The sequence below is a fragment of the Microbispora triticiradicis genome (genome assembly GCF_005864065.1).
Taxonomy (GTDB): domain Bacteria; phylum Actinomycetota; class Actinomycetes; order Streptosporangiales; family Streptosporangiaceae; genus Microbispora; species Microbispora triticiradicis.
Genome location: NZ_VANP01000001.1, coordinates 279,695 through 335,493, shown reverse-complemented (window position 1 = coordinate 335,493; position 55,799 = coordinate 279,695). Strand labels below are relative to the sequence as shown.

Genomic DNA, 55,799 nt, shown 5'->3' with positions numbered 1-55,799 from the left:
ACGGAGCGGTGGCCAGGCCGACGGGGAGAGACTTCGCCGGTACGCCGGCCGCCGCCGGGGTGGTCGCGCCGCCGACGGCGCCGGGAACACCAGTCGCGCCGCCGACGGCGCCGGGAGCACCCGCCGCACGACCGCCGACCGCGCCGACCGTACCGGCCGTGCCGGGCACGCGGACCGGCGCGGCTCCGGCGGCCGGTGCGTTTCCGGTCCTCGGCACCAGGCCCGTCAGCGCCCTGGCGGACGACGTGCCCGGCAGCGCCCGAGGAGCGGTCAGGGCCGGCAGGACGGGTTTGGCCGCCACCCCGGCCGGATCCGGGACGGGCCTGCCGGGAAGCGAGCGGTGCCCCTGCCCGGCGGCGGATCCGGCGGCGTCCGCGATGCTCAGCACGCCCGCCGCCGGGGCCAGGGTGGCCGGAACGCCCCTCACATTCCGGTCCGTGGCCTGGCGCCGCGCGATCTCGTGACGCGTGACGCCCTGGTCCGTGCTGTCACGGCCTGTGGCGTCGTGGCCCGTGACGTCGTGGTTTCGGGGACGGCAGGCGTCGGACGACGCGCCGTCCTTCGCCATCGCCGTGCCCCAGGTCAGCCAGCTCACTCCGGCGGTGACCGCCGCGAGTGCCGCGCACCGCCCTCGAATACTTCGTGATGTCCTGGACATCCACGTCCCCCCTGATCGCGTACGGTAGTCCGACGAACGCCGAACGTAGCAGCGAGGGAAAAGGGCGGGGCGCGCTTGCCGCAATGGTGGAGAAGACCTTACCGAGCGGGCCCGATCTTCAGCGTGTCTCCTGCCTCGTCGAAGTCGACGATTACCTCGTCGCCGTCCCGGATGGCTCCCGAGAGCAGTTCCTTGGCGAGCCGGTCGCCGATCGCCGACTGGATCAGGCGGCGCAGCGGGCGCGCGCCGTACAGCGGGTCGTAGCCGGTCAGCGCGAGCCAGTCCCGGGCGGCGGGGGTGACCGTCAGCCTCAGCCGCCGGTCGGACAGCCTCTTGGCGAGCCGGGCGACCTGCAGGTCCACGATCTGCGACAGCTCCTCGGTGCCCAGCGCGTCGAACACGATGATGTCGTCGAGCCGGTTGAGGAACTCGGGCTTGAACGAGGCCCGCACCGCGTTCAGCACCGCCTCGCGCTTGGTCTCGCCCTCCATCGTGGGATCGACGAGGAACTGCGAGCCGATGTTCGAGGTGAGGATCAGGATGGTGTTGCGGAAGTCGACCGTGCGACCCTGCCCGTCGGTGAGGCGGCCGTCGTCAAGCACCTGGAGCAGGATGTCGAAGACCTCGGGGTGGGCCTTCTCGATCTCGTCCAGCAGCACCACCGTGTACGGCCTGCGCCGTACGGCCTCGGTGAGCTGGCCGCCCTCCTCGTACCCGACGTAACCGGGCGGCGCGCCGACCAGCCGGGCGACGCTGTGCTTCTCGCCGTACTCGCTCATGTCGATGCGGGTCATGGCCCGCTCGTCGTCGAACAGGAACTCGGCGAGCGCCTTGGCCAGTTCGGTCTTGCCTACGCCGGTCGGGCCGAGGAACAGGAAGGAGCCGGTCGGCCGGTCGGGGTCGGCGATGCCGGCCCGGGCCCGCCGTACGGCGTCGGAGACGGCCTGCACGGCCTCACGCTGGCCGATGAGGCGCCTTCCGAGCTCGTCCTCCATCCGCAGCAGCTTGGCGGTCTCGCCCTCCAGCAGCCGCCCGGCGGGGATGCCGGTCCACGAGGAGATGACCTCGGCGATGTCGTCGGGGCCGACCTCCTCCTTCACCATCGGCTCGGCCTCGGCCTCCGCCGACTCGGCGGCCCTGGTGGCCTCGGCGAGCTCCTTCTCCAGGCGGGGCACGTCGCCGTACATGAGCCGGGACGCGGCCTCGAAGTCGCCGTCGCGCTGGGCCCGCTCGGCCGCGCCACGCGCCTCGTCGAGCTGCTTCTTCAGCTCGCCGACCTTGTTGAGGCCGGCCTTCTCCCGCTCCCACCGGCTGACCAGAGCGTTGAGGTCCTCCTGGCGGTTGGCCAGCTCCTCGCGGAGCTTCTCCAGGCGCTGGCGGCTGGCCTCGTCGGTCTCCTTCGCGAGCGCGAGCTCCTCCATCTTCAGGCGGTCAACGCTCCGCTGGAGCTGGTCGATCTCCACCGGCCGCGAGTCGATCTCCATGCGCAGCCGCGACATCGACTCGTCCACCAGGTCGATGGCCTTGTCGGGCAGGTAGCGCGCGGTGATGTAGCGGTCGGAGAGCGTCGCGGCGGCGACCAGCGCGCTGTCGGAGATCTGCACCTGGTGGTGGGCCTCGTAGCGGCCCTTGAGCCCGCGCAGGATCGCGATCGTGTCCTCGACGGTCGGCTCGCCGACGTAGACCTGCTGGAAGCGCCGCTCCAGCGCCGGGTCCTTCTCGATGCGCTCGCGGTACTCGTCGAGCGTGGTGGCGCCGATCATCCGCAGCTCGCCGCGGGCCAGCATGGGCTTGAGCATGTTGCCCGCGTCCATCGCGCCCTCGGCCGCGCCCGCGCCGACCATCGTGTGCAGCTCGTCGATGAACGTCACGATCTGGCCGTTGCTCTCCTTGATCTCGGTGAGCACGGCCTTGAGGCGCTCCTCGAACTCGCCGCGGTACTTCGCGCCCGCGACCATCGCGCCGAGGTCGAGCGCCACGAGACGCTTGTTGCGCAGGCTCTCGGGCACGTCGCCCGCGACGATCCGCTGGGCGAGGCCCTCCACCACGGCGGTCTTGCCGACGCCGGGCTCGCCGATCAGCACGGGGTTGTTCTTGGTGCGGCGCGACAGCACCTGGACGACCCGGCGGATCTCGCTGTCGCGGCCGATGACCGGGTCGAGCTTGCCCGCCCTCGCCGCCTCGGTGAGGTCGACGCCGTACTTCTCCAGCGCCTGGTAGGTGTCCTCCGGCGTCTCGCTGGTCACCCGGGCGTGCCCGCGGACCTTCTCGAACGCCTCCAGCAGCGCGTCGGGGGTGGCGCCCACGCCCTTCAGCAGGTCGGCGACCTGTCCTCCGTCGGTCGCCAGCCCGACCAGCAGGTGCTCGGTCGAGACGTACTCGTCTTCGAGCTGCTTGGCCCGCTGCGCGGCCGTGTTGATCACGGTCAGCAGCTGCCGGGAGCTGGACGGAGCGCTCACGGTGGAGCCCTGCGCCTTGGGCAGCCGGCTCAGCAGTTCCTCGGCCTGGGCGCGCAGCCTCGCCGGGTCAGCGCCGACGGCCTGCAGCAGCGAGGCGGCGATGCCGCCGTTCTGCGCCAGCAGGGTCGTCAGGAGGTGGGCGGGCGCCACCTCGGGATTGCCGTCGGCCGCGGCGCGGCGCACGGCCGCCGACAGGGCCTCCTGGCTCTTCTGGGTGAACTTGTAGTCCATATGACGATGCCTCGATTCCCCGTTAAGGCAGGTGGCAGGTTCAGGCAGGTGGCAGTTCGTAGCGGACCAGTGCCCGCACCATCGTGAGCTCGCCCCGCAGCCGCGTGACCTCCTCGCGCAGGCGCAGGTTCTCCGTCTCCAGTTCGAGAATCCGCTTGATGCCGGCGAGGTTGATGCCGTGCTCCTGGGAGAGCCGCTGGACCTCGCGCAGCAGCACGATGTCCCGGGTGGAGTACAGCCGTCCCCGCCCCGCCGTACGGCCGGGGCTGACGAGGCCGAGCCGGTCGTACTGGCGGAGCGTCTGCGGATGCAGCCCGGACAGCTGGGCGGCCACGGAGATCACATAGACAGGTGTGTCGTCGGAGATGTCGAAAAACCTGGCATCCATCGGCTCACTCGCTTCTGGCCTGCTTGATCAGCTCTTCGCGGAGGTCCGGCCCCTCGGTCGCGTTCCTGAACTCCTCAAGGGCCGCGCGGGCCTTGTCGTCCAGGTTCTGCGGCACCATCACCTGGACGGTGACCAGCAGATCGGCCTTGGTGCCGTCCTTGCGCGGGGCCCCGCGCCCGCGCACCCGGAAGGTCCGCCCGTTCGGCGTGCCCTCGGGGATTCGGAGGGTCACCGGCATGCCCTTGAGCGTCGGCACCTTGATCTCGGCGCCGAGCGCGGCCTCGGGGAAGGTGACGGGGACCGTGACGGTCAGGTTCTCCCCGCTGCGGCCGAACACCGGGTGCGGCTTCACGTGCACCAGCACGTAGAGGTCGCCGGCCGGGCCGCCGTTCTCACCCGGCGCGCCCTTGCCCTTGATCCTAATGCGCTGGCCGTCGCCGACCCCGGCGGGAATGCGCGCCTGGATCGTGCGGGTGCTCTTGCCGCGCCCGCTGCCCTCGCAGACGGGGCAGGGGTCGTCGACCACCAGGCCCCGGCCGCGGCAGTCGCGGCACGGCTCGGAGAAGGCGAAGTTGCCGAGGTTGCGGCTGGCGGCCCCGGTTCCCTCGCAGGTCGGGCAGACCCTCGGCGTGGTGCCGGCCTTCGCCCCCGTGCCGCCGCAGGCCGCGCAGGCGGACGAACTGGTGAGCCGGAGCGACACCGTGGTGCCGTCGACCGCCTCGCCGAAGGCGAGCGTCACCTCGGACTCGACGTCCTGGCCGCGCCGTGGCCGGCCGGTGGTGGTGGTCGTGCGCGGGCCGCCGCCCCGGTTGAACAGCCCGCCGAAGAGGTCCCCGATCCGTTCGCCCGAACCCGAGCCCCCGAACAGGTCGCCGAGGTCGAAGTTGAAGCTGCCGCCGCCTGGCCGCTGGCCACCCGCGCCGGTGAACCCGCCCACGCCGGACCCGAACAGCGTGCGCGCCTCGTCGTACTCCTTGCGCCGCTTGGCGTCGGAGAGCACGTCGTAGGCCGCGGAGACCTCCTTGAACTTCTCCTCGGTCTGCTTGTTGCCGGGGTTCGCGTCGGGGTGGTACTGCCGGGCGAGCTTGCGGTACGCCTTCTTGATTTCCTCGGCGCTCGCGGTCTTGGGCACACCAAGGACGGCGTAGTAGTCCTTTTCCAAGTAGTCCTTGGTGCTCATCTATCGCTTCCTTCACACGAAAGGGGAGTGACTGAGGTCTCTCCCGATCCTTCCCGATCGGGAGAGACCCCGGGCTGTTCAGTTCTCGTCGGATCCATCGGCGGCGCCGGAGTCGTCCGCCGCGTCGCGCGGCGCCTCCTCCTCGCTCGGCTCGGCGACGGCCACCCGGGCCGGGCGCAGGATCCGGTCGTTGATCCGGTAGCCCGGCTGGAGGATCTCGACGCACGTCGGCTCCGTCACCTCCGCCGAGTAGCTGTGCAGCAGGGCCTCGTGCACGGTCGGGTCGAAGGGGTCGCCCTTCGTGCCGTACGTGGCCAGGCCCAGCTTGCCGACGGCCGCCTCCAGCGACTCGCTCACCTTCGCGAAGCCGCCGGTGAGCTCGCCGTGGTCGCGGGCGCGCCCGATGTCGTCGAGCACCGGCAGCAACTCGGTGAGCACGCTCGCGACGGCCTGCTCCTTGACGGTGATCCGGTCGCGCTCGACCCGCTTGCGGTAGTTGCTGAACTCCGCCTGCAGGCGCTGGAGATCGGCGGTGCGCTCGGCGAGCAGGTCCGCGGCGGACCCGTCGGCCGTCACGGCCTCGGGCTCCTGGGCGACGGAGGAGGACTCCTCCTGCGCCACGCCGTCATCCGCCGTGGTGGCCTCGCGGGCCCTGCCGGTCTCCGGGTCGATCTTGCGGTTGTCGCGGATCACCGGCTCCTCCCCGGAACCGTTCTCACGCGGGCTCACTTGGTGCCGCCCTCCCGCTCGTCGTCGACGATCTCGGCCTCGACGACGTCCTCGTCGGCCTTCGCCTGCTGGCCGCCCGCACCGGCGTCCGCGCCGGGCGCGGCGCCCTCGGCTCCGGCCGCCTGGGACTGGGCGTAGATCGCCGAGCCCATCTTCTGGCTGACGGTCGCGAGCTTCTCGGCGGAGTCGCGGATGACGGCCGTGTCGGTGCCCTCCAGCGCCTTCTTCAGCTCGGCGAGGGAGTCGTTGACCTCGGTCTTCACGTCGGCCGGGACCTTGTCGTCGTTCTCGCGGAGGAACTTCTCCGTCTGGTAGGCCAGCGCGTCCGCGTTGTTGCGGACCTCGGCGTCCTCGCGGCGCTTCCGGTCGTCCTCTGCGTAGGACTCCGCCTCGCGCATCATCCGCTCGATGTCGTCCTTGCCCAGGGCCGAGCCGCCGGTGATGGTCATCGACTGCTCCTTGCCCGTGCCGAGGTCCTTCGCCGACACGTTCACGATGCCGTTGGCGTCGATGTCGAAGGTGACCTCGATCTGCGGGATGCCGCGCGGCGCCGGGGCGATGCCGGTCAGCTCGAAGGTGGCGAGCTTCTTGTTGTAGGCCGCGATCTCACGCTCGCCCTGGTAGACCTGGATCTGCACCGACGGCTGGTTGTCCTCGGCCGTGGTGAAGACCTCCGAGCGCTTGGTCGGGATCGTCGTGTTGCGCTCGATGATCTTGGTGAAGATCCCGCCCTTGGTCTCGATGCCGAGGCTCAGCGGGGTCACGTCGAGCAGCAGGACGTCCTTGACCTCGCCCTTGAGGACACCGGCCTGGAGCGCGGCGCCGATGGCGACGACCTCGTCCGGGTTCACGCCCTTGTTGGGCTCCTTGCCGCCGGTCAGCTCCTTGACCAGCTCGGAGACGGCCGGCATGCGGGTCGATCCGCCGACCAGCACGACGTGGGCGATGTCGGAGACCTTGACGCCCGCGTCCTTGATGACCTGGTGGAAGGGGCCCTTGCAGCGTTCGAGCAGGTCGGCGGTGATCCGCTGGAACTCCGCCCGGGTCAGCTTCTCCTCCAGGTGCAGCGGGCCCTCGGAGGAGGCGGTGATGTAGGGCAGGTTGATCGTGGTCTCGGTCTGCGCCGACAGCTCGATCTTCGCCTTCTCGGCCGCCTCGCGCAGGCGCTGGAGGGCCATCTTGTCCTTGGCCAGGTCGACCCCGTGCGCGTTCTTGAAGCGGGTCACCAGTTCGTCGACGACGCGCTGGTCCCAGTCGTCGCCGCCGAGGTGGTTGTCGCCGCTGGTCGCCTTGACCTCGACGAACCCGTGCCCGTCCTCCTGGCCGACGTCGAGCAGGGACACGTCGAAGGTGCCGCCGCCGAGGTCGAAGACCAGGATGGTCTGGTCCTTCTCCTTGTCCAGGCCGTAGGCCAGGGCCGCGGAGGTGGGCTCGTTGATGATGCGCAGCACGTTGAGGCCCGCGATCTGGCCGGCCTCCTTGGTGGCCTGCCGCTGCGAGTCGTTGAAGTAGGCGGGAACGGTGATCACTGCGTCAGTGATCTTCTCGCCCAGGTACGCCTCCGCGTCCTGCTTGAGCTTCTGCAGGACGAAAGCGCTGATCTGCTGGGGCGTGAACTTCTTGCCGTCGATCTCGACGGTCCAGTTCGTGCCCATCTCACGCTTGACCGAGCGGATGGTGCGGTCGACGTTGGTCACCGCCTGCCGCTTGGCCACCTCGCCGACGAGGACCTCTCCGTTCTTCGCGAACGCGACCACGGACGGCGTGGTCCGCGACCCCTGCGCGTTCGCGATGACCGTGGGCTCGCCGCCCTCGAGAATCGAGACGACGGAGTTGGTCGTCCCCAGGTCGATACCTACCGCACGTGCCATGAGTACGTCCTTGTAGTCAAAGTTGAGTCGGTCAGACTCAAATGATGGACCCGATCCGGGTTCCTGTCAAACGTCTTGAGTCTACGAGGCTCAACCCCGAGGCGCGCGGATTTAGTCCCCGCATCCGCGATTCCGCACCACGTCCGCGCCTGCCCCATCCAGGGCGAAGCTCACGGCCCGGCTTCGCCCTACTTGGCGCCGTCCACCACCTTCCGGTCGCCCAGAGGGGACTCGAGCCGCACCTGCGTGGTCTTCCGGATGGCGATCGCGATGCAGACGGCGTCGGGGGAGCGCCGGTCCTGCCCCTCGTACACGGTGACCGTCACCTCGCGCGCGGTCTCCTTCACGTCGACGTGGTCGAGCACCTGGCAGGGCTCCACGCCCGACCACCACACGACGTCGAGAGAGCGGCCGCCGTCCGCGGGCGTGGCGCTCTCCCACGGGACCGCGCGCGTGTTCAGGGTGGGCCCCGCCGGGGTCACGGGGGACGCGGAGGCGCCGGGCGCGACGGTCCCGGCCCCCGGCGGGACCACCGGAGCCGGAGCCGACTGGGGACCCGTCCCGGCGCCGGAGGGCGAGCCCTCCGGCTGCTCGGGGTGGGCCGAGGTGGAGGACGCCCCTCCGCAGGCGACCGCCAGGAACAGGAGGGCCACGAGCCAGAGCTTTCTCATGTCCCTTACACGGCTGTCAAGCGCCGGTGGTTCATTGACGTGCCGGGCTGCGCGGGCTTAATTTCATCACATGATGAATTTATCGGCTCCCGCGATCGCCGTACGCGGTCTGCGGGTGTCCAGAGGTGGGGCGGAAGTGCTGCACGGGCTGACCTTCGAGGTGCCCCGAGGCCAGGTCACCGGGCTGCTCGGGCCGAGCGGCTGCGGCAAGACGACGCTGATGCGGGCGGTCGTCGGGGTCCAGGTCGTCTCAGGCGGGGAGGTGACCGTGCTCGGCGAGCCCGCCGGGAGCGCGGGCCTGCGGCGCAGGATCGGCTACTCGACCCAGAGCCCGGCCGTCTACCGCGACCTGACGGTGCTGGAGAACCTCCGCTACTTCGCCGCCGTGCTCGGGGCGCCGAAGGACGACCCCGAGCGGGTGCTGGCCGAGGTGGGGCTCGCGGACGCCGCCCACCAGCTCGGCGCCACCCTCTCGGGCGGTCAGCTCAACCGGGCCGGGCTCGCGGTGGCCATGCTCGGCCGGCCCGAGCTGCTCGTGCTCGACGAGCCGACCGTCGGGCTCGACCCGGTGCTGCGGCAGGAGCTGTGGGCGCTGTTCCACCGCCTCGCCGAGCGCGGGGCGACGCTCCTCGTCTCCAGCCACGTCATGGACGAGGCCGCGCGCTGCGAGCGGCTGGTCGTGCTGCGCCAGGGGGAGATCCTCGCCGACGACACCCCCGACGGGCTGCGCGGGCGCACCCGCACGTCCGATCTGGAGGAGGCGTTCCTGCGCCTGATCGCCGAGAGGGCCGCGGCATGAGCCTCGTGATCACTCTCGCCACCGCGCGCCGCATCCTGACCCAGCTCCGCCACGACAGGCGCACCGTCGCGCTGATGGTGCTCGTGCCGACGCTGGTGATGATCCTGCTGTACTACGTGATCGACGACCAGCGGGCGTTCGGCCGGTTCGCTCCGGTCCTGCTGTGCGTGTTCCCGTTCCTGGTGATGTTCCTCGTCACCTCGATCGCCACCCTGCGCGAGCGTACGTCGGGGACGCTGGAGCGGCTCATGGCGATGCCGCTCGGGCGGCTCGACCTCCTGCTCGGGTACGGCCTCGCCTTCGGCCTGGCGGCCTGCGTCCAGGTGGCGCTGGCGCTGGCGGTCTCCCTCACCTGGCTCGGCCTGGACATCCCGGGCCCCCTGTGGCCGCTGGTGCTCGTCGCGCTGCTCGACGCCCTGCTCGGCACCGCGCTCGGCCTACTGTGCAGCGCGTTCGCCCGTACGGAGTTCCAGGCCGTGCAGCTGATGCCGGTCGTCATGATCCCCCAGGTGCTGCTCGGGGGGATCCTCGTGCCACGCGGCCGGATGACGCCCGTGCTCGAATGGATCTCCGACGTCCTGCCCATGTCGTATGCGATCGAGGCGATGGCGCACGCCTGCGCGGACACCGGCCCGGGCGGCGAGTTCTGGCGCGACGTGGCCCTGGTCGCCGGGTCGGCCGTGCTCGCGCTCCTCCTCGGCGCCGTGACGCTGCGCCGCCGTACGCCGTGAAGCGGCGCCCGGAGACGGACGGGCCCCCGGCCTGTCACAGGCCGGGGGCTCGCCGTGGGGGGTGTATCGGGGGGTGGGCCGGGAGAGGTCAGCGTTCGCCGGGCACCCAGTCGTCGATCTGCGTGGGCGTCGCGTTCATCGCGGCGGCCCGGGCCGGCGGAACCGGGTCGGCGAACGGCTCGCAGTGCAGGTCCGGCCCCGGACGGCTCGCGGGCAGCGTGCCGTCGGTCAGGTAGGCCTTCCAGGCGTCGTCGACGCAGGCGTTGCCCCGTCCGGTCAGGCCGTGGTTGCCGCCGCCGTCCATGACGACGAGGCGCGAGTTCGGGAAGCGCCTGTGCATCTCGACCCCGCCCTCGTACGGAGTGGCGCCGTCCTTGGTGTCCTGGAAGAACAGCGCGTTCTTGACGAGCCGGCCGTCGATCCGCTGCTCGTGCGCCGTGCGCACCGGCCAGAAGGCGCACTGCGCGTTGAACCAGGCGTTGCCCCAGCTCAAGAAGGGCGCGGCGCGGTACGACTGCCACATGTCGCGGTGCCACCTGGGCCAGTCGCGCGGCCAGCTCGCGTCGGAGCACTCGACCGCGGAGTAGACGGCGAACGTGTTGTCGTCGCCGCTGGAGTCGCCGTACGTGCCGTAGGCGGCGAGGAGCGGAGCCGCCTCACCGGCGGTCAGATACCGGGACAGCGCGTTCGCGAGCAGCGGCCAGCGGCTCTTGAGGTAGCCGCCCGCAAGGTAGGTGTCGTCGAACTCGTCCGGCCCGACCCGGCCCTCCGCGGGGGTGTCCTTCAGCTTGGCGCGGGCCGCGTAGAACGCCTTCTCCACCTCGTCGCCGGTGGTGCCGAGGTGGTAGGTCGAGTCGTACTGGGCGATCCAGGCGAAGAAGTCCTTGGCGCGGCCCTCGAACGCGTGGTTCTGGTCGATGTTGGCCTCGTACCAAACCCGCGAGGGGTTGACGATGCTGTCCAGCACGAGCCGGCGGACCCTGTTCGGGAACAGCGTCGCGTACGTCGCGCCGAGGTAGGTGCCGTAGGAGTAGCCGACGTAGCTGATCTGCTCCTGGCCGAGGGCCTTGCGGATCTGGTCCATGTCGTTGGCCGCGTCGGCCGTGGTCATGTTCTTGAGCAGGTCGCCGTAGATCCGGCCGCACGCCTCCGCGTAGTTCCGGGAGCGCTGGGCCCAGGCCAGCTCCTCGGTGATGTTCGCGGGCACGTAGTCGGGCCGCACCGGGTCGGCGAAGTGCGGGTCGCAGCTCAGCGAGGGCTCGCTGGAGCCGACGCCGCGCGGGTCGAAGCCGATCAGGTCGTACTGCGCGGCGAGCGTGGGCCCCAGCCGCGTCTGCATGACCGCCGGGTACGCGAGACCGCTGCCGCCGGGGCCGCCGGGGTTGAACAGGATCACGCCCTGGTAGTGGGCCGTGTCCGTCGCCTTCCTGCGGGAGACCGCGATCTTGATCTTCTCGCCCTTGGGACGTCTGTAGTCCAGGGGCACCTCGATCTTCGTGCACTCGACGCCCGTGGGCAGGCCCTCGCACTGGGTCCACTGCGGCGCGGGAGCCGGCGGCGCGTGCTCGGCGCCCGGGGGTGCGCCGGCCGCGGGCGACGCGGCCAGCACGCCGCTCAGACTCAGGCCGGCGGCGGCCAGCGCAACGAGGATCTTCTTCACGTGCACCCCTTCGGCGCCGGTGGCCCCGTCGATGGAGCCGATTCATGGACACCCTCGGCCGATCATCCGGGCAAAAGAGTAGTAAAGCGACACTCGCCGTCACTTGGATGCAAAACCGCAACATTTGTGGTGGGCATGGGATGACGCGAGGTGTCGGAGGCCGCCGGGCCGCGACACGCTCCTCCGGCGGGATCGGTAAGCTGCGCGCAGATCCCGGCGAGTACAGGAAGGCACAGGGATGATCGCGATCCTCGGGACCGGAAAGATGGGCGAGGCCCTGCTCTCCGGGCTGGTACGCGCCGGTCTGCGGCCGGACGAGATCGTGGCGACGGCCCGCAGGCCCGAGCGGGCCGAGGCGCTGCGCGAGCGGTACGGCGTGCGGGTGGCGGGCAACGCCGAGGCCGCCAAGCTGGCCGAGACGCTCATCCTCGCCGTCAAGCCGCAGGACATGGGCGCGCTGCTGGCCGAGATCGCCCCGCACGTGCCCGCCGACCGGCTGGTGATCTCCGTCGCCGCGGGCATCACGACCGCCTTCGTGGAGACCAGGCTCGGGGACGGCGTGGCGGTCGTCCGCGTCATGTCGAACACGCCTGTCCTGGTCGACGAGGCCATGAGCGTCATCTCGGCCGGGGCGCACGCCTCCGAGGAGCACCTCAGGCGCACCGAGGCGCTGCTCAGCCCGGTGGGCAAGGTGCTGCGCATCCCGGAGGCGCAGCAGGACGCCGCCACCGCGCTGTCCGGCAGCGGCCCGGCGTACTTCTTCTACCTCGTCGAGGCGATGGTCGACGCCGGGATCCTGCTGGGCATGCCGCGCGCCGCCGCCCTCGACATGGTCACCCAGTCGATCGTCGGCGCCGCGATCATGCTGCGCGACTCGGGGGAGCACCCGGTGATCCTGCGTGAGGCCGTGACCTCGCCCGGAGGCACCACGATCGCCGCCATCGCCGAGCTGGAACGGCACAAGGTCAGGGCCGCGTTCCTCGACGCGATCGAGGCCGCCTGCGAGCGCAGCCGCCGTCTCGCCTCCGGCTGAGGGCCGTACGCGCGAGCCGTGACGCACGGGCGAGGCGGGGCCCCGCTGTGACGGTCACGCACGAGGCCCGGACACGAGCCGGAGCGACGGCGTCGTGGTCCGGGTACGGGCGATAACGTTCTGGTATGAGTCACTGCGATGGCGTCGCCGCATGAGCCGGGCGGTGCGGGTCGTCTGGGACGACGCCCTGGTCACGTACGACTTCGGGCCCGGCCACCCCCTCGCGCCCGTGCGCGTCGAGCTCACCATGGCGCTCGCCCGCGAGATGGGCGTGCTCGACACGGTCGAGACGACCGGCTGCGTCCCCGCCACCGACGACGAGATCGCGCTGGTCCACAAGCGGGACTACATCGAGGCGGTCAAGACCGTCTCCCGGGACGGCCGCCCCGACCTGCGGTACGGGCTCGGCACCGAGGACAACCCCGCCTTCGCGGGGGTGCACGAGGCGTCCGCGCTGGTCACCGGGGCCACGCTGGCCGCCGCCAGGGCCGTGTGGGACGGCACGGCCGAGCACGCGGTGAACGTCGCGGGGGGCCTGCACCACGCCATGCCCGGCGCCGCCAGCGGCTTCTGCGTCTACAACGACCCGGCGGTGGCGATCGCGTGGCTGCTGTCGCACGGCGCGTCCCGCATCGCGTACGTGGACGTGGACGTGCACCACGGCGACGGCGTGCAGGCGGCGTTCCACGACGATCCCCGGGTGCTCACGATCAGCCTGCACGAGAGCCCGCGCACGCTCTTCCCCGGCACCGGGTTCCCGCACGAGACGGGCGCCGAGGGCACCGCGGTCAACGTCGCGCTGCCGGCGGGCTGCGGCGACGCCGGGTGGCTGCGGGCCTTCCACGCGGTCGTCCCGCCGCTGCTGCGGCACTTCCGGCCGCAGGTCCTGGTCACCCAGCAGGGATGCGACAGCCACGCACTCGACCCGCTGGCGCACCTCATGCTCAGCCTCGACGGGCAGCGCGCGACGTACGCCGCGCTGCACCGGCTGGCCCACGAGACCGCGGGCGGACGCTGGATCGCGCTGGGCGGCGGGGGCTACGAACTCGTCCAGGTCGTGCCGAGAGCCTGGACGCACCTGATCGCCGAGGCTGCGGGGTGTCCCGTCGACCCCGGCACCCCCACGCCGGAGGCCTGGCGGACGTACGTGACGGAACGGACCGGCGAGATCCCGCCGTTGCGGATGACCGACGGGCGGGACCCACAGTGGCGTGACTTCTCCGAGGGGTACGATCCAGCCGACGCCGTCGACCGGGCCGTCGTCGCGACCAGGAAGGCGGTGTTCCCCTTCCACGGCCTGGATCCCATGCCCTGACATGTCCGGAATTGCGCCGAGCCGAGGAGCGCTGTAGCAGTCGTGACCCGACCGTCCTCCCCACCCTCGTCCCCGCCGTCCCCGGCCTCGCCCTCCCGGGCCGAACTGCGCGAGCACCTCGTACGGACCGCCATCGCCGGCGACGTCGCCACCAGCCGGGAGAACAACCTCGATCACTACCGGTCGCTCGCGCTGCGCGACCCGCACTACCTCTTCGGGCTCACCTTCGAGGGCGAGTGGTCCTACCACGACGTGCTGCGACTGATGGCCGACCGGGCCGGGGTGGCGGCCGACCCCGGCCACCGCGAGGGCCAGGACACCATCGACCCCGATCGGACCATCGACGCGGTGGAGGAGATGGGAGACCGTGTCGCCAAGGTCCTGCGGCGTGGCTCGGCCCGGATCGTCGTGGCCACCGGCCACCCCACCGGCCTGCTCACCGTCCACCTCGCCCTGGCCAGGTTCGCGGCCGGGAACGGGGCGACCCTGCTGTCCCCCGCGGAGGGGTGGACGTACGTCGGCGGGCTCGGCCGCCGCAGGCGGATCCGTTACCTCGACGGCGTGGCGATGCTGGAGGACCGCGGCACGTTCGTGCACACCCACGACCCGCACCCGATGCGGGCGATGCTCGCGGAGGAGCGCCCCGACCTGGTGATCGCCGATCACGGCTGGGCGGGGGCGGCGGGCGAGGCCGGGGTCGAGACGGTGGGCTTCGCCGACAGCAACGACCCCGCGCTGTTCGTGGGGGAGGCGGAGGGCAAGATCGCCGTCGGCGTCCCGCTCGACGACAACGTGCTTCCCCGGCACTACGCCCCGTTGACCTCGTATCTGATCGCGCGCATCGCCCGTAGCCTCTGACACCCTTACGGACCTCCCAAATCGGGCATTTCGCGCCCGCTTTTGCACCGGTGTGTCGGGCGGTTGCCAACTTTTTTCTGTTCCTGGGCGACTCTTATGTGAGAGAAGTTGGTCCGTTCCAAGATTGAGGCGAGGGGCACGGCCCTGCTGCTGCCAGCGACTTTCCCGATTTTGACGGCACACGGCTCCGCTGATGATGGAATGGGGGGTTTGCCTACTCGGAGTCCGGACTTACGCTGACGGCAGTACACGTGCGTGAGCGATGGCACCAGTGGGGATAACCCGGAAACACGTGCGGAAGAGGCGTCCGATGGGTGCAGGCGAAAGACCTCTCAGCGAGGTGAAGTTCTTGACGGTGGCCGAGGTGGCGACCGTCATGCGGGTGTCCAAGATGACGGTGTACCGGCTCGTGCACTCGGGCGAGTTACCGGCCATCCGTGTCGGCCGGTCCTTCAGAGTGCCCGAGCAGGCGGTGCACGACTACTTGCGGGACGCGTTCATCGAAGCGGGTTGAACGCCCTCGGACGACCACGCTTGACGGCGGCGTGGCCGGCCCCCGCCCGACGCGGGGTCCCCCGGGGGAGCGATCTACCGTGGATCGCCGGTAGTCTGTTGAGCCGGTGTGCGCTCGCGCGCCGGTTCGACTGTCACCACCTTCACCTGGGGGTCCCGTGGGCTCTGTGATCAAGAAGCGCCGCAAGCGCATGGCCAAGAAGAAGCACCGCAAGCTGCTGAAGAAGACCCGCATCCAGCGGCGTAACAAGAAGTAGCCGAGACGGAGCGCGCACCGGTCCCGAGGGACCGGGCGACCGTCGAACACGCACACGCACACCCCCGGCGAGGCGTCGATGACTCGTACCGTGCTGGTCACCGGTGTCCGCGGTCACATCGGCGCCCGTGTGGCGGCCGCGCTCGCGGGCGATCCGGAGATCGACCGCGTCATCGGCGTGGACACCGAGCCGCCGCCACCCGCTCGTGGGCGGGACGGTGGGCAGGACGGCCCGGCGCTCGGCCGCGCCGAGTTCGTCCGTGTCGCGCTGCGCGGCCCGGACCTGGCTCGGGTCATCCGGGACGCCGACGTCGACACGGTCGTGCACCTCAGCCTGGTCAGCGGCAGCGGCCGTGGAGACCGCCGGGCCGGCGGGACGGGCGGTGGCCGGCCGGCCATGAAGGAGCACAACGTCATCGGCACGATGCAGTTGCTCGCGGCCTGCCAGCGCTCCGCCACGGTGCGCCGCGTGGTCGTGCGCTCCACCACGGCCGTGTACGGCTCCTCGCCGCACGCTCCGGCCGTGTTCACGGAGGACAGCGAGCCCGTCGAGGTGGCGCACCACGGATACGCCAGGGACGCCACGGAGGTCGAGACGTACGTCCGGGGCTTCGCCCGGCGGCGGCCCGACGTGACGACGACCACGCTGCGGTTCGCCAACCTCATGGGGCCCGGCGTCGACTCGCCGCTCACGCGTTACTTCTCGCAGCCCGTGCTGCCCACCGTGCTCGGCTTCGATCCGCGGCTGCAGTTCGTCCACGAGGACGACGCCGTCGAGGCGCTGTGCCGTACGGCCGGGACGGACCACCCCGGCGTGTTCAACGTGGCGGGCGACGGCGTCCTGCTGCTGTCGCAGTGCGCGCGGCGCACGGGCCGGCCGGTGGTCCCGCTGCCGTCCCCGGCCTTCCGCCTGGTCGGCGGGCTGGCCAGGGGCGCCCGGCTGGTCGACTTCTCGCCCGAGCAGCTCACGCTGATGAGTCACGGCCGCGCGGTGGACACCGCCAGGCTCACCGCCGAGCTCGGCTGGCGCCCTAAGTACGGCACGGCGGCGGCGTTCGACGACTTCCTGCGGTCCCGGGGCGGCCCCGGTCACCTGCCGCTCGCCGCGGTCGACTGGCTGGCCGGCCTCGTGACGAAGCGGTGACCCGATGAACGACTTCCAGGACCGGCGCGCGGCCGGGAACGGCCATGCGGCCGGACCCGGGAGCGGCGACGACTCCGGCGAGCGGCTCGCGGAGCTGTTCGCCTTTCTGCGCCGCAGGATCACCGGCGACTACGAGGTCGACGAGTTCGGCTTCGATCCCGAGCTGAACGACCGGGTGCTGCTGGAGGCGCTGCGCCCGTTGTACCGGCACTGGTTCAGGACCGAGACCCTCGGCCTGGAGAACGTGCCGGCCGACGCCGGGGCTCTGATCGTGGCCAACCACTCCGGCACGCTGCCGGTGGACGCGCTCATGCTCCAGGTCGCGGTGAACGACGAGCTGGGCCGGCCGCTGCGCCTCCTCGGCGCCCACCTGGTCTATCAGCTCCCCGTGCTCGGGCATCTCGCCCGCAAGTCGGGGCACACGCTCGCCTGCCCCGAGGACGCCGACCGCCTGCTGCGCAGGGGCGAGGTCGTCGGCGTCTTCCCCGAGGGCTTCAAGGGCATCGGCAAGCCGTTCTCCGAGCGCTACCGGCTGCAGAGGTTCGGCCGGGGCGGGTTCGTCGCCTCGGCGATCAGGGCCGGTGTGCCGATCGTCCCGTGCGCGATCGTCGGCGCGGAGGAGATCTATCCCAAGATCGGTGACGTCCCCTCGCTCGCGCGCCTGCTCGGCCTGCCGTACCTCCCGATCACGCCGCTGTTCCCCTGGCTCGGGCCGCTCGGCCTGGTCCCGCTGCCGTCGAAGTGGCTGATCGAGTTCGGCGAGCCGGTCCGCACCGACTCCTACGACCCGGAGGAGGCCGACGACCCCGCGGTGGTCTTCGACCTCACCGACCACGTCCGGGAGACCATGCAGCGGCGGCTCGACGCCCTGCGGCTGCGCCGGGGGGCCGCGTTCCCCCCGATCTGACGGCCGGTCTCGCGGTTCCGGCCCGGGGCGTCAGAGGCTGGAGCGGTAGTGGCGGCGCAGCGCGATGCCGGCGGCGACGCCGCCCGCTATGGCCCCCGCCGTCGCCGCGATCGGCAACCCGATCATGGTCGCCTTCCGGCCGGTGCGGAAGTCGCGGGTCTCCCAGCCGTTGTCCCTGGCGTGCTCGCGTAGCTCGCTGTCGGGGTTGATGGCGTACGGGTGGCCCACGAGCGAGAGCATCGGCAGGTCGTTGGACGAGTCGCTGTAGGCCGAGCACCGGGCGAGGTCGAGGCCCTCGCGCCGGGCCAGCGCCCGTACGGCCTCGGCCTTGGCCGGGCCGTGCAGCAGGTCGCCGACCAGCCGCCCGGTGTAGGCGCCGTCGGCGGTCTCGGCGACCGTGCCGAGCGCCCCGGTGAGCCCGAGCCGCTGCGCGATGACCCGGGCCAGCTCCACCGGGGTCGCGGTGACCAGCCACACCCGCTGCCCGGCGTCGAGATGCGCCTGCGCCAGCGCGCGGGTGCCCGCCCACACGCGGTCGGCCATCACGTCGTCGTAGATCTCCTCGCCCAGCCGGACGACCTCGTCCACCTTGAGCCCCGCGACGAAGGCGAGGGCCATCTCCTTGGCCCTGGCGATGTGCTCGGGGTTCTCGTTGCCCCGGACACGAAACCACGCCTGCCCGACCGCGAACTTGGCCAGGTCGCGGGTGGTGAACAGGCCCCGCGAGGCGAGCCCGCGCGCGAAGTGGTAGATGGAGGCGCCGCGCATCATGGTGTTGTCGACGTCGAAGAACGCCGCCGCGGTCAGATCAGGCACGACCTCGGGAGCGGACACCGCCGCGGCGGCGGCCACCTCACCGGCGATCTCCGCCGCTTCCCTCCGTCGCAATAGCCGCCTCATGGCTCATCAGCTTAACCGCCGGACACCGTCCCCAACGTGAGCGGGACATGACGTGTCAGCGTCCGGAAGCCGTGAAAGTGTCGATGTAACGCAGGTACTGCGTGGCCTTGTCGCGATTCTCCCCGTCGAGTTTCGGCAGCAGCGGCTCCACCACCTTGCGCTGCTGACGCGCGAACCGCCGCGCCTCGCCGTCGGCATGGCCACGCCGCGCAACGCGGGTCAGCGCGGCCCTGGTCTTCGTCTCCATGTCGTCGAGCGTCTGGGCGATCAGCCGGCGGCGGTCGGGGGCGGCCTCGCCGATCAGCGAGGCGGTCTCGGCCGCCCGCAGCCGGGCCGCGGCCATCTCCCGCTCCGCCCGGTCCTTCTCGTCGTACGCCAGGACGAGCACCGTCGACTCGGCCACCCGCTTCAGCGGGTACAGCACCTCGCCGGGCACCGCGTGGTACGTGCGCACACCGGTGGCGAACATCCCGCTCAGCGCGACGCCGAAGACGAGGACGGGGCGCAGCCGTACGAGCAGGGACCGGCGGGGACGGGGCCGGCGGCTCCCGGCGTGGGCGGCGGGGGGCGCCGCGTGCCTGCCCGCGGTGCGTTCGTCGGCGTGGGCACGCATGAGATCGGCCCGCAGCCGCTCGCGGAAGTCGGGGCTCGGGCCGCCGTTCACCAGGGACCGCAGGGCCGTCACGCGCGCGGTGACCCGCCGGGTGCGGGCCGAGGTCCGGCCGCCCTTCCGGCGCGAGGGTCGCCACCAGCCCATCACGGTTCCCGCCATCCCCCGCTCGACGTCGGCGACTGTCCTTTCCCGGCCGGATCGACCGTGCTGCGAAGATCCGACCTGCGACATGCCCAACGACAGGGTGTGGGAATGGTTACGGGCTGTCAGCGAGATCGTCCGGGAGTGCCCGGGCGAGCGCCCTTATCGCCCGGAACTGGAGGGCCTTGATCGCTCCGGCCTTCTTGCCCATGATCTTCGCTGTCTCCGCGAGCGACATGCCCTCCACGAAGCGCAGGATCACGCATTCCTGCTGCTCGGGGCCGAGTTGCTTGAGCGCCTGCATGAGGCGCTCGTTCACCATGTTCGCGACGACCGCGTTCTCGGGGATGTGCGGGCCGTCCAGAGGTGTGTCGAGAATCACCGCTGTGGTGACCTCAAGCCGGTTGCGTCCCGACTTGTAGTGATCGGTGATCAGGTTGCGGGCGATGGTGACCAGCCAGGCGCCGAAGTCGCGGCCCTGCCAGGTGAAGTCGGCGATGCCCCGCAGCGCGCGCAGGAACGTGTCGCTCGTCAGGTCCTCGGCCAGCGCGTGGCTGCCCACCCGGAAGTAGACGTACCGGTAGACCAGGTCGAGGTAATGGTCGTAGAGGAGGCCGAACGCCTCGCTGTCGCCGGTCTTGGCGCGCAGCACGAGGCTTCGCATCTCGTCGTTCTCGCGGTCGTGTTCGTGGCTGTACTCGCGGCCGTGTTGTCGGCCGCGCTCGGTGAGATCCGCGGAGCGCGCGGGCTGCGCGGATACGGCGGTGGCCGGAGGCGACAGCCCGGCCAACGGCCACAGGTTCGGCATCCGTTATCCCATGGGGGAAGGGGAGTCGGCGTGCGGCAACACTCTAGAAATCAACGGGAGATAACACAATCCGTTCGAGTGGAAGAACTCGCTGCCGGAGAACGGGCGCCATCGCGAAACGCGGCGTCGGCGGTGCTCGGGCGCTGATCGGGGGACGGAACGGACGGGCCTCCGCCGGATGCGGAGGCCCGTCGCGGGCGCCGGATCCCGCACCCGTACAGGGCGACCGGCTACCCGTGCGAAGGCGTTGTCAGGCAGCATGGGTGCCACCATGGAAGTCCTCGTCGCTCTCCTCGCGTTCGCCGGCGCCCTGCTCGCCGGCATCACCACCGGCGTCCTCGTCGGGCGTCTCCGTGACGAGCCGGCCGGATGGCTGATCGCGTGGAGCATCGCCACGGGCGCGCTCGCGGTGTCGCTCGGCGCCGTCGCCGTCGGCCACCTCACCGGCTTCGGGCCCGTGACGTTCCGGGCGTACCAGATCACCGGGTCGCTGCTGGCCCCGCTCTGGCTGGCCGTGGGCGTGCTCCAGCTTCTCTCGGAGAAGGCGGCGGCCCGCTTCGCCGGGTGGCTGCTCGGCGCCGCTCTCACGGTCGTGGGCACGGTCATCATGGTGCTGGACCCCATCGTCACCTCGGGGTTCGGCAAGACGCTGCCCGACGGCCCCGCCCACTGGGACCTGTGGCCCGAGTGGCTGCTGCGGGGCGTCCACGGCCTGGTGGTGTTCCTGCTCCTCCTCGCTCTCGGCATCGCGCTGATGAGCTGGCGCGACGGCGACGACTACGACGCCGACAACATGAACGCGACCGTGGTGCTCGCGCCCGCGGGCATGGCCCTCGCGGGCGCGCTGGAGTTCGGGCTCCCGGGGCTGCTGGTCGTCGCGCTGATGGCCGCCGCCGCCGGGGGCGTCTGGTACGCCGTGGCGCGTCCGCTCGCGCCGTACGACGACGAGGACGAGGAGGACGACGCGCCCGAGGAGGAGTGGCAGGGCCGGCGCGGCGGGCGGGCCGACACCGCCCTGCGCGCCGAGAGCCGGGGGCCCTCCGAGACCAGGGTGCCCGCCGCCCCCTCGGGTCCGGCCGTCGCGGCGGGAGGTCCGGGAGCCCCTGGAGGTCCGGGAGCCCGGGGTGCGGCGGCGGGGGCGGTCCCGCCCGGAGCCGCGCCGCGCCGCTCGGGGCTGGGCGACCTGGTGGCCGAGTATCGCGCGGGCGAGCAGGGCGAGGTCGACTACGCGGCCCGCATGCGCCCTCCGGACGGCCGCCCCGACGGGCGCCCGGACGGCCGGCCGCTCGCCGACGACTTCGGCGGGCCCGCGACCGGCCAGCTTCTGGCCGCCGACCAGTACGGCCAGCCGCGCCGGCCCGACTACGCCATGCCCGCCGGCCCGGCGGCCGGGCAGGACCGGGCGATGCCCGCGACGGGGGCGGTGTATCCGGGGGCGCCGGCGGGCGCCACCCCGGTGGGCGGGGCGGAGCTGCCCAGCCCGGCCGACCTCGCGGCGAGCTTCGGCGTGGGCTTCGGCAGGTCCCGGCAGGGCGTGAGCCCGGAGGGGGCGCAGCAGGCGGGCCGCCCGGCCCGGCAGGGAGGCTCGGTGAAGCCGTCCCCCGGCATCTACGGCCTGCTGACCGTGTTCACGCTGCTGGACGGTTCGGGCGAGGCGTTCGACAAGCTGGCGGAGGAGACGGTGGAGGCGGTGCAGCGCAACGAGCCCGACACGCTGCTGTTCGTCTGCCACGCGGTGAAGTCGGCCCCGCTCCAGCGCATCGTCTACGAGCTCTACCGCGACGAGGTGGGCTACGGCGAGCACCAGAGGCAGCCGCACATGGAGCGGTTCACCACCGAGCGGGTGAAGTACGTGCTGGCCGCCAACGTCATCGAACTCGCCGTCAACGCCGCCAAGGTCGTCCCGCTCCCCACCCGGATGTGATCCGGGGAGAGGGGCTCAGCGGGCGAGGGCGGCGCGGAGGCGGGCCTCGTCGACCCTCCAGTACGTGTGCTGGACGCCGTCGACCAGGACGACCGGGATCATCTCCCAGTATTCGGCCTGATCCTCCGGTGAGGCGGTGATGTCGCGTTCCTCCCACGGGACGCCGAGCTCGCCCGCCACCCGCTCGACGACCGCGCGGGCGTCGTCGCACAGATGGCAGCCGGGCTTGCCGAGCAGGGTGATCCGGTGATCCGCAGGAGCCATGCCGCCAGCGTAGTCACGCTCCCGGCGTCCTCACGATCCGCGTGGTCACGATCCCGGCGGACCCGGATCGGCGACCGGCGCACCCTCCTGGGACGCTGGTGAGCACGATCGACTTTGTGCATTGCTTCACAAAGGCACTAACCTGGATTCATTCCGTCGCATCCACCCTTGCGGCCGGGGGCGCACCGGCCGTCCGTCCCCCAGGAGTTCCGGCAAGTGATCCGCCGTATCCCGCAGGCACGCGATCGCGGTATCCCCGACGCCACCGTGGCGAGGCTGCCGCTCTATCTGCGTGCCCTGAACGGGATGGCCGAACGGGGCACGCCGACGGTGAGCTCGGAGGACCTGGCGGTCGCCGCGGGCGTCAACTCGGCCAAGCTCCGCAAGGACCTGTCCCACCTCGGGTCGTACGGAACCCGCGGTGTCGGCTACGACGTGCAGTACCTCATCTACCAGATCTCGCGTGAGCTTGGTCTCACCCAGGACTGGGCGGTGGCGATCGTGGGCGTCGGAAACCTCGGCCGGGCGCTGGCCAACTACGGCGGGTTCGCCTCCCGCGGGTTCCGCATCGCGGGCCTGCTCGACGCCGATCCGCACGTGGTCGGCGACCGCATCGCCGGTCTCGTCGTCGAGCACGCCGACGAGCTGGAGACGGTGATCAGGCAGCGCGGCGTGTCGATCGTCGTGATCGCCACCCCCGCCGCGCCGGCCCAGCAGGTCTGCGACCGTGTCATCGCGGCCGGCGTCACCAGTATTTTGAACTTCGCCCCCGTCGTCCTGGCTGTGCCTGACGGCGTAGATGTCCGTAAAGTCGATTTATCTATCGAACTGCAGATACTTGCGTTCCACGAGCAGCGCAAGGCTAATGGAGGACCCATCATGGCCGAGGAGTGGCCGGACGGGGTGGTCATGTGAGTGAGCCATCAGTGGGAGCGAGCTCATGAGTATCCTCGTCGTCGGCCTGAGCCACCGGACCACCCCGGTCGCCCTGCTCGAACGCGTGACGATCGGCGGGGACGCCCTCGTCAAGCTGCTGCACGACCTGCAGGCGGACGAGAACGTGTCTGAGGCGCTGGTCGTCTCCACCTGCAACCGCGTCGAGGTCTACGCCGCGGTCGACCGCTTCCACGGCGGCCTCGGCGCCGTGACGAACCTGCTCGCCGCGCACTCCGGCCTGCCGCACGAGCGGCTCGCGCCGCACCTGTACGTGCACTACGAGGAGCGGGCGGTCCAGCACCTGTTCACGGTCGCCTGCGGGCTCGACTCCATGGTCGTCGGCGAGGGGCAGATCCTCGGCCAGATCAGGACCGCGCTCCGCCTGGCGCAGGAGGAGGGCACCGCCGGGACAACCCTCAACGAGCTGGCCCAGCACGCGCTGCGGGCCGGCAAGCGGGCGCACGCCGACACCGGCATCGACCGGGCCGGCGCCTCGCTCGTCGGGGTCGGCCTGACGCTCGCCGAGCGGGTCCTCGGGCCGATCGCCGGCAGGCGTGCCCTGGTGGTCGGCGCGGGCTCGATGAGCTCGCTGTCCGCCGCGACCCTTTCCCGCGCGGGCGTGACCGACATCGTCATCGCCAACCGCACCCGGGAGCGGGCCGAGCGGCTCGCCGAGACGGTCGGCGGGCGCGCCGCGGACCTGGCCGGCATCCCCGCCGAACTGGCCGCGGCCGACCTCGTGATCTCCTGCGTCGGCGCCGGAACCCGCACGATCGACCCCGAGATGATCGGGAACCGCGACCGCCCGCTGTTCCTGCTCGACCTCGCACTGCCCCACGACGTGGACCCCGGCGTACGGGACCTGCCCGGCGTGACGCTCGTCGACCTGGAGTCGATGCAGCAGGACGGCGTGGGCGACGACGTCGCCGACGGCGGCCGGGCCGAGGCGATCCAGGAGGTCTGGCGCATCGTGACCGAGGAGGTCACCGCCTACCTGCACGCGGAGCGCGCCGCCCTGGTGACCCCCACGGTCGTGGCCCTGCGCAGCAAGGCCGCCGGAGTGGTGGAGGCCGAGATGGGCCGGTTGATGTCCCGCCTGCCCGGCCTCGACGGGCGGACCCGCGACGAGATCACCCAGACCGTGCGGCGGGTCGTGGACAAGCTGCTCCACGAGCCGACCGTACGGGTGAAGCGGCTGGCCGCCGCGCCGGGCGGCGACCAGTACGCCGAGGCGCTGCGCGAGTTGTTCGGCCTCGACCCGAACGCGCCCGACGCCGTGTCGTGCCTCGACCGCCTGGACGGCCTGGAGACCTTGGAAAACCTGGACAGTCTGAGGAGCCTGGACGGCATGCGGAGCCCGAAGAGCCCGGAGGTGGAGCGATGAGCACGCCTCTTCGTCTCGGCACCCGCAGGAGCCTGATGGCGACCACCCAGTCGGGGATCGTCGCCGAGCGGCTGACCGCCCTGACCGGCCGGGAGGTCGAGCTCGTCGGCGTCACGACGTTCGGCGACGTCTCCCGGGCCCACCTGACCCAGCTCGGCGGCACGGGCGTCTTCGTGAACGACCTGCGCGGCCGGCTGCTCGCCGGCGAGGTCGACTTCGCGGTGCACTCGCTCAAAGACCTGCCGACCAAGCAGGACGAGCGCATCGCGCTCGCGGCCATCCCCGAGCGGGACGACCCCCGCGACGCGCTCGTCGGCCCGGTGAGGCTGCGCGACCTGCCGCCCGGAGCCCGGGTCGGCACCGGGTCGCCGCGCCGGGTGGCCCAGCTGCGCCTGCTCCGGCCGGATCTCGACTACCTCCCCATCAGGGGAAACGCGGACACCCGCATCGGCAAGGTGACGTCGGGCGAGCTCGACGCCGTCGTGCTGGCCGCCGCCGGGCTGGCCAGGATCCGCCGGACCGGGGAGATCGCCCAGGTGTTCGAGGTCGGCGAGATGCTGCCCGCCCCCGGGCAGGGCGCCCTCGCCGTCGAGTGCCTGGCCGACCGTGACGATCTCGTCGAACTGCTGAGCGCCGTCGACGACCCGCTGACGCGGGCCGCCGTGGACGCCGAACGTTCGGTGCTCGCCGCCCTCGAGGCCGGTTGCGCGGCCCCGGTAGGTGCTTTCGCCTCCGGTGACGGGCACATTCTCAATCTGACCGCCACCGTCGTCGCCGTCGACGGCGCACGGTCGGTGCGCAAGTCCACCTCCGGACCTTCTCCGGCGGCAGTGGAGCTCGGCCGTGAACTCGCGGCAGCCATGATCGCCGAAGGGGCCGACACGTTGATGGGGGAGCAGGCCCATTGAGCCCCGCCGACCACACCACCCAGGCCCGATCCGGGTTCGTCGCCTTCGTGGGCGCCGGTCCCGGTGACGAGAACCTGCTCACGTTGCGCGGCGCCGACCTGCTGAGCAGGGCCGACGTCGCCGTCCTCGACCGCCGGGCGTACGGACCGCTGCTGCGCCACTGCCGCGAGGACGTCGAGGTCGTCGACATCTCCGCCGACGCGGCGGAGAACTCGGTGTCGCTGAAGACCATCCAGGCCGCCAAGGCGGGCCGCACCGTGGTGCGGCTGTGCTCGGGCGACCCGTCCTTCTTCTCCTCCGTCACCGACGAGGTGGCCGCCTGCGCCAAGGCGGACGTCGACTTCGAGATCGTGCCCGGCGTCCCGCCGGCCACGGCCGTGCTGACGTACGCCGGCATCCCGCCCGCGGCGTCGGCGCCGGAGTTCCGGATCGTGGACGCCGCGCAGGTGGACGACTGGGCGAGGCACGCCGACTGCGCGGGCACCCTCGTGATCTACAACGGCGTCGCCGACGCGGTCCCGATCAGCAAGGCGCTGATCGGGGGCGGCAAGCCCGACTCGACGCCGGTCGCGGTCACCAGCGACGGCACCACCACCGAGCAGTACACGGTGGTCTCCACGCTCGGGCGGCTCGGCCCCGACCTCAAGCACGCCGGGATGACCGAGCCCGCGCTGATCGTCGTCGGCGACGCGGTCGGCATGCGCGACCGCCTGTCGTGGTTCGAGACCAAGTCGCTGTTCGGCTGGCGGGTCCTGGTGCCGCGCACCAAGGAGCAGTCGAAGGGCCTGTCGGAACAGCTCCGCTCGTACGGCGCGGTGCCCGAGGAGGTGCCGACGATCTCTGTCGAGCCGCCCCGCACCCCGCAGCAGATGGACCGCGCCATCAAGGGCCTGGTCACCGGACGCTACGAGTGGGTCGCGTTCACCAGCGCCAACGCCGTCAAGGCCGTCCGCGAGAAGTTCGAGGAGTACGGTCTGGACGCCCGCGCGTTCGCCGGGCTCAAGGTCGCCGCGGTCGGCGAGGCCACGTCGCGGGCGCTGGTGGAGTTCGGCGTTAAGCCCGACCTCATGCCGACGGGCGAGCAGTCGTCCGAGGGCCTGCTGGCCGAGTGGCCGCCGTACGACTCGATGCTCGACCCGATCAACCGGGTGCTGCTGCCGCGGGCCGACATCGCGACCGAGACGCTGGTCGCGGGGCTGACCCAGCTCGGCTGGGAGTGCGACGACGTCACGGCCTACCGCACCGTGCGGGCCGCGCCGCCGCCCGCGCCGATCCGTGAGGCGATCAAGGGCGGCGGGTTCGACGCCGTGCTGTTCACGTCGTCCTCGACCGTACGGAACCTCGTCGGCATCGCCGGCAAGCCGCACAACGTCACGGTGATCGCGGTCATCGGGCCGCAGACGGCCAAGACGGCCGAGGAGTTCGGCCTGCGGGTCGACGTGATGGCCGACAGGCCGTCCGCCTCGGCCCTCGCCGCCGCGCTGGCGGACTACGGTGCGAAGATGCGCCACGCCGCGGTGTCGGCGGGCGAGGTGCCGCGCCGTCCCTCCCAGATGCGCCGGGGCGCGCGGCGCAGGGTGAAGTAGCAGCGCGTGAAGTCGAACGCGTGAAGTAGCAGCGCGAGTGGATTCGGTTCGCGCGCGGCCCGCGGGGGCGATCCCGCGGGCCGCGCGATCCAGAGCGGGGAGATCGTTGTGAACGCCCGATACCCGGTGGCGCGGCCCCGGCGGCTGCGCCGCACCGCCGCGATGCGGCGGATGGTCGCGGGGACGCGGCTGCACCCGGCCGAGCTCATCCTGCCCGTGTTCGTCAAGGAGGGCATCGCCGAGCCGCAGCCGGTGGGCTCCATGCCCGGGGTCGTCCAGCACACCCGCGAGTCGCTGCGCAAGGCCGCGCACGAGGCGGCCGAAGCCGGCGTCGGCGGGATCATCCTGTTCGGGATTCCGGCGCACAAGGACGCCCGGGGCTCGGGCGCCGACGACCCCGACGGGATCGTCCAGGCGGCCCTGCGCGACCTCGCCGCCGACCTGGGCGACGCGCTGGTCCTGATGACCGACACCTGCCTGGACGAGTACACCGACCACGGCCACTGCGGCCTGCTGACCGCCGGCGGCGAGGTGGACAACGACGCGACGCTGGAGCGGTACGCGTCGGCGGCGGTCGCCCAGGCGGCGGCCGGGAGCCAGATGATCGCGCCGAGCGGCATGATGGACGGCCAGGTGGGGGCCATCCGCGCCGCCCTCGACGCGGCCGGCTTCGCCGAGATCCCGATCCTGGCCTACGCGGCCAAGTACGCCTCCGGCTTCTACGGGCCGTTCCGCGACGCCGCCGAGTGCGCGCCGCAGTTCGGCGACCGCAGCGCCTACCAGCAGGACCCGGCCGGTCCGATCGGCGAGGCGCTGCGCGAGGTGCGCCTCGACCTGGCCGAGGGCGCGGACGCCGTCATGGTGAAGCCCGCGTTGGCGTACCTGGACATCCTGCGGCAGGTGCGCGACCTGGTCGAGGTGCCCGTCGCGGCCTACCAGGTCAGCGGCGAGTACGCGATGGTCGAGGCCGCGGCGGCCAACGGCTGGATCGACCGGGAGCGGGTGATCATGGAGTCGCTGGTCGCGATCCGCCGCGCCGGTGCCGACATGATCCTCACGTACTGGGCCACGGAGGTCGCCCGGGCACTATCCTGACCTCTCATCAGGGCCCTGCCAGGCGAGGCAAATCAGCAGGTACGTACCATCGTGCCTATCGCAGGGCGGCGGCGGCGACGGAATGTCCGGCGCACGCCGCCGGTTTCGGGCGTGGCCGGGGCAGCGCGGCGAGGCGCCGCCGGGGCCGCGCGGCAGGGCGTGTCTCGTCGGAGACCGCTTAGGTCGCTTGTGGGGAGGAGCGCCATGGTCGGAGTACCGCTGGCCCGTCGTGCGAAACGGCGCGCGCATCACGCGCCACCGAAGATGACGTCGGTGCTCGAGTACGCCCAGCTGGGCTGGGCGAGCTGTATGGGAGCCCATCCGCTGGCCGAGGGGGGCAGGGCGTGCTCCTGTGACCGGGTGGGCTGTCCCGACCCCGGCATGCACCCGCTGTCGCCCGCCTGGCAGATGCAGGCCACGACGGACACCGCGCTGCTGACGCGGTGGTGGAAGCAGGATCCGGACGCGAACGTGATCCTGCCCACCGGCAGGGTGTTCGACGTCTTCGACGTGACGGCCGAGGCGGGCCGCCCCACGCTGGCGGCCATGGACGCCGCGGGCTTCGACACCGGCCCGGTCGCCGAGAACGGCGACCGGGTGCTTTTTTTCGTGGCCACGCGCGGCGCCCCCGAGGACGAGGACGAGTGGTGGTCCTGCCACCTTGACGCGGGTCCGGAGACCATCGACAGCACGCCGGGGCTGCGCTGGCACTGCCGGGAGAGTTACGTGCTCGCGCCGCCGTCCACCACGCCGTCCGGCGGGACCGTGAGCTGGATCAGGCCTCCCGACGGGCGTCCCCTGCCCGACCCGCTGCGGGTCCTCGACCTGCTCGCCGACTTCTGTGAGTAGTCTCCGCGAGTGGTTCTCGCGAGCGGTTCCCGGTACGACCACCGCGCCGGCCGGCCCGTAACCTGGAGGGCGTGACTCGTACGCAGACCTCCGAGGACCTGTTCGACCGCGCCCGCCGGATCGTCCCCGGCGGGGTGAACTCGCCGGTGCGCGCCTTCGGCGCCGTGGGCGGCACGCCCCGCTTCATGGCCTCCGGTGAGGGGCCGTACATCACCGACGTGGACGGCAACCGCTACGTCGACCTGGTGTGCTCCTGGGGCCCGATGATCCTGGGTCACCGGCACCCGGCGGTCGTGGAGGCGCTGGAGGAGGCCGTCGCCCGCGGCTTCTCCTTCGGCACCGCGACGGAGGGGGAGGTCCTGCTCGCCGAGGAGATCGTCGCCCGCGTGGCGCCGGTCGAGAAGGTCCGCCTGGTCAGTTCGGGCACCGAGGCCACCATGTCCGCCGTACGGCTCGCCCGCGGCTTCACCGGCCGGGCGAAGGTCGTGAAGTTCGCCGGCTGCTACCACGGCCACGTCGACGCGCTGCTGGCGTCCGCCGGCTCGGGCGTCGTCACCTTCGGCCTGCCGGACACCCCGGGCGTCACCGGCGCCTCGGCGGCCGACACGATCGTCCTGCCGTACAACTCGGTCGAGGCGGTCGAGGAGGCCTTCCGCGCGTTCGAGATCGCCTGCGTGATCACCGAGGCGTGCCCGGCGAACATGGGCGTCGTGCCGCCCGCCGACGGCTTCAACGCGCGCCTGCGTGAGCTGTGCACCGAGCACGGCGCACTGCTGATCATCGACGAGGTGCTCACCGGCTTCCGCGTCTCCGCCTCCGGCTGGTACGGCGTCGACCCCGTCGAGGCCGACCTCATGACGTTCGGCAAGGTGATGGGCGGCGGGCTGCCCGCCGCGGCGTTCGCCGGCCGGGCGGAGGTCATGGCCGCGCTCGCCCCCGAGGGCCCCGTCTACCAGGCCGGGACGCTGTCGGGCAACCCGCTCGCCTGCGCGGCCGGGCTGGCCACGCTGCGCGCCTGCGACGACGACGCGTACGACCGCATCGACGCCTCCGCCCTGGTCATCGGGCGGGCGGCCTCCGACGCGCTGGCCGCCGCCGGGGTGCCGCACCGCCTCCAGCGCGCGGGCAACCTCTTCTCGATCTTCTTCACCGACACCCCGGTCACCGACTTCGAATCGGCCCGCACCCAGAACACCGACGCGTACCGGGCGTTCTTCCACAGCATGCTGGACCAGGGCGTCTACCTGCCGCCGTCGGCGTACGAGGCGTGGTTCCTGTCGGCCGCCCACGACGACGAGGCGCTCACCCGGATCGCCGAGGCCCTGCCCCTGGCCGCGAAGGCCGCCGCCCAGGCCGCCGGCGCCTGAGACGGCCGGCTGCCGCGTCGGGCGCGGTCAGGCTCCCGTACGGGTCACGCCACCGTCGACGTGCAGGATCTGGCCCGTGACGAAGCCGGCGTCGTCCGAGACCAGGAAGGCGAGGGCGCCGGCGAGGTCCTCCGGGACCGATTTGCGCTTGATGGTCTGCATCGCCGTCACCCGGGCGAACACCTCCTCGGCGGTCGGGCCGTTCGTCCGGGCGCGGCCCAGGAAACCCTCGGTCGCCACCAGCCCGGGCGCGATCGCGTTGACGGTTATGCCGCTCTCGCCGAGTTCGTTGGCGAGCGCCCGGGTCAGCGCGTGCACGGTGCCCTTGCTGGTCATGTACGCGAGGTCGCGGTTCTGCGTCGTGGTGATGCCCGAACCGGTGTTGACGATGCGCCCCCATCCGGCGGCGCGCATTCCCGGGGCGAACGCCCGCGCGAAGAGCAGGATCGCCTCGACGTTGACCGCCTGCACCTTTCGCCACAGGTCGATCGTCAGGTGATCGAGGTCGGCGAACGGGAAGATGCCGGCGTTGTTGACGAGGATGTCGCAGCGCCCGTACCGGTCGAGGACCGTGCCGGCCACGGCGTCGACCTGCGACGGTTCGCCGACGTCGCACACCAGCCCCAGCCTGTCGCCGCCGCCCGTCAGCTTCTCGACGGCGCCGGTCGGGTCGTCGACGTCGACGGCGACCACGTTCGCGCCGTCCGCGGCGAGCCGGCGGCAGTACGCGTATCCGATGCCCCGGGCCGCCCCGGTCACCACCGCCGTCCTTCCGTCAAGCGCCACGGGTGAACTCCAGCCCGATCTGCTGTGCGATCCCGAAGTAGTCCTCCAGGTGCCACGTCCGCACGATCCGGCCTCCGGCCATCTGGTGGAAGTCCGACGCCCGGAGCTCGACCTCGCGGCCCGTGCCCTCGACGCCGAGCAGCTCCCCGGTGTGCACGCCGCGGCCGACCGAGCGCACGGCCACCATGTCACCGGACTCGACGATGTGCTCGATCGTGACGGTCAGGCCGGAGAACACCCCTCGTAGGTGGTCGATGCTCTTCTTCCATCCGTCGAGGCCGGTTGCGCTACGCAGGGCCGGGACGGCCTCCCAGTCAGGGGCGAGGGCCTCGTCGACCAGCGCCGTGTCACCGGTGGCCAGAGCCTCGTAGAAGCGCCGGGCCGCGATCTCGTTCTCGGTAGCCATGAGTCCACGCTAGGGACGCGCGTCACGGCTGATCAAAGACCTGTTCCGCAACACGTCATACGCTTCCGGTATGACGGATCTCGACCTACGGCTGCTGCGCTACTTCACCGTCGTCGCCGCGCACCTGCACTACGGCCGCGCCGCGGACGAGTTGCGCGTCGCGCAGCCGTCGCTGAGCCGGCAGATCAGCCGGCTTGAGGCCGAGGTGGGCGCGCGGCTTCTCGACCGTACGCGGCAGGGCACCCGGCTCACCGAGGCGGGAGAGGCCTTCCTCCCGCACGCGCACGCGTTGCTGCGCGCGTCGGAGCAGGCCGTGGCCGTCGCCCGGGCCGCCGCGCAGCCCACCCGGATCACCATCGGCTACACCGCGGGCCTCATCGTCACGCCGGCGGTGCGGGACCTGCGGCACAGGCATCCCGACGCCGACGTACGCACGCTGCACCTGGAGTGGAACGAGCCGCGTGAGGCGCTGCTCGAGCGGCGGGTCGACGCGGTGGTCACCCGGCTGCCGCTGCGAACCGGCGGCCTGCGCGTGACGATCCTCTACGACGAGCCGAAGATGCTGCTCGTGCCGATCGGGCACCGGCTGGCCGGCAAGGAGTCCGTCACTCTCGACGACATCGAGGGCGAGCCGATCCCCCGCTTCCCGGATCCCGAGTTCGACGCGTACTGGCGCGTCGACCCGCGACCCGGAGGCCGCCCCGCGCCCGACGGGCCCCTTGTCGAGACCATCGAGGACAAGCTCGAACACATCGCCGCGGGGCAGGCGGTAGCCATCGTCCCGGCCGCCCTGTACGCGGCCGGCATCCGCCCCGACCTCACCACGATCCCGCTGCACGGCGTCGAACCGGGTCACGTCGTCGTGGCGACCCGGGCCGCGGACCGCGGCCGGCTGGTCGCCGCGTTCCACACGTCGGCCCGCGACCACCTCCGCGGCTAGCCCCAGCCCGCGCCTCACTTCACCAAGGTCAGCGTGGGGTGGGGGAGGGAGTGGGGGCGGGGGCCGTGCGGGGGCGGGTGCCGGCGTAGAGGAGGCCGGCGAGGATGAGGGCGCCGGCGGCGAACGTGAGCGGGGAGACGGGCTCGCCGGTGAACAGGGCGGCGGAGGCCAGTCCGAAGACCGGCACCAGCAGGCCGTACGGCGCGACGAGCGAGGCGTCGTACCGGGTGAGAAGCCATCCCCAGACGGCGAATCCGCCGAGGGTCGACAGAAGTGCGGTGTAGAGCACGGCGCCCACGCCCTCCACGGTGAACGACCCCAGCGAGGACGGGCCCTCGGTCATCAGGGCCAGCGCCAGGAGGGGCGGCGCCGAGACGGCGCTGACCCACACCATGAAGCGGAGGGAGTCGGGCGGCGCGGCCCTGCGGGTGGCGACGTTGCCGAGCCCCCACCCGGCCGCCGAGGCCACGCACAGCAGGAACGCCCCGAAGGGGATCGCCCCCGACTCCGCGACGACACCGGCCGCGATCAGGCCCAGGCCGGCGAAGGCCACGACCGTACCGGTGATCCTGCGCCGTCCGAGCCGCTCGCCGAGCAGCGCGGTCGCGAACAGTGCGGTGAAGACCGCCTGCACCTGGATGACCAGTGAGGTCAGCCCGGCGGGCATACCGGCGCGCATGCCGAGCAGCAACAGGCCGTACTGGGCGACGCCGAGCGACGCGCCGGTGGCCAGCACCCACCGCCAGGGCACGCGCGGTCCTCCGGTGACCAGCACGGCGGGGAAGGCGGCCAGCAGGAAGCGGAGGGCGGCGTACGTGAGCGGCGGGTAGTGCTTCAGGCCCGTCTGCATGACGACGAAGTTGCAGCCCCAGACGGCGGCGAGCGCGACGGCCAGAGCCAGGTGGCGGGGGCGCATGGATCGGTCGCCGGAAGGGTCAGCGGGAGTGGCGCCGGTCCCGGCTCTGCCTGGCCTGCTTCGCAAGGGTCTCCAGGTAGGAGGTCTGCTCGGTACGGGTCGGCTTCGTGAAGAACTTGTTGAAGATTCGCATGAGCAAATCATCGCATCGCTAAACAGTTGAGCGCAACCGAGTTTTTCTTACCCGGACGGTTTAGACTGTCTACATGTTGGATCTGAACCGGCTGAAGGCACTGCACGCGGTCGCCGTCTACGGGTCCGTGGGCGCCGCCGCCGAGGCGCTGATGGTGACCCCGTCGGCGATCTCCCAGCAGCTCGCCAAGCTCGAACGGGAGACCGGCGCGGTCCTGATCGAGCGCAACGGCCGCGGGGTGAAACTCACCGACGCTGCCGGGCTGCTCGCCGACCACGCCGAGCGCATCCTCGCGCTCGTGGAGACGGCGGAGGCCGACTTCGAGGCGCTGCGCGGGGAGGTGGTCGGCAGGCTGAGCATGGCCGCCTTCCCCACCGCGGCGCGGGGCATCGTGCCGCGCGCCCTCACCACACTGAAGAGGCAGCACCCCGACCTCGACCTGCTCGTCTACGAGCGGGAGCCCGAACGGCAGATCCGCGAGCTGTCGCGCGGCGACCTCGACCTCGCAGTCCTCCAGGACTGGCTCAACCGCCCGATGGCCCTGCCGGAGGGGCTGTCGCGCACGGCGCTGCTCGACGACGTGGCCGACGTCGTGGTGCCGGCCGACCACCCGCTGGTGGGCGCCGACCGGGTGCGGCTGAGCGACCTCGACGGCGAGAGCTGGATCAGCTCGACCCCCGGCACGGTCTGCCACGACTTCCTGGTGTTCCTGCTGCGTTCCGAGGAACGGGAGCCGCACATCGTCTCCATGGCCGACGAGTACCCCACCCAGCTCGCGCTGGTCGCCGAGGGCCACGGATGCGCGCTCATCCCGCGGCTCGGCCGGGGGCCGCTGCCGGAGGGCGTCGCCGTCCTGGCCGTCCAGCCGCCGCCGGTCAGGCGGATCTACGCGGTGTGGCGGACCGACGCCGCGAGGCGCCCCGCGATCCGCGCCGCCGTAGAGGCGCTGCGCTCCGCGTGCCCGGAGCCGTCCGGTGGGTAGGCTGTGCAGGTCATGACAGAGATGACCATCGTTCACCTGCTCCGGCACGGAGAAGTCCACAATCCCCGCGGCGTCCTGTACGGCAGGCTGCCGGGTTACCACCTGTCCGAGACCGGCCGCCGGATGGCCGAGATCGTCGCCAAGGCCGTCGCGGGCAGGGACATCGTCGCGGTCTGGAGCTCGCCGATGGAGCGCGCCCAGGAGACCGCGGAGCCGGCCGCGCAGGCTTTGGGCCTGGAGATCACCACCGACGAGCGGCTCATCGAGGCGGGCAACGTCTTCGAGGGCCTGCGGATGACCGGCGGCGACACCGTCTTCCGCGATCCCCGCTCCTACCGCCACTTCAGGAACCCGTTCCGGCCGTCCTGGGGGGAGCCGTACCGCGAGGTCGTGGGCCGCATGAAGTCGGTGGTGGACGACGCGCGGGCGGCGGCCCGCGGCCACGAGGCGCTGCTGGTCAGTCATCAGCTGCCGATCTGGGTCATCCGGCTCGCCGCCGAGGGCAGGCGGCTGTGGCACGACCCGCGCAAGCGTCAGTGCGCGCTGGCCAGCCTCACCAGCCTGACCTTCGAGGGGAACCGGCTCATCAGCGTCGGTTACAGCGAGCCCGCCGGGGCGCTGCTGCGGGAGGTCGCGCAGCCGCAGGGCGAGGCCGCGCTGTTCGAGCAGGCCGACGCGGCCCTCCCGGAGGCGTTGCGCGCCCATCCCGAGGAGGCCGGCGCGACCCTCCCCGGGGCGGTGCGCCTCGATACCGAGGCGATGCGCGTCGATCCCGAGCAGACGGCGACCGGCCCGGAGGACGAGGAGACGCCCGGCCCGCGAGCGATGCCCGGGGCGTGATCGTCCCCGGGTGACGTCACGCACGTGGCCGTGCCCCGGCGATCCCGTGGCCCGGCGACCCTGTGCCCCGGAGAACCGGGCACCCCCACCGGTCGGTAGGCTTACAGCTCTACCGGTTGTAGTACAAGGAGATCCATCTCCCGTGTCCGCCAAGCGCCTGACCGCAACGCGCCTGACCGCGCTCGCCGCCGCGGCCGCGGCCGTCACGGCCCTCGCCGGTTGCGCGGGCGGCCAGGAGGCCCAGCCCCGCTCCGGCGACACCCGTTTCGTCGCGGGCGACGGCCGGGTCGAGTTCTTCACCGCGGCGCAGCGCCAGAAGGCGCCCGCGATCGAGGGACAGACCCTGGACGGCGGCACCGCCACGCTCACCACGGGCAAGGTCCACGTGCTGAACTTCTGGGCCTCCTGGTGCGCGCCCTGCCGGGCCGAGGCGCCTGTGCTCAAGGACATCGCGGCGACCACCAAGCCGAAGGGCGTGGAGTTCCTCGGCGTCAACTTCAAGGACCTCCAGGCGTCCGCGCAGGCGTACGACCGCTCGGTGAAGCCGGGCTATCCGAGCATCTACGACCAGAGCGGCAAGACGCTGCTGAAGTTCCAGGGCACGGTGCCCCCCGCCGCCATCCCCTCCACGCTGATCATCGACGCCCAGGGCCGCATCGCCGCCCGCGCGCTCGGCGCCGTGAAGTACGACGACCTCCTCGCGGCCGTCACCAAGGTGACCGATGAGTGACCTCGGCAGCACCGTCGCGACGGGCTCGCTGCTGCTCGCCGCGCCGATCGCGGCGGCCGCCGGGCTCGTGTCGTTCGTCTCCCCGTGCGTGCTGCCGCTGGTCCCCGGCTACCTGTCGTACGTCACGGGCATGAGCGGCGACCCCAGGCGGAGCCGGATGGTGCTGGGCAGCGCGTTGTTCGTGCTCGGGTTCGCCCTGGTGTTCGTGCTCGGCGGGGCGCTGTTCGGCGGTCTCGGCGCGGCGTTGCAGGGCAACGCCGACGTGATCAGCAGGGTCCTCGGGGTGGTGACGATCGTCCTCGGGCTGGCCTTCGTGGGCGTGCTGCCCGGCCTCCAGCGGGACGTGCGCATCCACCGGCTGCCCGCCGCCGGGCTCGCGGGGGCCCCGCTGCTCGGCGTCGTCTTCGGCCTCGGCTGGACGCCGTGCATCGGCCCGACGCTGGCGGTGGTCATGACGCTGTCGGTGAACCAGGGCAGCGCGCTGCGCGGCGCGGCCCTCGCCTTCGCGTACGCGCTGGGCCTCGGCCTGCCGTTCGTGCTGGCCGGGCTGGCCTACCGCAAGGCCCTCCACGCGTTCCGGGCGGTCCGTCGGCACACCCCGCTGATCACCAGGGTCGGCGGCGGCATGCTCGTGGCCGTCGGCGTGCTGCTCGTGACCGGGCAGTGGGCGGAGATCATCGTTCACCTGCAGGTGTGGGTCGGCGGATTCAGGCCGGTGATCTGATGAGCGCGCCCGACGACCTCGCACGCGCCGTACGGGACGAGCCCGCGCTCCTCGACGAGGCGGCGCCGCGCGACGAGGCGGCGGCCGGTGCCGGGACGGCGGCCGGGGACGCGGCGCGGGAGCCGGCCAGGCCGGTCGGCCTGGGCCTGACGGGATGGCTGCGCTGGGCCTGGCGCACGCTCACCTCGATGCGCACCGCGCTCATCCTGCTGTTCCTGTTCGCGCTCGGCTCGGTTCCGGGCTCCGTCTATCCCCAGCGTGGCGTGGACCCGGGCAGGGTCGCGCAGTACTTCAAGGACAGTCCCACCCAGGCGAAGTGGCTCGACCGCTTCTGGCTGTTCGACGTCTTCACCTCGCCCTGGTTCGCCGCGATCTACCTGCTGCTGTTCGTCTCGCTGGCCGGGTGCGTGTTCCCGCGCGCCCTGGCGCATTTCAAGGAGATCCGGCGCAGGCCGCCCGCCGCGCCGCGCAACCTCCGCCGCCTGCCGCACTCCGAGGAGTTCGAGGGCGATCTCACCGTGGACCGGGCCGCCGCCGTGCTCCGGCGCAGGCGCTTCCGGGTGGTCACCGGCGACGGCTGGGTGGCGGCGGAGAAGGGCTATCTCCGCGAGACCGGCAACCTGCTCTTCCACATCGCGCTGCTCGTGCTGCTGTTCGCCGTCGGCGCCGGGGGCCTGTACGGCTACCGCGGCAACGTGCTGGTGGTGGAGGGCGACGGCTTCTCCAACGCCGTCGCCGCCTACGACCGCTTCATGCCAGGCAGCCGGGTCACCGCAGAGTCGCTGGAGCCGTTCTCCTTCATGCTGAAGGACTTCGAGGCCAGCTACGTCGCCGCCGGGGCCAAGCAGGGCCAGCCGCTCGACTACCTCGCGCGGCTGGAGGTGCAGGACTCGCCGGAGTCCGCACCCCGCCAGGTGGACCTCAAGGTCAACGAGCCGCTGGACGTGAGCGGCACGCTGACCTACCTCATCGGGCACGGCTACGCGCCCACGTTCCGGGTGACGGACGGCGAGGGCCAGGTGGCCTACGACGGCCCGGTGCCCTGCCTGGCCGGCGACCAGGCGACGTACACGTCCGAGTGCGTCATCAAGGTGCCGGACGCCCGGCCGTCCCAGCTGGGCTTCCTGGCCCGCTTCCTGCCCACGACCGTGCCGAACGGCGACGCCTGGGTGTCGGTCTTCCCCGGCGCGGCCAACCCGACCGTGCAGGTCTTCCCGTTCGCGGGCGACCTCGGCCTGCGGTCGGGCCGGCCGCAGTCGGTGTATCAGCTCGACACCACGCGCCTGAAGCCGCTCGGCAAGATGGCCGCCCAGCCGGCGCCGCTGAACGTGGGCGACACCAAGGAACTCGCCGACGGCGCGGGAAAGATCCAGTTCACCGGCGTCAAGGAGTGGATCAGCCTCCAGGTCACCTACGACCCGGGCCGCGAGCCGGCGTTGCTCGCGGCGGCGGCCGCGGTGATCGGGCTCGTGCTGTCTCTCACGATCCGCCGCCGCCGCGTCTGGGTGCGGGTGAAGGACGGCAGGGCCACGGTGGGAGGCTTGACCCGCACCGAGGGCGGGGGCGCGGCCTTCGCCGAGGAGTTCGCGCAGATCGTCACCGCCCTGCGCGGCGGCCCGCCCACCGAGGACGCCGCACCGGACGAGCCCCGGGACGACGAGCCGGGCAGGCCCGGAGCGCCCGCCCCGGGCGGCTCCGCGATCGTCGCCGGGCAGGCCGAGCCGGACGAGCCGCCCACCGGAACCGCCGCACCGGGCGTCCGCCCGGACGAGGAGTGAATCATGCCCGCCCCGGTCAGCCAAGCCGTCAACGACACTCTCGCCATGGTGAGCGACCAGCTCATCCTGGTCACCGTGCTGCTGTATCTCGCCGCGATGATCTGCTTCGCGCTGGAGCTCGCCTTCGGCCGGGTCCGTACGGCAGAGCCCGCGCGTACGCGTGAACTCGTCGGCGCGGGCGGCCCGGCACTCCCCGCGGAGGACCCGGCAGAGGACCCCGGGGAGGGCACGGCCGGGACCGTCCGCACGCCGCAACCGGCGGGATGGGCGGTCCGGGCCGGCATCGCCGGCGTGGTCATCGCCTGGATCGCGTGGGCCGGCAACCTCGCCGGCATCCTCACCCGGGGCATCGCGGTGGACCGGTGGCCGTGGGCCAACATGTACGAGTTCGTGGTGGCCATCTGCTTCGCGGCCGTCACCGCGTTCCTCGCGCTGCTGATCCGCCAGCCGATCCGCTACCTCGGCGCGTTCGTGACGGTGACCGCGGCGCTCGGGCTGGGCTTCGCCGTGCTCTTCCTGCACGTCCAGGCGGGCCCGGTGATGCCCGCGCTGCACTCCTACTGGATCGCGATCCACGTCACCGCGGCGATCGTGGCCAGCGGGCTGTTCATCGTGGCGGGCGTCTGCGCGATCCTCTACCTGATCCGCCAGGACGGGCGGCCGTCGGTGCTGCCCGCCAGGGAGACGCTGGAGCGGGTCGCGCACCGCGCAATCGTCATCTCCTTCCCGATCTGGACGTTCGCCGTCATCGCCGGCGCGCTGTGGGCCGACCGGGCGTGGGGCCGCTACTGGGGCTGGGACCCGAAGGAGGTGTGGGCGTTCGTCACGTGGGTCGTCTACGCCGCCTATCTCCACGCGCGGGCGACGGCCGGATGGCGCGGCAAGGCCGCCATGATCATTTCGTTGGTCGCCTTCGGCTGCCTGCTGTTCAACCTGGTCGGCGTCAACATCTTCTTCTCGGGGCTGCACTCCTACGCCGACGTGCCCAAGTGACCCCGGCGCCCGCCTGGCGAGGGGCCGCCGGGGGACGGCTTCTGCGGACGCTTCCGCGGGTGGGGGTGCCGGGCCGGGCGTGAGGGGCCGCCCGGTCGCCGGTCGTCCGGCTGCGGTCAGTCGTCGGGTCGGTCGTCGGTCAGTCGTCGGTTGTGGGTGGGTCGTCGGGTCAGTCGGCGGTTGTGGGTGGGTCGTCGGGTCAGTCGTCGCCGCGCAGACGGCGCTCCAGGCTGCTCAGGAAGTCCGGGTCGTCGTCGGGCCCGCGCGGCGCGTCGCCGCGCGGGGACCACGCCCCGCCCCGGCCGCCCGCCTGAGCCTCCGCCTGCGCCCCCGGACCGCCCACGGCGCCGTTCGGGCCGTACACGGAGTGCACCGCCCGGGGACGGCCCACGAGGAGCCAGGTCAGGGCGCCGACGCCGGCCAGGAAGACCACGATGAGGACCCATACGAACTTGGGGAGGTTGCGCATGTCCTCCTCGGGGGTCGTGATCACGTCGAAGAGGCAGTAGAGCCAGAAGGCAAGCAGCGCCAGGCCGATAATCACGCTAGGCATGCCCACACGGTAAGCCATGCCGGCGACTGATCGTGTCCCGCTTCGGGGTGACGTGGACAGCCGGGCATCGTACGGTGGACCGGTACACGGCGTCCGGAGACCGCGCTCGACGGAACGCGGAGCCTGCCGGAGACGCCGGTGGAACCACGTGACGGAAGCCGGCCTAGAAGAACCAGCAGCCTGACGGATTCGGCCTGAACAGAGGGGTGCGATGGCGGAGCCGGGCGACAGGGGCCGCCACCGGCGCGGAACGCGGTGGTGGCAGCGAGGGCCCTATGTGTCCTCCCACCGCCGCACCGACGTCCCCGGACGCGCGGAGGACCGCACCCCCGACCGCGCCTCCGACCGTGGCCCCGACCGTGGCCCCGACCGTTCTTCCGACCGCGCCTCCGACTGGGGCTCAGGCCGCCCCTTCGACCGAGGCGGCGAGCGGTCCTCGGAGCGGGCACGCGACCGCGCTTCCGACCGCGCTTCCGACCGAGGCGCCGAGCGGGCCTCGGAACGGCCGTGGGAGCGGGCGCAGAACCGGCCGCCGGAGTGGGGCGTCGACTGGGCCGCCGAATGGGGCGCAGAATGGTCGCCCGAGCGGCATCCGGAGCGGGTGTACGCCGTGACCGCGCCGGTGGTCGACGACCGCCCCCAGTACACCTGGCAGGACTTCGAGCTCGACGACCTGCCGACCCGGGCCGCGCCCCATGCGCCCGACACCCCCGACCTGCGGGACGGCAGGAAACACTGCGGGCCGCTGGAACGCGTCCTGTTCCGTGAGTGGGACGCCGCGGAGGGTCCGCCCTCAGCCGACGCCGTACGGGCCGTGGACAGCCTCGCCCGGCTGCCGGAGCAGCTGAAGACCAAGCTCGCCATCGGGCTCGACGGCATCTACGTGGGCCGGGGCGGGGTGCCCGACCTCGACGACATGGGCTATCTGCGCGGTGCCCCGCTGCCCTCCGGCCGGGCCACCTGGGACATCTGCGCCGGCGCGTACGGCGACCGCAAGATCGTGGTGGGGGACCGGCCGTCGCCCACGCCGGACGTGATGATGCACGAAGTCGGGCATGCGCTGGACGACGTCGACGCCGGTCCGGGAGAGTGGGTTTCGGACTCACCGGAGTTCGCGGCGCTCTACGAGGAGTGCCTGCCGCTGCTCGCGTCGTCGTTCCACCGGCAGCCCGGCGGCCTGGGGCGCAAGGAGTTCTTCGCCGACGCGTTCGCGGCGATCGCGTCCCGGCAGCGCCCGGCGCTGGTGGACATGCTGGGCGGTGACACGCGGACGGCCCTCAACGTCATGCTCTTCTTCAACAGGCGCTACGGAATCTAGGTGATTCGGATGTACGTTATCCGGCTCGGCGACGGGACGCTGCGCGTGCCCCGATCCCTGACCACCGATGACGGGCGCCTCATCGGCAACGCGTACGTCGAGGTCGCACCGGGGGAACCCGGTTACGAAGGCTGGCTGGCCGAGTCCATCACCGAGCAGGAGGACGCCGAGCGACGCCGTCGCTGGCGGGAGGGCGACGACGCGCTGGAGCAGGCGTTCCTGGCCTTCAAGGCGGAGCAGGACCGTTGATCCCCGGCAAGGGAGCAGGACGAGCCGGGAGGGCCTGTTACGGCAGCCTGAAATCGAGGTGGGACTGACTCCGGTGACCCTGCGGCGTCCGGGTAGCGCGCAGGATCACCCGGTGCTGGTACTGCGTCAGACTCGCGGGGAGTCGCCGTTCGGCCGATCGGCCGTGAGGACGTCCTCTCCGCGAAGGAGGGCGTGTACTTCCGATTCACGGAACCGCCGATGCCCCCCGGGGGTACGGATGCTGCTGATACGCCCGGCCGCGGCCCAACGGGTCACGGTCTTCGGGTCGACCCTGAAGAGAGCCGCAACCTCTCCAGGAGTCAGCAGTCGCTCGCTGCTACTCTCCACAATCTCTCCCCCTCGCGTCCCGCGTCCTGCAGCGGGCGGACAGGTAACCAGTGTGCCGAGCGAAGCCTGATTTATCCGTGGTTTTCGGAGAAGATCACGGGTTGTTACCGGCTCAGTGCCCGATTGTTATATGATAGAGCCTCTTTGGGGCGCTCATGGGTGTTTCTTTACAAAAGCGCCTTGTTGTGAACACTAGCAGTGCTTGCAGCAGATGCGAAGAGCGACCAGCGCACCGGGGGAGTGACGTAACCTCGACGCTGTGCATCCGGTTGTCGTTTACACCCTTTCGCGCCTCGGCCTGTTCGCGGTCGCGGTCGGCGTCCTGTATCTCGTCGGCCTGCGGTCGTTCCCGCTGCTGCTGGTCGCCGTGCTGGTCAGCGGTCTGGCCAGCTACGTGCTGCTGTCGAAACAGCGCGACGCGGTGAGCGAGCGCATCGCCACGAAACGTCGGGGACCCGGGAACTCCTAGGCCGCCGGGAACATGCCGACCCGGGCATGGTACTCATGCCCGAGCTCCGTCGTGTCGCTTCCCACCAAAAGACCTGTCTTTACGGTCAGGAAGGCCTTTACCCCGATTCCCCTTTCCCGCGTCGGGTTCCATGTCAGCGCACGGCCCGTCACGGGGTGTATCGCCCCTATGCCCGGCCTGGGGACCGCTCCCGCGCCGGCCGTGTCGGACCCTCGCGGGTTGTTCAGCCAGCGCTGGTGACCCCCCACGTAGACGGCCGAACCGGTCACCGCGACGGCGTACAGGGAGTCGCCCCCGGTCAGGTTGACCCAGGTCGGACGGATCGCGTCGCCCTTCGCGTACGTCTCGAACCTCGCGGCGGAGTCGCACAGCTTGGTGGTGCGCGGCGCCGGGCCGCCCGTCGTGACGACCACGAAGTAGCGGCCGTCGGGCGACAGGTCCAGCCCCCGGACGTACGAGGGGAAGTCGGGCTTGCAGGCGGGGGCGTACGCCTCCGTGTGCCAGCCGGCCACCCGGCCCGTCGTCAGGTCGATCACCCCGAGCTGCGGGCGGCGCAGGCCGTCGAGCGTGGTGAACGAGCCGTCCACGACTAAGCGGTCGGATGTCGCGGCCATGGCGTAGATCCCGGCCCCGCCGCCGCGCCCGCCGCCGGGGGTGACGGTGAAGCGGGGGTCCACCGCGCCGGTGCCGGCGTCCACGCGGGCGAGGGCGGTGCGCGCGCTGCGGCCGATCCTGGCGAAGTCGCCGCCGACGTAGAGCGCCCCGCCGAGACGTACCAGGCTGGTCACCTCTCCCGCGTAGACGGGCGCGGAGAAGGAGGAGACGGGAGCGCCGTCGGAGACGCGCAGCCGGGTCAGCCCCCGGGACGGCCAGGTGAACGCGCCGCCCACGTAAACGGTGCCGCCGGGGCCCGGGGCCAGGGCGGACACCGGCCCGTCGAGGTCCGGCGCGAAGCCGGGCAGGACGCGGCCGGTGGGCAGGTCGAAGGCGAAGACGTTGGCGCGCGGCAGGTCCGCCCCGCCGCGGGCCTCCCGCACCGCGCTGAACTCGCCGCCCACCACGACGGTGCGGCCGACCAGCGCGAACGCGGTGACGATGCCGTCGAGCACGTGCGGAGTGGTGTTCACGGGGTTCTCCGACACCACGTGGGGCTGCCGGAGGCCGGCGAAGGCCGGCGCGGCCGGCAGGACGGCGAGCGAGGTCACTGCGATCAGTGCGGTGGTGAGACGCATTCCCCAAGTTCTAGCAGACTGAGCGTAATCGATGAACTACGTTCCGCTCATCCTGTCCGGGTGGTGAGGGGGCCCGGGCGGCGCGGCCTAGGCTTGCGTGCATGACGCGCGCATCGCTGGACAAGCAGCCGCACGAGGTCGCCGCGATGTTCGATCGCACGGCCCGGCGCTACGACCTGGTCAACGACGTCCTCTCCCTCGGCCAGGACCGCCTGTGGCGCAGGGCCACGGCGGCGGCGGTGGACGCGGGCCCCGGCGAGCTGGTCCTCGACCTCGCCGCGGGCACCGGCACCTCCACCGACGCGTTCACCGCGCTCGGCGCGCGGGCGATCGCGTGCGACTTCTCGTTCGGCATGCTCAGCACCGGCGTGGCGCGGCGCGGCGGGTCGGGCCTGTACGGCGGGGGCGTGCGCGGGGTGACCTTCGTCGCGGGCGACGCGCTGCGCCTGCCGTTCCGCGACGAGACCTTCGACGCCGTCACGATCTCCTTCGGTCTGCGCAACGTCGCCGACACCGGGCAGGCGCTGCGCGAACTGCTGCGGGTGACCCGGCCGGGCGGGCGCATGGTGATCTGCGAGTTCTCCCGGCCGACGCCGAAGTCGTTCGACCTCGTCTACTCGCAGTACCTGATGAGACTGCTGCCGCCGGTCGCCCGGATGGTCAGCTCCAACCCCGACTCCTACGAGTACCTCGCCGAGTCGATCCGGGCCTGGCCCGACCAGCGGGCGCTGGCGGGGATCATCCAGGAGGCGGGCTGGGAGAAGGTGGGCTGGCGCAACCTGAGCCTCGGCATCGTCGCCCTCCACCGCGCCGTAAAGGGCCGGTGAGGCGTGGTTGCCCACACCCCTCTGACATCCCGCCGCGAGTAGGGGTTAGACTGCGGCGCGACAGTTTGTGAAGTTGTTCACAAAGGCACGAAGGTCTAACCAGTTTCGAGGCCTTCCTTTCCTGGAACGGACAGGACCCCGTGAGCGAGCAAGCCCGCGTGACGCGGAGAGAGGTCGACGCCGACGTCATCGTCGTCGGTGCGGGTCCGGCGGGTTCGACGGCGGCGTTCCACCTCGCCCGCGCCGGCCTCCAGGTGCTGCTGCTGGAGAAGACGCGCTTCCCCAGGGAGAAGGTCTGCGGCGACGGGCTGACCCCGCGGGCGGTGAAGGAACTCGTCGCGATGGGCGTCGACGTCGACGCCCCCGGCTGGGTGCGGAACAAGGGGCTGCGCGTCTACGGCGGCGGCGTGCGGCTCGAACTCGACTGGCCGGAGCTGTCGAGCTACCCCGGCTTCGGCCTCGTGCGCACCCGCGCGGACTTCGACCAGATCCTCGCCCGGCACGCGGAGGGCGCGGGCGTACGGCTGCGCGAGGGCGTGAACGTTACAGGCCCGCTGCTGGACGAGCGCAGTGGCCACGTGATCGGTGTGACGGCCAGGGCGGACGGCGAGGAGGTCGTCTACCGCTCCCGCCTGGTGGTCGCGGCCGACGGCAACTCGACCCGGCTGTCGATCGCGATGGGCCTGCACAAGCGCGAGGACCGCCCGATGGGCGTGGCCGTGCGCACCTACTACACCAGCCCCCGCCACGACGACGACTACCTCGAGACGTGGCTCGAACTGTGGGACGGCGACCGGCTGCTCCCCGGCTACGGCTGGATCTTCCCCATGGGCGACGGCACCGCCAACGTCGGCCTCGGCCTGCTGAACACCAGCGACGCGTTCAAGAGCATCGACTACCGCGACCTGCTGCGGCGCTGGATGCAGAACACGCCGCCGGAGTGGGGCTTCACCGACGAGAACATGACGGGCCCGATCCGGGGCGCCGCGCTGCCGATGGGATTCAACCGGCAGCCGCACTACACCCGCGGCATGGTCCTCATCGGGGACGCCGGCGGCTCGATCAACCCGTTCAACGGCGAGGGCATCGCGTACGCCATGGAGACCGGCCGGACGGCCGCCGAAGTGATCGCGCAGGCACTGGCCCGGCCGACGCCCGCCCAGCGTGAGCGCGTATTACTCGCGTACCCGCGTATCCTCAAAGACGCCTATGGCGGATACTTCACTCTCGGCCGCCTGTTCGTCGAGGCGATCGGGAGGCCGGGGGTGATGAGCTTCGCCACCCGGCACGGGATGCCCCATCCCACCCTGATGAGATTCGCGTTCAAGCTTCTCGCTAATCTCACAGACCGGCGGGGCGACGTCTCCGACCGCATAATCAACGCCCTGTCGAAGGTGGCTCCGCCCTCATGACCGAGGCCCGTATGACCGAGAGTCGCATGAACATGACCCGCATGACCGAGATGACGCGGACGGCGTCGCCGACGGCCGCGCGGGCCGCCGGCCGGCCCGCCGCGCCTTCCGGCATTCTCGTGATCAGCCAATTTCACCGAGTAAGCGAGGACATGTAGCCATGGAGCTGTATGTGCCGATTCTGGTGCTCGCGGTCCTCGCGGCGGGGTTCGCCGTGTTCTCCGTGGGCATCGCCCCGTTCACCGGGCCGAAGCGCTGGAACCGCGCGAAGCTGGACGCCTACGAGTGCGGCATCGAGCCGACGCCGCAGCCCGTCGGCGGTGGCCGCTTCCCGCTGAAGTACATGATCACCGCGATGCTGTTCATCGTGTTCGACATCGAGATCATCTTCCTCTATCCGTGGGCGGTGGCCTTCGACAGACTCGGCGTGTTCGGGCTGGTCGAGATGGTGCTGTTCATCGTCACCGTCCTCGTGGCGTACGCGTACGTGTGGCGCCGCCGCGGCCTCGATTGGGATTAGCCATGGGTCTTGAAGAGAAACTCCCGAGCGGGTTCGCCCTCACCACCGTCGAGCAGGTGGCCGGCTGGGCCCGGAAGAACTCCGTCTGGCCGGCGACCTTCGGTCTCGCGTGCTGCGCCATCGAACTGATGGCCACCGGCGGCCCGAAGCACGACCTGGCCCGCTTCGGCATGGAGCGCGCCTCCGCCTCCCCGCGGCAGGCCGACCTCATGATCGTGGCCGGCCGGCTGTCGCAGAAGATGGCGCCCGTCCTCCGCCAGATCTACGACCAGATGGCCGAGCCCAAGTGGGTCATCGCCATGGGCGTCTGCGCGTCGAGCGGCGGCATGTTCAACAACTACGCCATCGTGCAGGGTGTGGACCACGTGGTGCCGGTCGACATCTACCTGCCCGGCTGCCCGCCGCGGCCGGAGATGCTCATCGACGCCATCGTGAAGCTGCACGACAAGATCCAGAACATGAAGTTCGGCGCACACCGCGAGAAGCAGGTCGAGGAGCTGGAGCTCCAGGCGCTGCGGACGCTGCCGCTCATCGACCAGGGGGCCGGGAAGTGACGACCGAGAACCTGCCCGGCCTGCCCGAGGAGCCGATCGCCCGTACGGGCATGTTCGGCTCGAGGGACACCGGCGACACCTCCGGCTACAACCGCCTGGTCGTCCGCCGCCCGCCCAAGCTGGTCAGCAGCCGGCCGTACGGGTCGTACTTCGACGACGTGGCCGACGCGCTGGAGCCGGCGTTCGCCGACGCGATCGAGCGGGTGGTCGTCGACCGCGGCGAGGTCACCTTCCACGTGCGGCGTGAGCGGCTGACCGAGGTGATGAAGCACCTGCGCGACGACCCCGCGCTGCGGTTCGAGCTGTCGCTCGGCGTCTCGGGCGTCCACTACCCGGAGGAGACCGGCGCCGAGCTGCGCGCCGTCTACCACCTGTGCTCCATCACGCACAACCGGCGCGTCCGGGTGGAGGTCTCCTGCCCCGACGCCGACCCGCACATCCCCTCCACGGTTCAGGTCTACCCCACGCACGACTGGCATGAGCGCGAGACGTACGACTTCTTCGGCATCGTCTTCGACGGCCACCCGGCGCTGACCCGGATCGAGATGCCGGACGACTGGGAGGGGCACCCGCAGCGCAAGGACTACCCGCTCGGCGGCATCCCGGTCGAGTACCGCGGCGCCGAGGTCCCCGCGCCGGACCGGAGGAGGTCGTACTCGTGAGCGTCGACCCGCACCAGGCAACGAGGGCAGCGAGGAGAGCGTCGTGAGCACCACCGAGACCGAGGGCCGGATTTACGACGTCGCCGGCCAGGACTGGGACGAGCTGGTCAAGACCGTCAGCGAGTCGGCCGACGAGCGCCTCGTCGTCAACATGGGCCCGCAGCACCCGTCGACCCACGGCGTGCTCCGGCTCGTGCTGACCCTCGACGGCGAGACCGTGACCGAGGCCCGCACGGTGATCGGCTACCTGCACACCGGCATCGAGAAGAACATGGAGTTCCGGACGTGGACCCAGGGGGTCACGTTCGTCACCCGCATGGACTACCTCGCGCCGATCTTCAACGAGACGGCGTACTGCCTGGGCGTCGAGAAGCTCCTCGGCATCACCGACCGGATCCCGGACCGGGCGCAGGCCATCCGGGTCCTGACGATGGAGCTCACCCGGATCTCCTCGCACCTCGTCGCGATCGCGACGTTCGGCATGGAGCTGGGCGCGACGACGCCGATGCTGTTCGGCTTCCGCGAGCGCGAGATGGTGCTCGACCTGATGGAGTACATCACCGGCCTGCGGATGAACATGGCGTACGTCCGGCCGGGCGGCGTCAGCGTCGACCTGCCGGCCGGCGCGGTCGACAAGATCGGTGAGTTCCTCAAGGTCATGCCGGGGCGGCTCAAGGAGATGCGCAAGCTCCTCGACGCGAACCCGGTCTACACCCGGCGCACCAAGGACGTGGCCTACCTCGACCTGACCGGCTGCATGGCGCTGGGCATCACCGGCCCCATGCTGCGGGCCGCCGGCCTGCCGTGGGACCTGCGCAAGTCGCAGCCCTACTGCGGCTACGAGACGTACGAGTTCGCGGTGCCGACGCAGACCACCTGCGACGTGTACGGCCGCTACCTCGTCCGGATGGACGAGATGGAGGAGTCCCTCAAGATCATCGAGCAGGCGCTCGACCGCCTGTCCGGCCCGCTCAAGGGCGGCCCGGTGATGATCGAGGACAAGAAGATCGGCTGGCCGGCGCAGCTCGCGCTCGGCCCCGACGGACTCGGCAACTCGCCCGACCACATCGCGCACATCATGGGCGGCTCGATGGAGGCCCTGATCCACCACTTCAAGCTGGTGACCGAGGGCTTCCGGGTGCCCGCCGGGCAGGTGTACTCCTCGGTCGAGTCGCCGCGCGGCGAACTCGGCGCGCACGTGGTCAGCGACGGCGGCACCCGGCCCTACCGGGTGCACTTCCGCGACCCGTCGTTCACGAACCTGCAGGCGGTGCCCGCGACGTGCGAGGGCGGCATGGTCGCCGACGTCATCTCCGCGGTCGCCTCGATCGACCCGGTCATGGGAGGTGTGGACCGATGACTTACGCGCCTGAGGTCCGCGAGCGTCTGGAGACGGACGCCAAGGAAATCATCGGCCGCTACCCCCGGCCGCGTTCGGCGCTGCTGCCGCTGCTGCACCTGGTGCAGTCGGTGGACGGCTACGTCTCCGACGACGGGCAGGAGTTCTGCGCCGAGATGCTGGGCCTGTCCAAGGCCGAGGTCGTGGGCGTGGCGACCTTCTACACCATGTACAAGCGCAAGCCGGCCGGCGACTACAACGTCGGCGTCTGCATCAACACGCTGTGCGCGGTCATGGGCGGCGACCAGATCTGGGCGGAGCTCAGCGAGCACGTGGGCGTCGGCCACGACGAGACCACCCCGGACGGCAAGATCACGCTGGAGCGGCTGGAGTGCAACGCCGCCTGCGACTTCGCCCCGGTCATGATGGTCAACTGGGAGTTCTTCGACAACCAGACCCCGGAGTCGGCCAAGCAGCTCGCCGACGACCTGCGCGCCGGCAAGGAGGTCGCGCCCACGCGCGGCCCGGGCCGCCTGTGCACGTTCCGGGAGGCCTCCCGGGTCCTCGCCGGGTTCCCCGACGGCCTGGCCGCCGACGGACCGTCGGCCGCCGGTCCCTCCCTTGAGGGTCTGAAGATCGCCAGGGCCAACGGCTGGGAGGCCCCCAAGGCCGAGGGGAGCGAGAAGTGACAACGCTTACGCCCGTCCTTACCGACAACTGGGACGTGGCCGGCTCGTTCACCCTCGACGGGTACGGCGAGTACGAGGCCGCGAAGAAGGCCCTGGGCATGGACCCGGACGCGGTCATCCAGGCGGTGAAGGACTCCGGCCTGCGCGGCCGCGGCGGCGCGGGCTTCCCCACCGGCATGAAGTGGGGCTTCATCCCGCAGGGCGACGGCAAGGCCCACTACCTCGTCGTCAACGCCGACGAGTCGGAGCCGGGGACCTGCAAGGACATCCCGCTCATGATGGCCAACCCGCACTCGCTGGTCGAGGGCGTCATCATCTCGTCCTACGCGATCCGGGCGAACCACGCGTTCATCTACATCCGCGGCGAGGTGCTCCACGTCATCCGCCGGGTGCAGGCCGCGGTCCGCGAGGCGTACGAGAAGGGCTACCTCGGGACGGACATCTTCGGCTCGGGCTACGACCTGGACCTCGTCGTGCACAGCGGCGCCGGGGCGTACATCTGCGGCGAGGAGACGGCGCTGCTCGACTCGCTGGAGGGCTACCGCGGCCAGCCCCGGCTCAAGCCGCCGTTCCCGGCGGTCGCCGGTCTGTACGCCTCCCCGACGGTGGTCAACAACGTCGAGTCGATCGCGAGCGTGCCGAGCATCATCGCCAACGGCGCCGACTGGTTCGCCGGGATGGGCACCGAGAAGTCCAAGGGCTTCGGCATCTTCTCGCTGTCGGGCCACGTGACCCGGCCGGGCCAGTACGAGGCCCCGCTGGGCATCACGCTGCGCGAACTGCTCGACATGGCGGGCGGCATCCGCGAGGGCCACGAGCTGAAGTTCTGGACGCCGGGGGGCTCCTCGACGCCGATCTTCACGGCCGAGCACCTCGACGTGCCGCTCGACTTCGAGTCGGTCGGCGCCAAGGGCTCGATGCTGGGCACCCGCGCCCTGCAGATCTTCGACGAGACCACCTGTGTGGTCCGGGCGGTCCTGCGCTGGACGGAGTTCTACGCGCACGAGTCCTGCGGCAAGTGCACCCCGTGCCGCGAGGGCACCTACTGGCTCAAGCAGGTGCTCAAGCGGCTGGAGAAGGGCCAGGGCTCGGAGGAGGACCTGGCGACCATCACCGACATCGCCGACAACATCCTCGGGCGTTCCTTCTGCGCGCTCGGCGACGGCGCGACGAGCCCGATCCACTCGTCGGTGAAGCACTTCCGCGACGAATACCTCAAGCACTTCGAGATCGGCGGCTGCCCGTTCGATCCCGCCGCTTCCACGGTGTGGGGGTCCAAGTGACAGTTCAGACGACGCAGCCGGAACAGCCGGTCGTGGACATGGTCAGCCTGACCATCGACGGCTTCCAGGTCAGCGTCCCCAAGGGCACGCTGATCATCCGGGCCGCGGAGCTGCTGGGGATCCAGATCCCCCGGTTCTGCGACCACCCGCTGCTCTCGCCCGCGGCCAACTGCCGCCAGTGTCTCGTCGACATCCCCGACGCGGGCAACGGCCGCGGCTTCCCCAAGCCGCAGCCGTCCTGCGCGATCGAGGTCGCCGAGGGCATGGTGGTCAAGACGCAGCTCACCTCGCCGGTGGCCGAGAAGGCACAGCGCGGCGTGATGGAGATGCTGCTGCTGAACCACCCGCTCGACTGCCCCGTCTGCGACAAGGGCGGCGAGTGCCCCCTGCAGAACCAGGCCATGTCGAACGGCCAGGGTGAGAGCCGGTTCGTCGAGCAGAAGCGCACGTTCGACAAGCCGGTCCCGCTGTCCACCGAGGTGCTGCTCGACCGCGAGCGCTGCGTCCAGTGCGCGCGGTGCATCCGCTTCTCCGACCAGATCGCGGGCGACCCGCTGATCGACTTCTTCGACCGCGGGGCCAAGGAGCAGGTGGGCGTCGCCGACGGCGAGCCGTTCGAGTCCTACTTCTCGGGCAACACGATCCAGATCTGCCCGGTGGGCGCGCTGACCGGCGCGGCCTACCGGTTCCGCTCCCGCCCGTTCGACCTGGTCTCCACGCCGAGCGCGTGCGAGCACTGCGCGTCGGGCTGCTCGCTGCGCACCGACCACCGCCGGGGCAAGGTCACCCGCCGCCTCGCCGGGGACGACCCGCAGGTCAACGAGGAGTGGAACTGCGACAAGGGCCGCTGGGCGTTCACCTACGCCACCGCGCCCGACCGGCTGCGCTCGCCGCTGGTGCGCGACGAGAGCGGCAAGCTCGTCCCGACCTCCTGGCCGGACGCGCTGGCCACGGCCGCCGAGGGCCTCGCGCGGGCCCGGGGCAGGGCCGGGGTTCTGGTCGGCGGGCGGCTCACGGTCGAGGACGCCTACGCCTACAGCAAGTTCGCCCGGATCGCCCTCGGCACCAACGACATCGACTTCCGGGCCCGGCCGCACTCCGAGGAGGAGGCGCGGTTCCTCGCCCACGCCGTCGCCGGCAAGGGCATCGAGGTCTCCTACGCCGACCTGGAGACGGCCCCGGCCGTGCTCCTCGCCGGGTTCGAGCCCGAGGAGGAGTCGCCGATCGTCTTCCTGCGCCTGCGCAAGGCGGCACGCAAGCGGGGCCTGAAGGTCCACGCGATCGCGCCGTTCGCCACGCCGGGCCTGGCCAAGATGAACGGCTCGCTGATCCGGACGCTGCCCGGCGCGGAGGCCGAGGCGCTCGGCGACCTCGTCTCCGGCGACCTGCTGCCGCCCGGCACGATCATCCTCGCCGGTGAGCGGCTCGCCGCCGCCCCCGGCGCCCTGTCGGCGCTCGTACGGCTCACGCTCGCCACCGGCGCGCGGCTCGCCTGGGTGCCGCGGCGGGCGGGGGAGCGCGGCGCGCTGGAGGCGGGCGCCCTGCCCGGCCTGCTGCCGATCGGCCGCCCGGCCGCCGACGAGACCGCTCGCGCGGAGGTCGCCAGGGCGTGGGGCGTCGCCGCGCTGCCCGAGGCGCCCGGCCGCGACACCGCGGGCATCATCGAGGCCGCGCTGAACGACGAGGTCGACGCGCTGGTCGTGGCGGGCGTGGACCCCTACGACCTGCCCGACCCCGCGAGGGCCCTGGCCGCGCTGGAGAACACCCCGTTCATCGTCAGCCTGGAGATCCGCGCCAGCGCGGTCACCGACCGGGCCGACGTGGTCCTGCCGGTCGCCGCGGTGGCCGAGAAGTCCGGCACGTACGTCGACTGGGAGGGCAGGGGCCGCTCCTTCGGCGTGGCGACCGCCGTACCGGGCCTGATGAGCGACCTGCGGGCGATCGGCTCGATCGCCGACCTGATGGACGTGCACCTCGGCCTGCCCGACGACGCCGCCGCGCGGCGCGAGATGGCCACGCTCGGCGCCTGGAAGGGCCCGCGCCCGGCCGCGCCCGCGGTCAGCGGCCTCGTGGTCGCGGAGCCGCAGGCGGGCGAGGCGGTGCTGGCCACCTGGCACCTGCTGCTCGACGACGGCCGGATGCAGGACGGCGAGCCGTACCTGGCGGGGACCGCCCGCTCGACGGCGGCGCTGCTGTCGGAGGCCACCGCCGCCGAGATCGGCGCGGTGGACGGCGGCAAGATCACCATCGGTGACGGCGTCGTCCTGCCGGTGCGCGTCGCGGACCTGCCCGACCGTGTCGTGTGGGTGCCGTCCAACTCCGCCGGCCTGTCGGTCACGCGCGACCTGCGCGCGGTCGCCGGAGACGTCGTCAAGATCGGGAGCGTCTCGTGAACAACCCCGGACCCACGCTGAGCGACTTCGGCCACGATCCTCTGTGGATCACGATCATCAAGGCCGTCGCGATCTTCGTGTTCCTGATGCTGGGCGTGCTGATGGGCGTGTGGACCGAGCGCAAGCTCATCTCGCGCATGCAGCACCGCTACGGCCCCAACCGGGCCGGTAAGTTCGGCCTGCTGCAGACGGTGGCCGACGGCCTGAAGATGGGCCTGAAGGAAGACCTCATGCCACGCACCGTGGACAAGGTGATCTACTTCCTGGCCCCGATCATCATCGCCGTCCCGGCCTTCCTGGCCTTCTCCGTCGTGCCGTTCGGGCCGATGGTCTGGATGTTCGGCCACCGGACGCCGCTGCAGCTCACCGACCTGCCGGTCGCGGTCCTGCTGGTGCTGGCCACCGCCTCGATCGGCGTGTACGGCATCGTGCTCGCCGGGTGGGGCTCCCGCTCGCCGTACGCGATCCTCGGCGGCCTGCGCTCCAGCGCCCAGGTCGTGTCGTACGAGATCGCGATGGGCCTGTCGTTCGTCGCGGTGTTCCTGAACGCGGGCACGCTGTCCACCTCGGAGATCGTGGCCAAGCAGGCGGGCGGCGGCACCTGGGACATCCTCGGGCTGCACATCCCGACGCCGTCCTGGTACGTGTTCTCGCTGATCCCGTCGTTCCTGATCTACGCGGTCTGCATGCTCGGCGAGACCAACCGCGTGCCGTTCGACCTCCCCGAGGGCGAGGGCGAACTGGTCGGCGGCTTCCACACCGAATACTCCTCGTCGCTGAAGTTCGCGATGTTCATGCTCGCCGAGTACGTGAACGTGTTCACGGTCTCGGCCATGGCGATCACGCTGTTCTTCGGCGGCTGGCGGGCCCCGTGGCCGATCTCCCTGTGGGACGGCGCGAACACCGGCTGGTGGCCCATGCTCTGGTTCTTCGCCAAGCTGGTCATCGCGTTCGGGTTCTTCGTCTGGGTCCGTGCCTCGCTGCCACGCGTTCGCTATGACCAGCTCATGGCCTTCGGGTGGAAGGTGCTGATCCCGCTCAACCTGGTCTGGATCCTGCTGGCCGCCACCTTCAAGGCGCTGCGCCTGCCGGAGACCGACCGGATGGGCATCATGGCCTTCGGCGCGGTGGTGATCATCGTCGCGTTCGTGGTCTGGCTGCGGTTCGACACGGTGAACCAGCGCCGCAGGGAGGCCAGGGCCGCCCAGGTCGAGGAGGAGTTCGAGCAACTGCGCGAGGAGCCGGCGGCGGGCGGGTTCCCGGTGCCGGCGCTCGACCTCCCGCACTACCACGGCGCCGTGCCCGCCGCGCGTGTCCCTACCGACGCCAAGGAGGTGACCAGTGGGAGCAACTGATTGGCTGAATCCGATCAAGGGATTCGGCGTCACCTTCCACCACATGTTCAAGAAGCCGGTGACGGTCAACTATCCCGAGGAGAAGCGGCCCACCGCGCCGCGTTTCCACGGGCGGCACCAGCTGAACCGGTGGCCCGACGGCCTGGAGAAGTGCGTCGGCTGCGAGCTGTGCGCCTGGGCCTGCCCGGCGGACGCCATCTACGTCGAGGGCGGCGACAACACCGACGAGGAGCGGTTCTCGCCCGGTGAGCGGTACGGCCGCGTCTACCAGATCAACTACCTGCGCTGCATCCTCTGCGGGCTCTGCATCGAGGCGTGCCCGACCCGGGCGCTCACGATGACGAACGAGTACGAGCTCGCCGACTCCAGCCGCGAGTCGCTGATCTTCACCAAGGAGATGCTCCTCGCGCCGCTCGGACCGGGCATGGAGCAGCCGCCCCACCCGATGCGCCTCGGCGAGACCGAGGAGGACTACTACCGGTTGGGTCGAAGCAATGGGTGAGTCCATCACGTTCTGGGTGCTCGCGGTCGTCTCGGTGATCGCCGCACTCGGACTCGTCTTCAGCCGAAGGGCCGTCTACTCGGCCCTGATGCTCGGCGTCGTCATGCTCTCGCTGGCGGTGCTGTACGCCGTCCAGGACGCTCCGTTCCTGGCGGCCGTGCAGATCATCGTCTACACCGGCGCGGTCATGATGCTGTTCCTGTTCGTGCTCATGCTCGTGGGCGTGGACTCCTCCGACTCCCTGGTGGAGACGATCAGGGGGCAGCGCTTCTGGGCCGTCGTGGGCGGGCTGGGCTTCGCCGTCCTCCTCGCGCTCGGCATCGGGAACGCGGTGGTCGGCTCGCCGAAGGGCCTCACCGCGGCCGCCGAGGGGGGCAACGTGTCCTCCCTGGCCCAGCTGATCTTCACGCGTCACGTGTTCGCCTTCGAGGTGACCTCGGCGCTGCTGATCACCGCCGCCCTGGGCGCGATGGTGCTGGCGCACCGGGAGCGCACCGAGGCCAAGCCGACCCAGCGGGACCTGTCCCGGCAGCGCTTCGCCGCCTTCGGCCGTACCGGGAAGAACCCGGCGCCGCTGCCCGGGCCCGGCACCTACGCCCGGCACAACGCCATCGACATGCCGGCGCTGCTGCCCGACGGGACCATCTCGCCGCTGTCGGTCAACCGCTACATCGCCCGGTACGAGGAG

The 55,799-nt window shown here is 71.6% G+C and carries 57 protein-coding genes and 1 pseudogene (2 of these 58 running past the window's edge); 40 read left to right on the top strand and 18 right to left on the bottom strand.

Features of this window, described 5'->3' with window-relative positions:
- The 7 genes from FED44_RS01660 to FED44_RS01630 form a co-directional block, all read right to left on the bottom strand.
- A protein-coding gene (locus FED44_RS01660) for a hypothetical protein (RefSeq protein WP_138459511.1) crosses the window boundary here: on the bottom strand, positions 1-658 show its start. 1,073 nt of this gene lie to the left of the window's left edge; the window shows 658 of its 1,731 coding nt (coding positions 1-658); its start codon is at positions 656-658; the stop codon falls past the left edge of the window.
- Between the two features lie 98 nt (positions 659-756).
- Entirely contained in the window at positions 757-3,348 is a 2,592-nt protein-coding gene (clpB, locus tag FED44_RS01655; protein ID WP_138459510.1) for an ATP-dependent chaperone ClpB, read from the bottom strand.
- A gap of 40 nt (positions 3,349-3,388) precedes the next feature.
- The gene (locus tag FED44_RS01650; protein ID WP_117409136.1) at positions 3,389-3,736 is read right to left on the bottom strand and encodes a heat shock protein transcriptional repressor HspR; all 348 of its coding nucleotides are present in this window, start codon (positions 3,734-3,736) and stop codon (positions 3,389-3,391) included.
- Positions 3,737-3,740: 4 nt separating this feature from the next.
- Positions 3,741-4,916, bottom strand: a complete 1,176-nt coding sequence (dnaJ, locus tag FED44_RS01645) for a molecular chaperone DnaJ (protein WP_117409137.1) — start codon at positions 4,914-4,916, stop codon at positions 3,741-3,743.
- Positions 4,917-4,994: 78 nt separating this feature from the next.
- Positions 4,995-5,645 carry a nucleotide exchange factor GrpE gene (grpE, locus tag FED44_RS01640; RefSeq protein ID WP_138459509.1) on the bottom strand — a complete coding sequence of 217 codons (651 nt, stop codon included), beginning with the start codon at positions 5,643-5,645 and terminating at the stop codon, positions 4,995-4,997.
- Complete coding sequence (gene dnaK, locus FED44_RS01635) at positions 5,642-7,516, bottom strand: molecular chaperone DnaK (protein ID WP_117409139.1); 1,875 nt, start codon at positions 7,514-7,516, stop codon at positions 5,642-5,644. The genes grpE and dnaK overlap by 4 nt, the downstream gene beginning before the upstream one ends.
- Before the next feature lie 188 nt (positions 7,517-7,704).
- Entirely contained in the window at positions 7,705-8,187 is a 483-nt protein-coding gene (locus tag FED44_RS01630; RefSeq protein WP_117409140.1) for a hypothetical protein, read from the bottom strand.
- Between the two features lie 70 nt (positions 8,188-8,257).
- Here FED44_RS01630 and FED44_RS01625 point away from each other — a divergent pair, with 70 nt between their 5' ends.
- Together FED44_RS01625 and FED44_RS01620 are read left to right on the top strand one after the other, a co-directional pair.
- Complete coding sequence (locus FED44_RS01625; protein ID WP_138459508.1) at positions 8,258-8,986, top strand: ABC transporter ATP-binding protein; 729 nt, start codon at positions 8,258-8,260, stop codon at positions 8,984-8,986.
- Positions 8,983-9,717, top strand: a complete 735-nt coding sequence (locus FED44_RS01620; RefSeq protein ID WP_117409142.1) for an ABC transporter permease — start codon at positions 8,983-8,985, stop codon at positions 9,715-9,717. Before FED44_RS01625 ends, FED44_RS01620 begins: the two co-directional genes overlap by 4 nt.
- Before the next feature lie 88 nt (positions 9,718-9,805).
- On the opposite strand, the gene FED44_RS01615 is transcribed toward FED44_RS01620, so the two are convergent.
- The gene (locus FED44_RS01615; RefSeq protein ID WP_167521355.1) at positions 9,806-11,377 is read right to left on the bottom strand and encodes an alpha/beta hydrolase; all 1,572 of its coding nucleotides are present in this window, start codon (positions 11,375-11,377) and stop codon (positions 9,806-9,808) included.
- A 238-nt stretch (positions 11,378-11,615) separates the two neighbouring features.
- On the opposite strand from FED44_RS01615, the gene proC reads away from it, so the two are divergent.
- The 7 genes from proC (at position 11,616) to FED44_RS01580 (ending at position 17,403) form a co-directional block, all read left to right on the top strand.
- Positions 11,616-12,410: a pyrroline-5-carboxylate reductase gene (gene proC, locus FED44_RS01610; RefSeq protein WP_117409144.1), complete on the top strand. Its 795-nt coding sequence runs from the start codon at positions 11,616-11,618 to the stop codon at positions 12,408-12,410.
- A 151-nt stretch (positions 12,411-12,561) separates the two neighbouring features.
- Positions 12,562-13,725, top strand: a complete 1,164-nt coding sequence (locus FED44_RS01605; protein ID WP_138459506.1) for an acetoin utilization protein AcuC — start codon at positions 12,562-12,564, stop codon at positions 13,723-13,725.
- Between the two features lie 42 nt (positions 13,726-13,767).
- Positions 13,768-14,583, top strand: coding sequence for a phosphatase (locus FED44_RS01600; protein ID WP_138459505.1), 816 nt, complete (start codon positions 13,768-13,770; stop codon positions 14,581-14,583).
- Between the two features lie 310 nt (positions 14,584-14,893).
- Positions 14,894-15,097 carry a helix-turn-helix domain-containing protein gene (locus FED44_RS01595; protein WP_030456159.1) on the top strand — a complete coding sequence of 68 codons (204 nt, stop codon included), beginning with the start codon at positions 14,894-14,896 and terminating at the stop codon, positions 15,095-15,097.
- A gap of 157 nt (positions 15,098-15,254) precedes the next feature.
- A complete protein-coding gene (locus FED44_RS01590; protein WP_018654693.1) occupies positions 15,255-15,353 on the top strand; it encodes a 30S ribosomal protein bS22 in 99 nt (32 codons plus the stop codon).
- Positions 15,354-15,431: 78 nt separating this feature from the next.
- Positions 15,432-16,496, top strand: coding sequence for an NAD-dependent epimerase/dehydratase family protein (locus tag FED44_RS01585; protein WP_138459504.1), 1,065 nt, complete (start codon positions 15,432-15,434; stop codon positions 16,494-16,496).
- Between the two features lie 4 nt (positions 16,497-16,500).
- Positions 16,501-17,403, top strand: coding sequence for a lysophospholipid acyltransferase family protein (locus FED44_RS01580; protein WP_117409148.1), 903 nt, complete (start codon positions 16,501-16,503; stop codon positions 17,401-17,403).
- Between the two features lie 30 nt (positions 17,404-17,433).
- On the opposite strand, the gene FED44_RS01575 is transcribed toward FED44_RS01580, so the two are convergent.
- From FED44_RS01575 to FED44_RS01565, 3 genes are all read right to left on the bottom strand, one after another.
- Positions 17,434-18,303: an HAD family hydrolase gene (locus FED44_RS01575; RefSeq protein WP_117409149.1), complete on the bottom strand. Its 870-nt coding sequence runs from the start codon at positions 18,301-18,303 to the stop codon at positions 17,434-17,436.
- Positions 18,304-18,358: 55 nt separating this feature from the next.
- Positions 18,359-19,075, bottom strand: coding sequence for a DUF5667 domain-containing protein (locus tag FED44_RS01570; RefSeq protein ID WP_138459503.1), 717 nt, complete (start codon positions 19,073-19,075; stop codon positions 18,359-18,361).
- 97 nt (positions 19,076-19,172) lie between these two features.
- Positions 19,173-19,865 carry a sigma-70 family RNA polymerase sigma factor gene (locus tag FED44_RS01565; protein ID WP_138459502.1) on the bottom strand — a complete coding sequence of 231 codons (693 nt, stop codon included), beginning with the start codon at positions 19,863-19,865 and terminating at the stop codon, positions 19,173-19,175.
- Positions 19,866-20,136: 271 nt separating this feature from the next.
- Here FED44_RS01565 and FED44_RS01560 point away from each other — a divergent pair, with 271 nt between their 5' ends.
- Positions 20,137-21,789, top strand: coding sequence for a putative quinol monooxygenase (locus tag FED44_RS01560; protein WP_138459501.1), 1,653 nt, complete (start codon positions 20,137-20,139; stop codon positions 21,787-21,789).
- Positions 21,790-21,804: 15 nt separating this feature from the next.
- Here FED44_RS01560 and FED44_RS01555 read toward each other — a convergent pair whose 3' ends face one another.
- On the bottom strand, positions 21,805-22,053 hold the full coding sequence (locus tag FED44_RS01555) for a glutaredoxin family protein (protein WP_111699600.1): 249 nt from the start codon (positions 22,051-22,053) through the stop codon (positions 21,805-21,807).
- Positions 22,054-22,269: 216 nt separating this feature from the next.
- Here FED44_RS01555 and FED44_RS01550 point away from each other — a divergent pair, with 216 nt between their 5' ends.
- From FED44_RS01550 to hemL, 7 genes are all read left to right on the top strand, one after another.
- Entirely contained in the window at positions 22,270-22,968 is a 699-nt protein-coding gene (locus tag FED44_RS01550; RefSeq protein WP_111699599.1) for a redox-sensing transcriptional repressor Rex, read from the top strand.
- 25 nt (positions 22,969-22,993) lie between these two features.
- Positions 22,994-24,373, top strand: a complete 1,380-nt coding sequence (locus FED44_RS01545; RefSeq protein WP_111699598.1) for a glutamyl-tRNA reductase — start codon at positions 22,994-22,996, stop codon at positions 24,371-24,373.
- On the top strand, positions 24,370-25,281 hold the full coding sequence (gene hemC, locus FED44_RS01540) for a hydroxymethylbilane synthase (protein WP_111699597.1): 912 nt from the start codon (positions 24,370-24,372) through the stop codon (positions 25,279-25,281). Before FED44_RS01545 ends, hemC begins: the two co-directional genes overlap by 4 nt.
- Positions 25,278-26,867 (top strand): bifunctional uroporphyrinogen-III C-methyltransferase/uroporphyrinogen-III synthase, encoded by a 1,590-nt coding sequence (locus tag FED44_RS01535; RefSeq protein ID WP_111699596.1) that lies wholly within the window; start codon positions 25,278-25,280, stop codon positions 26,865-26,867. Before hemC ends, FED44_RS01535 begins: the two co-directional genes overlap by 4 nt.
- 108 nt (positions 26,868-26,975) lie before the next feature.
- Positions 26,976-27,962, top strand: coding sequence for a porphobilinogen synthase (gene hemB / locus FED44_RS01530; protein WP_138459500.1), 987 nt, complete (start codon positions 26,976-26,978; stop codon positions 27,960-27,962).
- Between the two features lie 204 nt (positions 27,963-28,166).
- A complete protein-coding gene (locus FED44_RS01525) occupies positions 28,167-28,811 on the top strand; it encodes a bifunctional DNA primase/polymerase (RefSeq protein ID WP_111699594.1) in 645 nt (214 codons plus the stop codon).
- Positions 28,812-28,882: 71 nt separating this feature from the next.
- A complete protein-coding gene (gene hemL / locus FED44_RS01520; RefSeq protein ID WP_138459499.1) occupies positions 28,883-30,178 on the top strand; it encodes a glutamate-1-semialdehyde 2,1-aminomutase in 1,296 nt (431 codons plus the stop codon).
- A gap of 27 nt (positions 30,179-30,205) precedes the next feature.
- Here the strand turns inward: hemL and FED44_RS01515 are convergent, their stop codons facing one another.
- Positions 30,206-30,964 carry an SDR family NAD(P)-dependent oxidoreductase gene (locus tag FED44_RS01515; protein ID WP_138459498.1) on the bottom strand — a complete coding sequence of 253 codons (759 nt, stop codon included), beginning with the start codon at positions 30,962-30,964 and terminating at the stop codon, positions 30,206-30,208.
- Complete coding sequence (locus FED44_RS01510; protein WP_111699591.1) at positions 30,954-31,370, bottom strand: ester cyclase; 417 nt, start codon at positions 31,368-31,370, stop codon at positions 30,954-30,956. Before FED44_RS01510 ends, FED44_RS01515 begins: the two co-directional genes overlap by 11 nt.
- Positions 31,371-31,440: 70 nt before the next feature.
- Here FED44_RS01510 and FED44_RS01505 point away from each other — a divergent pair, with 70 nt between their 5' ends.
- Positions 31,441-32,310 (top strand): LysR family transcriptional regulator, encoded by an 870-nt coding sequence (locus tag FED44_RS01505; protein ID WP_111699590.1) that lies wholly within the window; start codon positions 31,441-31,443, stop codon positions 32,308-32,310.
- Between the two features lie 28 nt (positions 32,311-32,338).
- Here the strand turns inward: FED44_RS01505 and FED44_RS01500 are convergent, their stop codons facing one another.
- Entirely contained in the window at positions 32,339-33,226 is an 888-nt protein-coding gene (locus FED44_RS01500) for an EamA family transporter (RefSeq protein ID WP_111699589.1), read from the bottom strand.
- Positions 33,227-33,432: 206 nt separating this feature from the next.
- Here FED44_RS01500 and FED44_RS01495 point away from each other — a divergent pair, with 206 nt between their 5' ends.
- The 6 genes and pseudogenes from FED44_RS01495 (at position 33,433) to ccsB (ending at position 39,406) form a co-directional block, all read left to right on the top strand.
- Positions 33,433-34,341, top strand: a complete 909-nt coding sequence (locus FED44_RS01495; RefSeq protein WP_111699588.1) for a LysR family transcriptional regulator — start codon at positions 33,433-33,435, stop codon at positions 34,339-34,341.
- Between the two features lie 12 nt (positions 34,342-34,353).
- Positions 34,354-34,971, top strand: a pseudogene (locus FED44_RS01490) (histidine phosphatase family protein); the annotation flags it as partial.
- A gap of 352 nt (positions 34,972-35,323) precedes the next feature.
- Positions 35,324-35,911, top strand: coding sequence for a TlpA family protein disulfide reductase (locus FED44_RS01485; RefSeq protein ID WP_244301653.1), 588 nt, complete (start codon positions 35,324-35,326; stop codon positions 35,909-35,911).
- A complete protein-coding gene (locus FED44_RS01480; protein ID WP_111699587.1) occupies positions 35,904-36,635 on the top strand; it encodes a cytochrome c biogenesis CcdA family protein in 732 nt (243 codons plus the stop codon). The genes FED44_RS01485 and FED44_RS01480 overlap by 8 nt, the downstream gene beginning before the upstream one ends.
- Complete coding sequence (gene resB / locus FED44_RS01475) at positions 36,635-38,413, top strand: cytochrome c biogenesis protein ResB (protein WP_208758786.1); 1,779 nt, start codon at positions 36,635-36,637, stop codon at positions 38,411-38,413. Before FED44_RS01480 ends, resB begins: the two co-directional genes overlap by 1 nt.
- Positions 38,414-38,416: 3 nt before the next feature.
- On the top strand, positions 38,417-39,406 hold the full coding sequence (gene ccsB / locus FED44_RS01470; RefSeq protein ID WP_111699585.1) for a c-type cytochrome biogenesis protein CcsB: 990 nt from the start codon (positions 38,417-38,419) through the stop codon (positions 39,404-39,406).
- A gap of 199 nt (positions 39,407-39,605) precedes the next feature.
- Here ccsB and FED44_RS01465 read toward each other — a convergent pair whose 3' ends face one another.
- Complete coding sequence (locus FED44_RS01465) at positions 39,606-39,959, bottom strand: PLDc N-terminal domain-containing protein (protein ID WP_111699603.1); 354 nt, start codon at positions 39,957-39,959, stop codon at positions 39,606-39,608.
- Between the two features lie 277 nt (positions 39,960-40,236).
- Between FED44_RS01465 and FED44_RS01460 the strand changes: the two genes are divergently transcribed.
- Positions 40,237-41,277 carry a hypothetical protein gene (locus tag FED44_RS01460; protein ID WP_244301652.1) on the top strand — a complete coding sequence of 347 codons (1,041 nt, stop codon included), beginning with the start codon at positions 40,237-40,239 and terminating at the stop codon, positions 41,275-41,277.
- A gap of 9 nt (positions 41,278-41,286) precedes the next feature.
- The gene (locus FED44_RS01455) at positions 41,287-41,526 is read left to right on the top strand and encodes a hypothetical protein (RefSeq protein WP_111699584.1); all 240 of its coding nucleotides are present in this window, start codon (positions 41,287-41,289) and stop codon (positions 41,524-41,526) included.
- Positions 41,527-41,652: 126 nt separating this feature from the next.
- Here the strand turns inward: FED44_RS01455 and FED44_RS01450 are convergent, their stop codons facing one another.
- Complete coding sequence (locus tag FED44_RS01450; RefSeq protein WP_036325312.1) at positions 41,653-41,874, bottom strand: BldC family transcriptional regulator; 222 nt, start codon at positions 41,872-41,874, stop codon at positions 41,653-41,655.
- A gap of 259 nt (positions 41,875-42,133) precedes the next feature.
- On the opposite strand from FED44_RS01450, the gene FED44_RS01445 reads away from it, so the two are divergent.
- Positions 42,134-42,343 (top strand): DUF4229 domain-containing protein, encoded by a 210-nt coding sequence (locus FED44_RS01445; protein WP_111699583.1) that lies wholly within the window; start codon positions 42,134-42,136, stop codon positions 42,341-42,343.
- On the opposite strand, the gene FED44_RS01440 is transcribed toward FED44_RS01445, so the two are convergent.
- Positions 42,340-43,575 (bottom strand): hypothetical protein, encoded by a 1,236-nt coding sequence (locus FED44_RS01440; RefSeq protein ID WP_111699582.1) that lies wholly within the window; start codon positions 43,573-43,575, stop codon positions 42,340-42,342. The two genes, FED44_RS01445 and FED44_RS01440, sit on opposite strands and share 4 nt — an antisense overlap.
- A gap of 101 nt (positions 43,576-43,676) precedes the next feature.
- Here FED44_RS01440 and FED44_RS01435 point away from each other — a divergent pair, with 101 nt between their 5' ends.
- The 13 genes from FED44_RS01435 to FED44_RS01380 all read left to right on the top strand — a co-directional run.
- Positions 43,677-44,402 carry a demethylmenaquinone methyltransferase gene (locus FED44_RS01435; protein ID WP_138459496.1) on the top strand — a complete coding sequence of 242 codons (726 nt, stop codon included), beginning with the start codon at positions 43,677-43,679 and terminating at the stop codon, positions 44,400-44,402.
- Between the two features lie 140 nt (positions 44,403-44,542).
- Positions 44,543-45,814, top strand: coding sequence for a geranylgeranyl reductase family protein (locus tag FED44_RS01430; RefSeq protein ID WP_138459495.1), 1,272 nt, complete (start codon positions 44,543-44,545; stop codon positions 45,812-45,814).
- Entirely contained in the window at positions 45,811-45,972 is a 162-nt protein-coding gene (locus tag FED44_RS35545; RefSeq protein WP_165900563.1) for a hypothetical protein, read from the top strand. Before FED44_RS01430 ends, FED44_RS35545 begins: the two co-directional genes overlap by 4 nt.
- Before the next feature lie 2 nt (positions 45,973-45,974).
- Positions 45,975-46,334 carry an NADH-quinone oxidoreductase subunit A gene (locus FED44_RS01425; protein ID WP_111699579.1) on the top strand — a complete coding sequence of 120 codons (360 nt, stop codon included), beginning with the start codon at positions 45,975-45,977 and terminating at the stop codon, positions 46,332-46,334.
- 2 nt (positions 46,335-46,336) lie between these two features.
- Positions 46,337-46,888 (top strand): NuoB/complex I 20 kDa subunit family protein, encoded by a 552-nt coding sequence (locus FED44_RS01420; protein ID WP_111699578.1) that lies wholly within the window; start codon positions 46,337-46,339, stop codon positions 46,886-46,888.
- Positions 46,885-47,550 carry an NADH-quinone oxidoreductase subunit C gene (locus FED44_RS01415; protein ID WP_138459494.1) on the top strand — a complete coding sequence of 222 codons (666 nt, stop codon included), beginning with the start codon at positions 46,885-46,887 and terminating at the stop codon, positions 47,548-47,550. Before FED44_RS01420 ends, FED44_RS01415 begins: the two co-directional genes overlap by 4 nt.
- 43 nt (positions 47,551-47,593) lie before the next feature.
- Positions 47,594-48,910, top strand: coding sequence for an NADH-quinone oxidoreductase subunit D (locus tag FED44_RS01410; RefSeq protein WP_111699576.1), 1,317 nt, complete (start codon positions 47,594-47,596; stop codon positions 48,908-48,910).
- Entirely contained in the window at positions 48,907-49,578 is a 672-nt protein-coding gene (nuoE, locus tag FED44_RS01405) for an NADH-quinone oxidoreductase subunit NuoE (protein WP_138459493.1), read from the top strand. Before FED44_RS01410 ends, nuoE begins: the two co-directional genes overlap by 4 nt.
- Positions 49,575-50,861: an NADH-quinone oxidoreductase subunit NuoF gene (nuoF, locus tag FED44_RS01400; RefSeq protein ID WP_111699574.1), complete on the top strand. Its 1,287-nt coding sequence runs from the start codon at positions 49,575-49,577 to the stop codon at positions 50,859-50,861. The genes nuoE and nuoF overlap by 4 nt, the downstream gene beginning before the upstream one ends.
- Positions 50,858-53,254 (top strand): NADH-quinone oxidoreductase subunit G, encoded by a 2,397-nt coding sequence (locus FED44_RS01395; protein ID WP_138459492.1) that lies wholly within the window; start codon positions 50,858-50,860, stop codon positions 53,252-53,254. Before nuoF ends, FED44_RS01395 begins: the two co-directional genes overlap by 4 nt.
- Positions 53,251-54,609: an NADH-quinone oxidoreductase subunit NuoH gene (gene nuoH, locus FED44_RS01390; RefSeq protein ID WP_111700537.1), complete on the top strand. Its 1,359-nt coding sequence runs from the start codon at positions 53,251-53,253 to the stop codon at positions 54,607-54,609. Before FED44_RS01395 ends, nuoH begins: the two co-directional genes overlap by 4 nt.
- Entirely contained in the window at positions 54,596-55,111 is a 516-nt protein-coding gene (nuoI, locus tag FED44_RS01385; RefSeq protein WP_111700538.1) for an NADH-quinone oxidoreductase subunit NuoI, read from the top strand. Before nuoH ends, nuoI begins: the two co-directional genes overlap by 14 nt.
- On the top strand, positions 55,104-55,799 hold the 5' portion of the coding sequence (locus FED44_RS01380; protein WP_138459491.1) for an NADH-quinone oxidoreductase subunit J. It continues 243 nt past the right edge of the window; only the first 696 of its 939 coding nucleotides appear in the window; the start codon lies at positions 55,104-55,106; its stop codon lies beyond the right edge, outside the window. The genes nuoI and FED44_RS01380 overlap by 8 nt, the downstream gene beginning before the upstream one ends.

Bases quoted from the DNA above. Each gene is read 5' to 3' on its own strand.
- clpB (WP_138459510.1), bottom strand. From the start codon at position 3,348: ATGGACTACAAGTTCACCCAGAAGAGCCAGGAGGCCCTGTCGGCGGCC.
- FED44_RS01650 (WP_117409136.1), bottom strand. From the start codon at position 3,736: ATGGATGCCAGGTTTTTCGACATCTCCGACGACACACCTGTCTATGTG.
- dnaJ (WP_117409137.1), bottom strand. From the start codon at position 4,916: ATGAGCACCAAGGACTACTTGGAAAAGGACTACTACGCCGTCCTTGGT.
- dnaK (WP_117409139.1), bottom strand. From the start codon at position 7,516: ATGGCACGTGCGGTAGGTATCGACCTGGGGACGACCAACTCCGTCGTC.
- FED44_RS01630 (WP_117409140.1), bottom strand. From the start codon at position 8,187: ATGAGAAAGCTCTGGCTCGTGGCCCTCCTGTTCCTGGCGGTCGCCTGC.
- FED44_RS01625 (WP_138459508.1), top strand. From the start codon at position 8,258: ATGATGAATTTATCGGCTCCCGCGATCGCCGTACGCGGTCTGCGGGTG.
- FED44_RS01620 (WP_117409142.1), top strand. From the start codon at position 8,983: ATGAGCCTCGTGATCACTCTCGCCACCGCGCGCCGCATCCTGACCCAG.
- proC (WP_117409144.1), top strand. From the start codon at position 11,616: ATGATCGCGATCCTCGGGACCGGAAAGATGGGCGAGGCCCTGCTCTCC.
- FED44_RS01605 (WP_138459506.1), top strand. From the start codon at position 12,562: ATGAGCCGGGCGGTGCGGGTCGTCTGGGACGACGCCCTGGTCACGTAC.
- FED44_RS01595 (WP_030456159.1), top strand. From the start codon at position 14,894: ATGGGTGCAGGCGAAAGACCTCTCAGCGAGGTGAAGTTCTTGACGGTG.
- FED44_RS01585 (WP_138459504.1), top strand. From the start codon at position 15,432: ATGACTCGTACCGTGCTGGTCACCGGTGTCCGCGGTCACATCGGCGCC.
- FED44_RS01580 (WP_117409148.1), top strand. From the start codon at position 16,501: ATGAACGACTTCCAGGACCGGCGCGCGGCCGGGAACGGCCATGCGGCC.
- FED44_RS01575 (WP_117409149.1), bottom strand. From the start codon at position 18,303: ATGAGGCGGCTATTGCGACGGAGGGAAGCGGCGGAGATCGCCGGTGAG.
- FED44_RS01570 (WP_138459503.1), bottom strand. From the start codon at position 19,075: ATGGCGGGAACCGTGATGGGCTGGTGGCGACCCTCGCGCCGGAAGGGC.
- FED44_RS01565 (WP_138459502.1), bottom strand. From the start codon at position 19,865: ATGCCGAACCTGTGGCCGTTGGCCGGGCTGTCGCCTCCGGCCACCGCC.
- FED44_RS01560 (WP_138459501.1), top strand. From the start codon at position 20,137: ATGGAAGTCCTCGTCGCTCTCCTCGCGTTCGCCGGCGCCCTGCTCGCC.
- FED44_RS01555 (WP_111699600.1), bottom strand. From the start codon at position 22,053: ATGGCTCCTGCGGATCACCGGATCACCCTGCTCGGCAAGCCCGGCTGC.
- FED44_RS01545 (WP_111699598.1), top strand. From the start codon at position 22,994: ATGAGTATCCTCGTCGTCGGCCTGAGCCACCGGACCACCCCGGTCGCC.
- hemC (WP_111699597.1), top strand. From the start codon at position 24,370: ATGAGCACGCCTCTTCGTCTCGGCACCCGCAGGAGCCTGATGGCGACC.
- FED44_RS01525 (WP_111699594.1), top strand. From the start codon at position 28,167: ATGGTCGGAGTACCGCTGGCCCGTCGTGCGAAACGGCGCGCGCATCAC.
- FED44_RS01510 (WP_111699591.1), bottom strand. From the start codon at position 31,370: ATGGCTACCGAGAACGAGATCGCGGCCCGGCGCTTCTACGAGGCTCTG.
- FED44_RS01505 (WP_111699590.1), top strand. From the start codon at position 31,441: ATGACGGATCTCGACCTACGGCTGCTGCGCTACTTCACCGTCGTCGCC.
- FED44_RS01500 (WP_111699589.1), bottom strand. From the start codon at position 33,226: ATGCGCCCCCGCCACCTGGCTCTGGCCGTCGCGCTCGCCGCCGTCTGG.
- FED44_RS01495 (WP_111699588.1), top strand. From the start codon at position 33,433: ATGTTGGATCTGAACCGGCTGAAGGCACTGCACGCGGTCGCCGTCTAC.
- FED44_RS01480 (WP_111699587.1), top strand. From the start codon at position 35,904: ATGAGTGACCTCGGCAGCACCGTCGCGACGGGCTCGCTGCTGCTCGCC.
- resB (WP_208758786.1), top strand. From the start codon at position 36,635: ATGAGCGCGCCCGACGACCTCGCACGCGCCGTACGGGACGAGCCCGCG.
- ccsB (WP_111699585.1), top strand. From the start codon at position 38,417: ATGCCCGCCCCGGTCAGCCAAGCCGTCAACGACACTCTCGCCATGGTG.
- FED44_RS01465 (WP_111699603.1), bottom strand. From the start codon at position 39,959: ATGCCTAGCGTGATTATCGGCCTGGCGCTGCTTGCCTTCTGGCTCTAC.
- FED44_RS01455 (WP_111699584.1), top strand. From the start codon at position 41,287: ATGTACGTTATCCGGCTCGGCGACGGGACGCTGCGCGTGCCCCGATCC.
- FED44_RS01440 (WP_111699582.1), bottom strand. From the start codon at position 43,575: ATGCGTCTCACCACCGCACTGATCGCAGTGACCTCGCTCGCCGTCCTG.
- FED44_RS01435 (WP_138459496.1), top strand. From the start codon at position 43,677: ATGACGCGCGCATCGCTGGACAAGCAGCCGCACGAGGTCGCCGCGATG.
- FED44_RS35545 (WP_165900563.1), top strand. From the start codon at position 45,811: ATGACCGAGGCCCGTATGACCGAGAGTCGCATGAACATGACCCGCATG.
- FED44_RS01425 (WP_111699579.1), top strand. From the start codon at position 45,975: ATGGAGCTGTATGTGCCGATTCTGGTGCTCGCGGTCCTCGCGGCGGGG.
- FED44_RS01420 (WP_111699578.1), top strand. From the start codon at position 46,337: ATGGGTCTTGAAGAGAAACTCCCGAGCGGGTTCGCCCTCACCACCGTC.
- nuoE (WP_138459493.1), top strand. From the start codon at position 48,907: ATGACTTACGCGCCTGAGGTCCGCGAGCGTCTGGAGACGGACGCCAAG.